Source organism: Streptomyces sp. NPDC057474 (genome assembly GCF_042802555.1).
Lineage (GTDB): Bacteria > Actinomycetota > Actinomycetes > Streptomycetales > Streptomycetaceae > Streptomyces.
In genome coordinates this window covers 1-56,546 of the sequence record NZ_JBHVDX010000034.1, presented here as the reverse complement: position 1 = coordinate 56,546, position 56,546 = coordinate 1, and the positions used below count along the sequence as shown (strand labels likewise).

The 56,546-nt window shown below is 70.4% G+C and carries 52 protein-coding genes, 1 other RNA gene and 3 pseudogenes; 33 read left to right on the top strand and 23 right to left on the bottom strand.

Annotation, left to right across the window (positions count from 1 at the left end; genetic code table 11):
* Positions 1-101: 101 nt before the first annotated feature.
* Positions 102-734: a response regulator gene (locus tag ACFU53_RS13040; protein WP_383990131.1), complete on the bottom strand. Its 633-nt coding sequence runs from the start codon at positions 732-734 to the stop codon at positions 102-104.
* 400 nt (positions 735-1,134) lie between these two features.
* Positions 1,135-2,487: a sensor histidine kinase gene (locus tag ACFU53_RS13035; protein WP_383990114.1), complete on the bottom strand. Its 1,353-nt coding sequence runs from the start codon at positions 2,485-2,487 to the stop codon at positions 1,135-1,137.
* Positions 2,488-2,776: 289 nt separating this feature from the next.
* Between ACFU53_RS13035 and ACFU53_RS13030 the strand changes: the two genes are divergently transcribed.
* The 3 genes from ACFU53_RS13030 to ACFU53_RS13020 all read left to right on the top strand — a co-directional run bounded on the left by ACFU53_RS13030 (position 2,777) and on the right by ACFU53_RS13020 (position 5,948).
* Entirely contained in the window at positions 2,777-3,637 is an 861-nt protein-coding gene (locus ACFU53_RS13030) for a MaoC/PaaZ C-terminal domain-containing protein (RefSeq protein ID WP_383990111.1), read from the top strand.
* 78 nt (positions 3,638-3,715) lie between these two features.
* Positions 3,716-4,792 carry a Zn-dependent alcohol dehydrogenase gene (locus ACFU53_RS13025; protein ID WP_383990108.1) on the top strand — a complete coding sequence of 359 codons (1,077 nt, stop codon included), beginning with the start codon at positions 3,716-3,718 and terminating at the stop codon, positions 4,790-4,792.
* A gap of 187 nt (positions 4,793-4,979) precedes the next feature.
* A complete protein-coding gene (locus ACFU53_RS13020) occupies positions 4,980-5,948 on the top strand; it encodes a 3-oxoacyl-ACP reductase (protein ID WP_383990105.1) in 969 nt (322 codons plus the stop codon).
* Between the two features lie 395 nt (positions 5,949-6,343).
* Here ACFU53_RS13020 and ACFU53_RS13015 read toward each other — a convergent pair whose 3' ends face one another.
* The 3 genes from ACFU53_RS13015 to ACFU53_RS13005 all read right to left on the bottom strand — a co-directional run bounded on the left by ACFU53_RS13015 (position 6,344) and on the right by ACFU53_RS13005 (position 8,060).
* A complete protein-coding gene (locus tag ACFU53_RS13015) occupies positions 6,344-6,508 on the bottom strand; it encodes a hypothetical protein (protein WP_383990102.1) in 165 nt (54 codons plus the stop codon).
* 131 nt (positions 6,509-6,639) lie between these two features.
* Positions 6,640-7,920 carry a hypothetical protein gene (locus tag ACFU53_RS13010; RefSeq protein WP_383990099.1) on the bottom strand — a complete coding sequence of 427 codons (1,281 nt, stop codon included), beginning with the start codon at positions 7,918-7,920 and terminating at the stop codon, positions 6,640-6,642.
* Positions 7,917-8,060: a hypothetical protein gene (locus tag ACFU53_RS13005; protein WP_383990096.1), complete on the bottom strand. Its 144-nt coding sequence runs from the start codon at positions 8,058-8,060 to the stop codon at positions 7,917-7,919. The genes ACFU53_RS13010 and ACFU53_RS13005 overlap by 4 nt, the downstream gene beginning before the upstream one ends.
* Positions 8,061-8,426: 366 nt before the next feature.
* Between ACFU53_RS13005 and ACFU53_RS13000 the strand changes: the two genes are divergently transcribed.
* The 3 genes from ACFU53_RS13000 to ACFU53_RS12990 are packed head-to-tail and all read left to right on the top strand — an operon-like array spanning position 8,427 to position 11,623.
* Positions 8,427-9,311, top strand: a complete 885-nt coding sequence (locus tag ACFU53_RS13000) for a Nif3-like dinuclear metal center hexameric protein (RefSeq protein ID WP_383990093.1) — start codon at positions 8,427-8,429, stop codon at positions 9,309-9,311.
* Positions 9,308-10,051, top strand: a complete 744-nt coding sequence (locus ACFU53_RS12995; RefSeq protein WP_383990128.1) for a zinc ribbon domain-containing protein — start codon at positions 9,308-9,310, stop codon at positions 10,049-10,051. The genes ACFU53_RS13000 and ACFU53_RS12995 overlap by 4 nt, the downstream gene beginning before the upstream one ends.
* 51 nt (positions 10,052-10,102) lie before the next feature.
* The gene (locus ACFU53_RS12990; protein WP_383990090.1) at positions 10,103-11,623 is read left to right on the top strand and encodes a bifunctional RNase H/acid phosphatase; all 1,521 of its coding nucleotides are present in this window, start codon (positions 10,103-10,105) and stop codon (positions 11,621-11,623) included.
* Here ACFU53_RS12990 and eda read toward each other — a convergent pair.
* Complete coding sequence (gene eda, locus ACFU53_RS12985) at positions 11,609-12,271, bottom strand: bifunctional 4-hydroxy-2-oxoglutarate aldolase/2-dehydro-3-deoxy-phosphogluconate aldolase (RefSeq protein WP_383990087.1); 663 nt, start codon at positions 12,269-12,271, stop codon at positions 11,609-11,611. The two genes, ACFU53_RS12990 and eda, sit on opposite strands and share 15 nt — an antisense overlap.
* A 77-nt stretch (positions 12,272-12,348) precedes the next feature.
* On the bottom strand, positions 12,349-13,155 hold the full coding sequence (yaaA, locus tag ACFU53_RS12980; RefSeq protein ID WP_383990084.1) for a peroxide stress protein YaaA: 807 nt from the start codon (positions 13,153-13,155) through the stop codon (positions 12,349-12,351).
* A gap of 224 nt (positions 13,156-13,379) precedes the next feature.
* Here yaaA and ACFU53_RS12975 point away from each other — a divergent pair, with 224 nt between their 5' ends.
* Positions 13,380-14,879 carry an RNB domain-containing ribonuclease gene (locus ACFU53_RS12975; RefSeq protein ID WP_383990081.1) on the top strand — a complete coding sequence of 500 codons (1,500 nt, stop codon included), beginning with the start codon at positions 13,380-13,382 and terminating at the stop codon, positions 14,877-14,879.
* Here ACFU53_RS12975 and ACFU53_RS12970 read toward each other — a convergent pair.
* On the bottom strand, positions 14,821-15,468 hold the full coding sequence (locus ACFU53_RS12970; RefSeq protein WP_383990078.1) for a hypothetical protein: 648 nt from the start codon (positions 15,466-15,468) through the stop codon (positions 14,821-14,823). The two genes, ACFU53_RS12975 and ACFU53_RS12970, sit on opposite strands and share 59 nt — an antisense overlap.
* Positions 15,465-16,256: a MerR family transcriptional regulator gene (locus tag ACFU53_RS12965; protein WP_383990076.1), complete on the bottom strand. Its 792-nt coding sequence runs from the start codon at positions 16,254-16,256 to the stop codon at positions 15,465-15,467. The genes ACFU53_RS12970 and ACFU53_RS12965 overlap by 4 nt, the downstream gene beginning before the upstream one ends.
* 166 nt (positions 16,257-16,422) lie before the next feature.
* On the opposite strand from ACFU53_RS12965, the gene ACFU53_RS12960 reads away from it, so the two are divergent.
* The 11 genes and pseudogenes from ACFU53_RS12960 to ACFU53_RS12910 form a co-directional block, all read left to right on the top strand.
* Positions 16,423-17,001 carry a Uma2 family endonuclease gene (locus ACFU53_RS12960; RefSeq protein WP_383990073.1) on the top strand — a complete coding sequence of 193 codons (579 nt, stop codon included), beginning with the start codon at positions 16,423-16,425 and terminating at the stop codon, positions 16,999-17,001.
* Positions 17,002-17,124: 123 nt separating this feature from the next.
* Entirely contained in the window at positions 17,125-17,952 is an 828-nt protein-coding gene (locus ACFU53_RS12955) for a helix-turn-helix domain-containing protein (protein ID WP_383990070.1), read from the top strand.
* A gap of 70 nt (positions 17,953-18,022) precedes the next feature.
* Positions 18,023-18,850: pseudogene (locus tag ACFU53_RS12950) on the top strand (DMT family transporter); the annotation flags it as partial.
* 70 nt (positions 18,851-18,920) lie between these two features.
* An RNA gene (rnpB, locus tag ACFU53_RS12945) (RNase P RNA component class A) lies at positions 18,921-19,322 on the top strand.
* A 349-nt stretch (positions 19,323-19,671) separates the two neighbouring features.
* Positions 19,672-20,853: a helix-turn-helix domain-containing protein gene (locus tag ACFU53_RS12940; RefSeq protein WP_383990067.1), complete on the top strand. Its 1,182-nt coding sequence runs from the start codon at positions 19,672-19,674 to the stop codon at positions 20,851-20,853.
* The gene (locus ACFU53_RS12935) at positions 20,850-21,395 is read left to right on the top strand and encodes a hypothetical protein (protein WP_383990064.1); all 546 of its coding nucleotides are present in this window, start codon (positions 20,850-20,852) and stop codon (positions 21,393-21,395) included. Before ACFU53_RS12940 ends, ACFU53_RS12935 begins: the two co-directional genes overlap by 4 nt.
* Before the next feature lie 404 nt (positions 21,396-21,799).
* Positions 21,800-23,461, top strand: coding sequence for a protein kinase (locus ACFU53_RS12930; RefSeq protein ID WP_383990061.1), 1,662 nt, complete (start codon positions 21,800-21,802; stop codon positions 23,459-23,461).
* 592 nt (positions 23,462-24,053) lie between these two features.
* Positions 24,054-24,128 (top strand): annotated as a pseudogene (locus ACFU53_RS12925) (hypothetical protein); the annotation flags it as partial.
* 13 nt (positions 24,129-24,141) lie between these two features.
* Positions 24,142-24,351, top strand: a complete 210-nt coding sequence (locus ACFU53_RS12920) for a DUF6507 family protein (protein ID WP_383990058.1) — start codon at positions 24,142-24,144, stop codon at positions 24,349-24,351.
* Positions 24,351-25,235, top strand: a complete 885-nt coding sequence (locus tag ACFU53_RS12915) for a hypothetical protein (protein WP_383990055.1) — start codon at positions 24,351-24,353, stop codon at positions 25,233-25,235. Before ACFU53_RS12920 ends, ACFU53_RS12915 begins: the two co-directional genes overlap by 1 nt.
* Positions 25,234-26,031 (top strand): annotated as a pseudogene (locus ACFU53_RS12910) (3'-5' exonuclease); the annotation flags it as partial. The gene ACFU53_RS12915 and the pseudogene ACFU53_RS12910, both read left to right, overlap by 2 nt.
* 20 nt (positions 26,032-26,051) lie before the next feature.
* Here the strand turns inward: ACFU53_RS12910 and ACFU53_RS12905 are convergent.
* Together ACFU53_RS12905 and ACFU53_RS12900 are read right to left on the bottom strand one after the other, a co-directional pair.
* Positions 26,052-26,255 (bottom strand): DUF397 domain-containing protein, encoded by a 204-nt coding sequence (locus tag ACFU53_RS12905; protein ID WP_383990125.1) that lies wholly within the window; start codon positions 26,253-26,255, stop codon positions 26,052-26,054.
* A complete protein-coding gene (locus ACFU53_RS12900; protein ID WP_383990052.1) occupies positions 26,255-27,118 on the bottom strand; it encodes a Scr1 family TA system antitoxin-like transcriptional regulator in 864 nt (287 codons plus the stop codon). Before ACFU53_RS12900 ends, ACFU53_RS12905 begins: the two co-directional genes overlap by 1 nt.
* A gap of 153 nt (positions 27,119-27,271) precedes the next feature.
* Here ACFU53_RS12900 and ACFU53_RS12895 point away from each other — a divergent pair, with 153 nt between their 5' ends.
* Genes ACFU53_RS12895 through ACFU53_RS12875 form a run of 5 tightly spaced genes read left to right on the top strand, consistent with a single transcriptional unit; the run spans position 27,272 to position 32,483 of the window.
* Entirely contained in the window at positions 27,272-27,748 is a 477-nt protein-coding gene (locus tag ACFU53_RS12895; RefSeq protein ID WP_383990049.1) for an ATP-binding protein, read from the top strand.
* A gap of 30 nt (positions 27,749-27,778) precedes the next feature.
* Entirely contained in the window at positions 27,779-28,972 is a 1,194-nt protein-coding gene (locus ACFU53_RS12890) for a hypothetical protein (RefSeq protein ID WP_383990046.1), read from the top strand.
* A 59-nt stretch (positions 28,973-29,031) separates the two neighbouring features.
* On the top strand, positions 29,032-30,288 hold the full coding sequence (locus tag ACFU53_RS12885) for a DUF262 domain-containing protein (protein ID WP_383990043.1): 1,257 nt from the start codon (positions 29,032-29,034) through the stop codon (positions 30,286-30,288).
* Between the two features lie 2 nt (positions 30,289-30,290).
* Positions 30,291-31,415: a DUF3696 domain-containing protein gene (locus ACFU53_RS12880; RefSeq protein ID WP_383990040.1), complete on the top strand. Its 1,125-nt coding sequence runs from the start codon at positions 30,291-30,293 to the stop codon at positions 31,413-31,415.
* A 54-nt stretch (positions 31,416-31,469) separates the two neighbouring features.
* Positions 31,470-32,483, top strand: coding sequence for a hypothetical protein (locus ACFU53_RS12875; RefSeq protein WP_383990037.1), 1,014 nt, complete (start codon positions 31,470-31,472; stop codon positions 32,481-32,483).
* Here the strand turns inward: ACFU53_RS12875 and ACFU53_RS12870 are convergent.
* Positions 32,393-32,830 (bottom strand): VOC family protein, encoded by a 438-nt coding sequence (locus ACFU53_RS12870; protein WP_383990034.1) that lies wholly within the window; start codon positions 32,828-32,830, stop codon positions 32,393-32,395. The genes ACFU53_RS12875 and ACFU53_RS12870 overlap by 91 nt on opposite strands.
* Before the next feature lie 3 nt (positions 32,831-32,833).
* A complete protein-coding gene (locus ACFU53_RS12865; protein ID WP_383990031.1) occupies positions 32,834-33,694 on the bottom strand; it encodes an LLM class F420-dependent oxidoreductase in 861 nt (286 codons plus the stop codon).
* A 198-nt stretch (positions 33,695-33,892) separates the two neighbouring features.
* Between ACFU53_RS12865 and ACFU53_RS12860 the strand changes: the two genes are divergently transcribed.
* Both ACFU53_RS12860 and ACFU53_RS12855 read left to right on the top strand, forming a co-directional pair.
* Entirely contained in the window at positions 33,893-35,395 is a 1,503-nt protein-coding gene (locus ACFU53_RS12860) for a family 43 glycosylhydrolase (protein WP_383990028.1), read from the top strand.
* Between the two features lie 53 nt (positions 35,396-35,448).
* Complete coding sequence (locus tag ACFU53_RS12855) at positions 35,449-36,897, top strand: family 43 glycosylhydrolase (protein WP_383990024.1); 1,449 nt, start codon at positions 35,449-35,451, stop codon at positions 36,895-36,897.
* Between the two features lie 100 nt (positions 36,898-36,997).
* On the opposite strand, the gene ACFU53_RS12850 is transcribed toward ACFU53_RS12855, so the two are convergent.
* The 6 genes from ACFU53_RS12850 to ACFU53_RS12825 form a co-directional block, all read right to left on the bottom strand.
* Complete coding sequence (locus ACFU53_RS12850) at positions 36,998-37,690, bottom strand: response regulator (RefSeq protein WP_383990021.1); 693 nt, start codon at positions 37,688-37,690, stop codon at positions 36,998-37,000.
* Between the two features lie 9 nt (positions 37,691-37,699).
* A complete protein-coding gene (locus ACFU53_RS12845; RefSeq protein WP_383990018.1) occupies positions 37,700-38,965 on the bottom strand; it encodes a sensor histidine kinase in 1,266 nt (421 codons plus the stop codon).
* A gap of 117 nt (positions 38,966-39,082) precedes the next feature.
* Positions 39,083-41,311 (bottom strand): MMPL family transporter, encoded by a 2,229-nt coding sequence (locus ACFU53_RS12840; RefSeq protein WP_383990015.1) that lies wholly within the window; start codon positions 41,309-41,311, stop codon positions 39,083-39,085.
* Positions 41,312-41,488: 177 nt separating this feature from the next.
* A complete protein-coding gene (locus ACFU53_RS12835; RefSeq protein ID WP_383990012.1) occupies positions 41,489-42,025 on the bottom strand; it encodes a hypothetical protein in 537 nt (178 codons plus the stop codon).
* Positions 42,018-42,362, bottom strand: a complete 345-nt coding sequence (locus ACFU53_RS12830; protein ID WP_383990009.1) for a MazG-like family protein — start codon at positions 42,360-42,362, stop codon at positions 42,018-42,020. Before ACFU53_RS12830 ends, ACFU53_RS12835 begins: the two co-directional genes overlap by 8 nt.
* Before the next feature lie 54 nt (positions 42,363-42,416).
* The gene (locus tag ACFU53_RS12825; RefSeq protein ID WP_383990006.1) at positions 42,417-42,962 is read right to left on the bottom strand and encodes a DoxX family membrane protein; all 546 of its coding nucleotides are present in this window, start codon (positions 42,960-42,962) and stop codon (positions 42,417-42,419) included.
* A 158-nt stretch (positions 42,963-43,120) separates the two neighbouring features.
* On the opposite strand from ACFU53_RS12825, the gene ACFU53_RS12820 reads away from it, so the two are divergent.
* Positions 43,121-43,447, top strand: a complete 327-nt coding sequence (locus ACFU53_RS12820) for a nuclear transport factor 2 family protein (RefSeq protein ID WP_383990004.1) — start codon at positions 43,121-43,123, stop codon at positions 43,445-43,447.
* A 60-nt stretch (positions 43,448-43,507) separates the two neighbouring features.
* A complete protein-coding gene (locus ACFU53_RS12815) occupies positions 43,508-44,545 on the top strand; it encodes an aldo/keto reductase (RefSeq protein ID WP_383990001.1) in 1,038 nt (345 codons plus the stop codon).
* Between the two features lie 153 nt (positions 44,546-44,698).
* Here the strand turns inward: ACFU53_RS12815 and ACFU53_RS12810 are convergent, their stop codons facing one another.
* From ACFU53_RS12810 to ACFU53_RS12800, 3 genes are all read right to left on the bottom strand, one after another.
* On the bottom strand, positions 44,699-45,388 hold the full coding sequence (locus tag ACFU53_RS12810) for an ABC transporter ATP-binding protein (protein WP_383989998.1): 690 nt from the start codon (positions 45,386-45,388) through the stop codon (positions 44,699-44,701).
* Positions 45,389-45,424: 36 nt separating this feature from the next.
* Entirely contained in the window at positions 45,425-46,891 is a 1,467-nt protein-coding gene (locus ACFU53_RS12805; protein WP_383989995.1) for an ABC transporter permease, read from the bottom strand.
* A gap of 517 nt (positions 46,892-47,408) precedes the next feature.
* Positions 47,409-48,299, bottom strand: coding sequence for an SDR family oxidoreductase (locus ACFU53_RS12800; protein ID WP_383989992.1), 891 nt, complete (start codon positions 48,297-48,299; stop codon positions 47,409-47,411).
* 158 nt (positions 48,300-48,457) lie between these two features.
* Between ACFU53_RS12800 and ACFU53_RS12795 the strand changes: the two genes are divergently transcribed.
* The gene (locus ACFU53_RS12795; RefSeq protein ID WP_383989989.1) at positions 48,458-50,119 is read left to right on the top strand and encodes an alkaline phosphatase D family protein; all 1,662 of its coding nucleotides are present in this window, start codon (positions 48,458-48,460) and stop codon (positions 50,117-50,119) included.
* Here the strand turns inward: ACFU53_RS12795 and ACFU53_RS12790 are convergent.
* A complete protein-coding gene (locus ACFU53_RS12790; protein WP_383989987.1) occupies positions 50,106-51,143 on the bottom strand; it encodes a Gfo/Idh/MocA family protein in 1,038 nt (345 codons plus the stop codon). The two genes, ACFU53_RS12795 and ACFU53_RS12790, sit on opposite strands and share 14 nt — an antisense overlap.
* Before the next feature lie 99 nt (positions 51,144-51,242).
* Between ACFU53_RS12790 and ACFU53_RS12785 the strand changes: the two genes are divergently transcribed.
* The 5 genes from ACFU53_RS12785 (at position 51,243) to ACFU53_RS12765 (ending at position 56,515) form a co-directional block, all read left to right on the top strand.
* Entirely contained in the window at positions 51,243-52,694 is a 1,452-nt protein-coding gene (locus ACFU53_RS12785; RefSeq protein ID WP_383989984.1) for a Bcr/CflA family efflux MFS transporter, read from the top strand.
* The gene (locus ACFU53_RS12780; RefSeq protein WP_383989981.1) at positions 52,646-53,824 is read left to right on the top strand and encodes a serine hydrolase domain-containing protein; all 1,179 of its coding nucleotides are present in this window, start codon (positions 52,646-52,648) and stop codon (positions 53,822-53,824) included. Before ACFU53_RS12785 ends, ACFU53_RS12780 begins: the two co-directional genes overlap by 49 nt.
* A gap of 98 nt (positions 53,825-53,922) precedes the next feature.
* On the top strand, positions 53,923-54,999 hold the full coding sequence (locus ACFU53_RS12775) for a small ribosomal subunit Rsm22 family protein (RefSeq protein WP_383989978.1): 1,077 nt from the start codon (positions 53,923-53,925) through the stop codon (positions 54,997-54,999).
* A gap of 251 nt (positions 55,000-55,250) precedes the next feature.
* Positions 55,251-55,724: a GNAT family N-acetyltransferase gene (locus ACFU53_RS12770; protein WP_383989975.1), complete on the top strand. Its 474-nt coding sequence runs from the start codon at positions 55,251-55,253 to the stop codon at positions 55,722-55,724.
* Entirely contained in the window at positions 55,721-56,515 is a 795-nt protein-coding gene (locus ACFU53_RS12765; protein ID WP_383989972.1) for a VOC family protein, read from the top strand. The genes ACFU53_RS12770 and ACFU53_RS12765 overlap by 4 nt, the downstream gene beginning before the upstream one ends.
* Positions 56,516-56,546 lie beyond the last annotated feature (31 nt).

Here is a 56,546-nt window from a genome sequence, read left to right as displayed (position 1 = left end):
GTGCTCCACGGGGGTGGGTGCCCGGCGGCGGTCACGGGCTGTCCGTGGCCTCGTGGCCGCGGCGGCTCCGGTCGGCCGGCTCCGACCGGCGGTGCGAGTGGCTACAGCCACCCCTGTTGTCGGGCCTCCCGCATCGCCTCCGTGCGGTTGCGGGTGCCCGTCTTGCCGATGGCGGAGGAGAGGTAGTTGCGCACGGTGGACTCGGAGAGGTGGAGCCGGGTGGCGATGTCGGCGACGGTGGCGCCGTCGGCACAGGCGTTGAGGGCGTCGCGTTCCCGGGCGGTGAGCGGGTTGGGCCCGGCGCTCAGCGCGGCCGCGGCGAGGGCGGGGTCGACGACGGTCTCGCCGGTCAGCACCCGGCGGATGGCCCGGGCCAGCTCCTCCACGGGCCCGTCCTTGACCAGAAACCCGGCGGCACCGGCGTCCATGGCCCGCCGGAGGTACCCCGGCCGGCCGAACGTGGTCAGGATCAGCACCCGGCAGTCGGGCACCTGGTCCCGCAGCTCGACGGCGGCGTCCAGACCGCTCATCCCGGGCAACTCGATATCCAGCAGCGCGACGTCCGGCCGATGCGTCAGCGCCGCGTCCACGATCGCGTCACCGGCCCCGACCTGCGCCACGACCTGGATGTCCGCTTCCATCCCCAGCAGTAACGCCAACGCGCCCCGCATCATCCTCTGATCCTCGGCGAGCAGAACCCTGATGGATTTGGCGGGCCGGTGATCCCGGGGCATCTCGTTCACGGCCCAAGGGTAGGTCGGGGCCGGCGATTCGGAACGGTGCGCGACGCGGGCAGGGGGCGTGGGCCGGGAGCGTGGGCGTGGGCCGGGCGGGTCTGTTCGGGGGTGGTGTGCGGTCTGGCGGGGTGGGTTCGGCCCACGCCGGGTGGGCGAGCCGCTGTCGGCTGCGCCGGGCTCGGCCGTGAAGGAGGGCGCTCGACGGCACGAAGCGTTCCCGGCCGCCGAGGGCTCGCCTTGCGGCGACACACCTGCTGGTGCCGGAGGGGGTGTCCCGGCGGTCGAGAGTCGGACCAGTCGGCATCGATCACGTTGACGGCTCAGTCCCAGTCCTCGATCTGGCTCCAGTGGCCCGGCTCCGTTCCCAGCCCCGGTTCCCGCCCCGCTCCCAGCCCCGCTACGGATGCTGCGCCCTCTCCGATCCCGCCCCCGACCCCGCCCCCGACCCCGTCGACATCGCCCCGTCCGCTCCCGGCGGTGTCATCGGCAGTTCCGCCCTGACTACGAAGCCGCCTCGGGGGCCAGGCCCGGCCTGGAGTGTGCCGCCTGCCGTGGTGAGGCGTTCGGTGAGGCCTCTCAGGCCGTTGGTGGTGGCGGCGGGTGGGGGAGTGGTGTGGGGGCCGTTGTCGGTGATGGTCAGGTGGGTGTGGGTGTGGGTGTGGGTGTGGGTGTGGGTGTGGGCCGGGGCGGAGGTGAGGGCGATCTCGCAGTGGGTGGCGTGGCTGTGGCGTACGACGTTGGTGATCGCCTCGCGGACGACCCAGCCCAGCAGCGCCTCGGCCTGGGGCGTCGGGGTCGGCCCGGAGCGGCGTACGGTCAGGGTCGTGCCCGCGGCCGACAGCACGGAGTGGGCGCGGTCCAGCTCGGTCGTGAGGCTGCCCTCGCGGTACCCGGTCACGGCATCGCGGATCTCCCTGAGGGCCTGGCGGCCGACCGCCTCGATGTCCGTGATCTGGGCGAGCGTCGCGTCCGGGTCGTGCGGGGCGAGACGACGGGCCGCCTCCGACTTCACCACGATCACCGACAGCGTGTGGCCGAGCAGGTCGTGCAGGTCGCGGGAGAAGCGGAGGCGCTCCTCCTCCACCGCGCGATGGGCCAGCTCCTCGCGGGCTGCGCGCAGTTCGCGTACCGCGTCCGCCAGGGAGAGGAGCACGGCCGTCACCACGATGGAGATGAAGGTGCCGTACGCCACGTTGATCGCGTCCCAGCCCTCGCGGACCGCCGAGACTCCGCCCGCGAGCGCGGTCACCGCCAGCCCGGTCCGGCCGAGATGTGGGCCCCGCGTGGCGGCGCCCACGGCCAGGCCGAGCAGCGGGAAGAAGTTCAGCCAGCTGCCGCCGTAGGCGAGCGCGAGGCCGCAGGCGACCAGGCCGAGCATGAGGAGTGCGAGGCGGGTGGAGCGGGACTCGCGCTTCTCCTTCACGAAGGCGCGGATGACGACGTAGATGTAGAGGGAGTTGAAGGTGAGGATGCCGAAGCCGCCGACCCAGGGGTTGGGGGCGCGGCCCTGGAGGACGTTCGCGAAGGCGCCCATCCCCATCAGCAGCCATGGCACCAGGGTGAGCCCGGTGGCCGGCGGCCCCGGATCGTCCGACGACGACGGCGACCGCCCGCCCCCACGCAACGCCTGCCACGAGAACCACGCCGCCACCCCCGCCCGACGCCGACTCCCACACCCGGCGCCCGCATTTCTCATGTCTCCGGCGCACGCACCCGTCGTGGCCGCTCCGCCCGTTTCTGTCTGCCTCATGTCCTCGACAGTACGAAGGCGGGGCGCGGCCCGGCAGATGCGCTTGTACGGAGTCCGGCAGGACAAATGTCATGGGCGGAGCGGCGCATATCTGACGTAGTGTCAGGAGTCTTCACATGTTCCCGTGGCTCGGCTATACAGAGTGTCGCCGGACTGGAACGCGTTCTAGGTGGGCGGGTTCCGGGTCGGCCGTGACGACCTCGGTGCGGCCGCTGGTGCGGACGGTCGTACCGAGGTTCCTCAGCGCAAGCCCTCCGCCCCCTCGTAACCCACCGCACACAGGAGCCCCATGCCCATCGACGCAGCGAAGGCCCTCGCCGCCGAGCCCCGTTCCGCCGAGATCGCATGGACCCGCAAGGACGTCCTGCTCTACCACCTCGGTATCGGCGCCGGCATCCCGGCGACCGACCCCGACGAGCTGCGCTACACGCTGGAGTCCCGGCTGCACGTCCTGCCCAGCTTCGCCACCGTCGCGGGGGCGGGCTCGCCGGACGTCATCGGTGGCCTCAACGCACCCGGCGTCGACGTCGACCTCGCCAAGGTCCTGCACGGCGGCCAGCGCGTCGAGCTCCACCGGCCGATCCCGGTCGAGGGACGGGCGACCGCGACCTCGCGCGTGGCGGCGGTGTACGACAAGGGCAAGGCGGCCGTCCTGGTCATGCGGACCGAGGTCGCCGACGCCGAGGGCCCGTTGTGGGTGAACGAGGCGCAGATCTTCGTACGGGGAGAGGGCGGCTGGGGCGGTGAGCGCGGGCCGTCCACCCGGCAGGAACCGCCGACGACCGCGCCCGACAAGGAGGTCGAGCGTGCCGTCCGCGAGGACCAGGCACTGCTCTACCGGCTCTCCGGCGACTGGAACCCGTTGCACGCCGACCCGGAGTTCGCGGGGCGCGCCGGGTTCGACCGGCCGATCCTGCACGGGCTGTGCACGTACGGGATGACGTTGAAGGCCGTGGTGGACACGGTGCTCGGCGGGGACGTCGGCCGCGTCCGCTCGTACGGGACGCGCTTCGCAGGCGTCGTCTTCCCGGGCGAGACCCTCCGTATCCGGATGTGGCGACCGGACGACCGCGCGGTGCGGGTGACGGTGACCGCCATTGAGCGGGATGACGCGCCGGTGTTGGCGGACACGCTTGTCGAGCACGAATGAGCAGCTCAGTACAACCGTAGGTCAGGTACTCCTGTAGGCCAGGTACTCCTGACAGGTACTCCTGAGGGGAGCCGCACCATGCGCGCAGCCGTACTGCACGAGATCGGCCAGGACAAGCTCGATGTGCTCGACGATGTCGAGGCGGTGGGCTTCGGGCCGGGCAGGGTGAGGATCCGGGTGCGGGCCACGGGGCTGTGCCACTCGGACCTGTCCGCGATGGCCGGGGTGCTGCCGCAGCCCGGGCCGTTCGTCCCCGGGCACGAGGGGGCCGGCGAGATAGTCGAAGTCGGGGAAGGCGTACAAAACTTGAAGCCGGGCGACCGGGTCGTCGTGTGCTGGCTCCCGGCCTGCGGCACCTGTCCGGCCTGCAAGCGCGGCCAGACCCAGCTGTGCCTCGCCGGGTTCCTGAACGCCGGTACGCCCAACTTCAAGCGGCCCGCCGGGGACGTCTTCGGCTTCGCGGGCACCGGCACCTTCGCCGAGGAGGTCGTCGTCGACGCCGGCTGCGCCGTGCCGATACCGGACGACGTGCCCTTCGACATCGCCGCCCTCATCGGCTGCGGCGTCACCACCGGGCTCGGCGCGGCCCTCAACACCGCCGATGTGGAGGCCGGTTCGTCGGTCGCGGTCATCGGCTGCGGCGGCGTCGGCATCTCGGCGATCCAGGGCGCCCGGCTCAAGGGTGCCGCCGAGATCGTCGCCGTCGACCCGGTGGTCTCGCGTCGCGAGGCGGCGCTCAAGTTCGGTGCCACCAAAGCGATTTCACCGGAGGAGCTGGCCGAAGCCAAGCAGTCCGTCACCGCCGGCGAGGGCTTCGACTACGTCTTCGAGGTCGTCGGTCGCTCGACCACCGCGCGCACCGCGTACGAGACCACCCGGCGCGGCGGCACACTCGTCGTGGTCGGCGCGGGCGCGCTGGACGACTTTCTCCAGCTCAGCATGTTCGAGCTGTTCTTCGACGAGAAGCGGATCCTGCCGTCCATGTACGGCGGCGGAGACGTCCTGCGCTCCTACGAGCGGACCATCGCCCTCTGGCGGGCCGGCCGCATCGACCTCGCGGGCCTGATCACCCACCGGGTGCCCCTCGCCGACATCAACGAGGCACTGGACCAGATGCGGACCGGGGTGGCGCTCCGGACCTGCATCGAGATCTGACCATCAGTTCCACGAGCGCGTCATAAGCGGCTTCACGAGCGCGTCATGAGCGGCTTCACGAACGGCTTTACGAATGCCGTCATGAGCGGCTTCGTGAACGGCTTTACGAATGGCGTCATGAGCAGCTTCACGAGCGCGTCATGAGCGGCTTCACGAGGAAATCGGCTTCGGTGGAAGGGACTCGGCGGTGGCACTGCCCCTTGAAGGACTGTCCGCGATCGTCACCGGCGCGGGGCGCGGGCTCGGCCGGGCCGAGGCGTTGGAACTGGCCCGGCTGGGCGCGGCCGTCGTCGTCAACGACTACGGCCGGGCGGGCCGGGACGGTTCCGGTGAGGTGTCCACCGGGCCCGCCGAGGAGGTCGCGGCGTCGATCCGCGCGGCGGGCGGTCGGGCGGTGGCGCACATCGGTGACGTGTCCGACCACGAACAAGCCCGGGAACTGGTCGCGTTGGCGATCGCCCGGTTCGGCAAGCTGGACATCCTCGTCAACAACGCGGGCATTCTGCGCGACCGCATGGTCTTTTCCATGTCCGAGGACGAGTGGGACTCTGTCGTCCGGGTGCACCTCAAGGGGCACTTCAACACGATCCGGTTCGCCTCCGCCCACTGGCGTACACGGGCGAAGTCGGGCGAGGGTGGGCCGGTGTACGGGCGCGTCGTGAACACCTCCTCCGAGGCCTTCCTCGCCGGCTCCGCCGGGCAGCCCAACTACGCCGCCGCGAAAGGCGGAATCGTCGGGCTGACCACCTCCACCGCTCTCGCGCTCGCCAAGTACGGCGTCACCGCGAACGTCATCTGCCCACGCGCCCGGACCCGGATGACCGAGGACGTCTTCGCGGGCCTGCCCGGGGCGCCCGACGGCGACGGCACCGACCTCGACCCCTTCGCCCCCGAGCACGTCGCCCCCCTCGTCGGCTACCTTGTCTCACCCGCCGCCGCACAGGTGAACGGCCAGCTCTTCGTCGTACACGGCGGCATGGTCGCGATCGTCGAACGGCCGCGCGTACAGGCCAAGTTCGACACCAAGCAGGACGCGTTCACGTACGACGAGCTGGACGGGTTGCTCACGCCGTACTACGTCGACCGGCCGGACGGGGAGACGTTCGCGGCGGCGGAGGTGCTGGGGCTGAGGCACGGGCCGGGGGCGGCCCCGTAAGGGGCCCGGCCGGAACTGCGCGACCGGCCCACTACAAACCGCACGCGCCGATCCACCCGACGTGGCAGGCGCGTTTTGCGGCTCGTCTGCGGCCCGTACGTGACTCGCACGTGGCTCGTCTGCGGCCCGTACGTGACTCGCACGTGGCCCGTCTGCGGCCCGCACGTGACTCGCACGTGGCCCGTCTGCGGCCCGTACGTGGCTCGCACGTGGCGCGTCTGCGGCTCGTACGTGGCTGGTCGCGCAGTTGCCCGGGCCCCCTACAGGGCCGGGCCCGTACCCGGAACGGAACGGCCCCGCCCGTCAGCGACGAGCGGGGCCGGATGCCGTTGTGGTCGGTTCTGGCGTCGAATTGACGTTTCTCCAGAGGTGACCGGAGGGACTCGTGTCGCCGTTCAGGCGGACGTCGTCGACTCCGTGTGTTCGGCCGACTTGCGGTGGCGTCCGCGAGGGGTCGCTATCTCGGCTTCGTGGGCCGAGATCTGGCCCCGGTGCCTGCCGTGGCCTTCCGCCTCGTGGGGGTTGGCAGTGGGCGGCTGGGTTGTGTGCACGTCGCTCATTGGAAGTGTTCCCCGTCGAATGATCTTCTTACCGGCGGGTGATTTTAACGGGCGGCCACGCACTCCTCGAAGGCGCCCGAAGGCGTGTCGCCCCCGCCGCGTCCACTTCGCCCGCAGCCCGCACATCACCTTCACCCGACGGTCACCTCCTCGGGCACTCGCCCCTCCAGCGGCGCCTGCTGCAACGGCACGGGCCGGGCGACAACAGGCGCGGACGGCTCTATACCGGCTGACCCCATACCGGCTGACCCCATACCGGCTGACCCCATACCGGCTGACTCCGAACCGGACGGCTCCGCACTCGACGGCTCGGATCGGGGTGAGGCGACCGCGGCCTCCAGCCCCAGGGCCCCGTCGCAAGCCGGCCCCGTCTCCTGCGAACCCTCCCGGACCCCCTCCCGGACCCCCTCCCGAACCCCAGCCCGGCCCTCCTCCCGTGACTCCTCCGCCCCCCAGGGCACCCCCACCCGAGCCACCCCACACCGCACTGCCCCTGTCTGGTGCGGCAGTTGCAGTACTCCCTCCCGGCTCCACAGCCCGGCCCCCGCCAACCAGCCCTCGGGGGCGGGCAGATGGAGGATCCGGCGTGCGGCCGGGCGCCAGACGCCGACCCAGCTCCCCCGGGGCCCGTCGAGGCGCAGCGCGACCGCGCAGCTCTCGGGGGTCAGGATCTGGCCCGGCTGGATGGCGAAGGGGGTGATGCGGTGGCCGTCGGGAACCCGTAGGCACTCCGGGAAGCGGACCGGAAGCGTGCTGCCCAACACGCCCCAGCCGAGCCGGTCGTGGCCGGGGGAGGGCGCGTCCGAGCGGATCAGGAGCAGTCCGCTGTCGGGGTCGGCGAGCAGTACCCGGTCGTTGCTGTCGTCCGCGATCTGCAGCAGCGGTGAGACCTCGCCGCCCTGCTCCAGATCGACGGCCACCGACTTCGTCCGGCCGTTCGACTCCTGGTCCAGGGCGAGCAGTCGGCCCGTCCCGTCCAGCCAGACGCCGCCCGAACACCGCCCCGGCACCTGCGCCAACAGCTCCGGGCCGAACGTTCCGCCCGCCACCAGCCACACCGTCGTGGCGCTCCGGCCCAGGGCGAGGGCGTACGCCCGCTCCCCACACGGTGCGGGAGGCAGCAGCCGCAACTCGGCCGCCGGATCGGCGCATTCGACCGCGCCGAGCGGGAGTTCGCCGGTGCCGGGCCCGGTCGGGTAGAGGAGCGAGAACAGGTGCCGGTCGGCCGCCAGCCGGTGGATGAGGACCCGGCCGTCGGTCATGGGGAGCACTTCGGTGCCGGGTTCCTCCGGCTGGTTGCCGGGCAGGGGTACGGCGTACGGCTCGGGGCCGTCCAGGGTCCAGCGCTCGGGGAACCAGGACTCGCCGTCGAGCGCGAGGCGCGCCGCGTACGTCCCGTCGGCGGTGATCACGCAGCCGGGCGGCGCCGCGGACCCGCCGTGCCCACCGCCACCGCCGTGCCCACCGCCACCGCCGTGCCCACCGCCACCGCCACCGCCACCGCCACCGCCACCGCCGTCGCCGTGCCCACCGCCGCCGCCGTGCCCTTCATATCCGCCGTTCCCTCCAAGCCCTTCGCCCCCGCCCTGCCCCCCGGTCGTGTCCTTCCCCTCGTCCCCCTGTCCCGTCCCGCTCCCATGGCCCGTCGTGGGTGGTGGGGATGCACAGGCCGTCATCGTTCGATCACCTCCGGCGACGAAGGTAGTTTTCGCACGCACAGACGTGGGACAACTAGCACCCCCTTCACACATAAGGGTGCTAGTGCCTCGATTCGCCTGAGGGAACGGCAGCGGATGTGCTGGCGGAGGTACGGAAAGGAGCGGGAGACCGCGTGCGGCGCGCGGGCCGGCCGAGGGGCGGCTGGTCGAGTGACCCGCGGCCGGTCTGGGACGGGAGCGGTGCAGGTAGCCTTCTGTGCGTGCCCCGTCTGTCTGAAGTCATCGCCGCGCTCGACGCCCTCTGGCCGCCCGAGAGGGCCGAGGGGTGGGATGCGGTCGGCACGGTGTGCGGAGACCCCGACCAGGAGGTCACGCGGGTCCTGTTCGCCGTCGACCCGGTGCGCGAGATCGTCGAGGAAGCGGTGAAGCTGGGCGCGGACCTGCTGGTCACCCACCATCCGCTCTATCTGCGCGGTACGACGACGGTGGCGGCCTCCACCTTCAAGGGCCGGGTCGTGCACACCCTCATCAAGAACGACATCGCGCTGCACGTCGCCCACACCAACGCCGACACCGCCGACCCCGGGGTCAGCGACGCCCTCGCCGGAGCGCTGGACCTCAGGGTCGTACGCCCCCTCGTACCGGACCCCGCCGACCCCACCGGGCGGTGCGGTCTCGGCCGGGTCTGCGAGCTGGACCACCCGCTGACCGTGCGCGAACTGGCCGCGCGGGCCGCCGAGCGGCTCCCCGCCACCGCGCAGGGCATCCGGGTTGCGGGCGACCCCGAGGCGGTCGTCCGCACGGTCGCCGTCAGCGGCGGCTCCGGCGACAGCCTCTTCGACGACGTACGCGCGGCCGGTGTCGACGCCTTCCTCACCGCGGACCTGCGCCACCACCCGGCCTCCGAGGCCGTCGCCCACGGTGCGCACTCCACCGACGGCACCCACACACCTCTCGCGCTGCTCGACGCGGCGCACTGGGCCACCGAATGGCCCTGGTGCGAGCTGGCCGCTGCCCAGCTCGACGAGATCTCCGACCGGGAGGGATGGGACCTGCGCGTCCACGTCTCCAAGACGGTCACCGACCCCTGGACCGCCCACGCGGCGTCCGCCACCACTTCTGACCCACTGGGAGCCCCCAACTGAACGCCGAGCCCGCCGACCAGATCCGACTCCTCGACGTCCAGGCCCTCGACGTACGCCTGCAGCAGCTCGCGCACAAGCGGAGGTCACTGCCCGAGCACGCCGAGATCGAGTCGCTGACGAAGGAGAACACCCAGCTGCGCGACCTGCTCGTGGCCGCGCAGACCGAGGAGAGCGACACCGCCCGCGACCAGATCAAGGCCGAGCAGGACGTGGACCAGGTGCGCCAGCGCGCCGTCCGCGACCAGCAGCGCCTGGACTCGGGCGCGGTCAGCTCCCCGAAGGACCTGGAGAACCTCCAGCGCGAGATCGCCTCCCTCGCCAAGCGGCAGGGCGACCTGGAGGACATCGTCCTGGAGGTCATGGAGCGGCGGGAGTCCACGCAGGAGCGGGTCGCCGAACTGACCGAGCGGGTCGGTGCCGTCCAGGGGAAGGTCGACGACGCGACCGCACGCCGGGACGCCGCGTTCGAGGAGATCGACGGCGAGGTGGCGACGGTGACGAAGGAGCGCGAGGTCATCTCGGGCGCGGTCCCCGCGGACCTCCTCAAGCTCTACGACAAGCTGCGCGGCCAGCAGGGCGGCATCGGCGCGGCCAAGCTGTACCAGCGCACCTGCCAGGGCTGCCGCCAGGAGCTGTCGATCACCGACATCAACGACATCCGCAAGGCCACGCGCGACACGGTGGTGCGCTGCGAGAACTGCGGCCGCATCCTGGTGCGTACGGCGGAGTCCGGCCTGTAGGAGGACCTGCGAGAGGTTCTGCACGAGAACGAGACACACCAAGAGGGTTACGTGGTACGGGAGTTCATCGTCGAGGCCGACGGCGGTTCCCGGGGCAACCCGGGGCCCGCTGGTTATGGCTCCGTCGTCCTCGACGCGGTGACGGGCGAGACGTTGGTGGAGGCCGCCGAGTACATCGGGGTCGCCACGAACAACGTCGCCGAGTACCGCGGCCTCATCGCGGGCCTGAAGGCGGCGTACGAGCTGGACCCGGAGGCCTCCGTCCGGGTCCGCATGGACTCCAAGCTCGTCGTCGAGCAGCTGTCGGGCCGCTGGAAGATCAAACACTCCGACATGAAGCCCCTGGCCGCCGAGGCCGCGCGCATCTTCCCGCCCGGTCGTGTGACGTACGAGTGGATGCCGCGAGAGCAGAACAAGCACGCCGACCGCCTCGCCAACGAAGCGATGGACGCGGGGAAGCGGGGCGAGCAGTGGTCGGCCGCCGCTTCCACGGCTGACCTGGACACGCGTGGGGCCCGAGCCGCCGCCACCGCCGCGCCCGAGCCGGCGGGGCCGCCGGGGGACGCGACGGCGGGCGCGGCGAAGGCGAGGGCGGCCTTGGCCGGGGCTCGGGGCGAGACGGGGAACCCCTTGGCGGAGCCTCGGGGCCAGTCCGGGGACCGTGCCGGAGCGAATCCGTCGGAACCGGTGAGCGGTCCTGATGCCGCGGCCGCACCATCTGCCCGCGCCTCTTCTCCTCGCCCCGCTTCTTCGGCTGACGCTGACGCTGACGCTGACGCTGACGCGGCATCGGCATCGGCATCGGCATCGGCTTCGGTTTCTGCCGTTTCCTCAGCCGGCCGCGCGGTGACGCCTGGCGGCCGCAGCCGTACCACCGAAACCCGGGCCAAAGCCGCCGCCGACCTCCGTGCCGCCCAGAACATCGCCTCCGCCGCCACCCCCGATCTCGGCACTCCCGCCACCTTCGTCCTGCTGCGCCACGGCGAGACCCCCCTCACCCCTCAGAAGCGGTTCTCGGGGAGCGGCGGTTCGGACCCTTCCCTCTCCGACGTCGGCCGGTATCAGGCGGAGCGGGTCGCCGTCGCGTTGGCGGCTCGGGGGACGATCCAGGAGGTCGTGTCGTCGCCGTTGGCCCGTTGTCGGGAGACGGCGGGGATCGTGGCGGCCCGGCTCGGGCTCGGGGTGACGGTCGAGGGCGGGCTGCGGGAGACGGACTTCGGCGCGTGGGAGGGGCTGAGCTTCGGTGAGGTGCGGGAGCGGTACCCGGACGACATGAACGCCTGGCTGGCCTCCCCGGACGCCGAACCGACCGGCGGCGGCGAGAGCTTCGAGGCCGTGGCCCACCGCGTCGCGGCCACCCGGGACGAACTGGTCGCGGCGCACCGGGGCCGTACCGTCCTGCTCGTCACCCACGTCACGCCGATCAAGACCCTCGTACGCCTGGCCCTCGGCGCACCCCCGGAGTCCCTGTTCCGCATGGAACTCTCGGCGGCATCCCTGTCGGCCCTGGCGTACTACGCGGACGGCAACGCCACCCTCCGCCTCCTCAACGACACGTCACACCTGCGCTGAAGGGTGGTCGCGGAGGCCCGCCGCCTCCCGGGCCAGCCTCTCGATCCGTCCCCAGTCGCGCGCGGCCACGGCATCGGCCGGCAACATCCAAGTGCCGCCCACGCAACCGACGTTGGGGAGGGCCAGATACTCCGGCGCGTTGACCGGGCCGACCCCGCCGGTCGGGCAGAAGCGCGCCTGTGGCAGCGGTCCGGCGAGTGACCTCAGATACGCCGTACCGCCCGCCGCCTCCGCCGGGAAGAACTTCATCTCCCGCACCCCGCGCTCCAACAGCGCCACGACCTCCGACGTGGTCGACACCCCCGGCAGGAACGGCACCCCGGACGCCCGCATCGCCTCCAGCAGTACGTCCGTCCAGCCCGGGCTGACCAGGAAACGGCCGCCCGCCGCGACGGACTCCGTCACCTGCGCGGGGGTGATGACCGTACCCACCCCGACCACCGCCGCCGGAACCTCCGCCGCGATCGCCCGTACGGCGTCGAGCGCGGCCGGCGTCCGCAGGGTCACCTCGATCGCCGGCAGCCCGCCCGCGACCAGCGCCCGCGCGAGCGGCACCGCGTCGACGGGGTCGTCGACGACGGCCACCGGCAGCACGGGCGCCAGGTCGAGGACGGACACGCGCGACGACGGGGGCAGCGATGGAGGCATGCCGTCATCCTGCCCGGGCGGCGCAGCATGCACAACGCGCGTTGCGCATGCTGCAATACGCCTGAGTGGGGGGAGGTTCAGTGGACCTCGGTCACCAGCACATCCAGCGTCCACGCCTTCCCAGCCCCAGCCCCGGCCCCAGCCCCGGCCCCGGTCGGTGGCTCCACCTCCACCACGTATCCGAGGTCCCGCAGCGCCTCCACCAGCTCCGCCGGGCCCTTGGGCGCGATCCCGGCCGACAGCAGACTCCGTACGATGCGGCCCTTTGTCGCCTTGTTGAAGTGGCTGACGACCTTCCGGGTGGGCGCGTGCAGCACCCGTACGGTCGCCGTCCGCCCGGCCACCTCGCCCTTCGGCTTCCACGCGGCCGTGTACGCCGAGGACCGCAGGTCGAGGACGAGTCCGTCGCCGGCGGCCTCGGGGAGCGCCGACGCCATCGGCGTACGCCAGTGCGTGCCGAGCGCGCCGACCCCGGGCAGCTTCACGCCCATCGAGCAACGGTAGGAAGGGATACGGTCCGTCACCCGGACCGCGCCCCACAGCCCAGAGAAGACCAGCAGCGAACGCGCCGCCCGCTGCTTCGCGGCGGTCTCCAGGGTGGCCAGGTCGAGGGAGTCGTACAGCACCCCCGTGTAGACCTGCCCGGCCGGCCGCGCCCCCGCCGTCAGCAGCTCCGCGTTCTTGGCGACCTCGCCGCGCAGCCCCTCACTCAGCCCCAGCACCTCACGCGCCTTGTCCTCGTCACCGGCGCACAACTCCACCAGCTCACCGATCACCGCCTCCCGCGCCCCCGTGAGCGCCGGCAGCGAAAGCCCCTCCAGCTTCAACGGAGCGCCACCCGCAGAGGGGGCCTTGCCTTCGGACGGGGGAAGCAGGACGAGCACGGGTACTCCTTGTTCTCGGGGGGTCTCGGGGCTCCGCGACAGCGTACGGGGTGGGGAGGAGGGCTCCGGCAGTGCCCGCCGGGGTGCCGCCCCGCCCGTCCTCAGGCCGCCCGTCGCCAGGCCGCTCGGCTGCCGTCGTGGGCCGCCGTCCCGCCCCGTCCGCCGGACCGGCCGACGGTCACCGTCGGGATGCCGCCCCGCCCGCCCCGTCCTACGCTCGACCCATGCCCCGCCGCCATCTCCGCGTCAAGGGCGCCGCCGAGGCTCCCCTAAGGGCGGCCCTGCGCGCGCTGCGCGGGGAACTCGATGTGCCCGACGCCTTCCCCCTCCAGGTCCTCGTCGAGGCGGAGCACGCCGCGAAGTCGCCGCGCCTCCCGTCGTACGACGCCACGGACATCCCCCTCTTCACCATCGACCCGCCCACCTCGACCGACCTAGACCAGGCGATGCACCTCTCCCGACGGCCGGGCAACGGAGGCCACCGCGGCTACCGCGTCCGGTACGCCATCGCCGACGTCGCCGCCTTCGTCACCCCCGGCGGCGCGGTCGACGCCGAGGCCCACCGCCGGGTGACGACCCTCTACTTCCCCGACGGCAAGGTCCCCCTCCACCCCGCCTGCCTCTCCGAGGGCGCCGCCAGCCTCCTCCCGGGCCACACCTGCCCGGCGGTCCTGTGGACGCTGGACCTCGACGCGGACGGCCGCACCGAGACCGTCGACGTCCGCCGGGCCCTGGTACGCAGCCGCGCCAAACTGAACTACGCCGGCGTACAGCAGGAGATCGACGCGGGCACCGCCGAGGAACCACTCGCCCTGCTGAAGGTGATCGGAGAGCTGCGCGAGCGCCTCGAAGTCGAACGCGGCGGCATCTCCCTCAACATCCCCGAGCAGGAGATCATCGAGCAGGACATCATCGAGCACGCCGACGGCGAAACCGACGCCGACACCTACGAGTTGACCTACCGCGCCCCACTCCCCGCCGACGGCTGGAACGCCCAGATCTCCCTCCTCACCGGCATGGCCGCGGCCGACCTGATGCTGGCCCATGGCACCGGCGTACTGCGCACACTTCCCGCCGCCCCGGACGGCGCGGTCGGCCGCCTCCGCCGTACGGCCAAGGCCCTGCGCATCGACTGGCCGCACCACGTCTCGTACGCACAACTCGTCCGCTCCCTCGACCCCCACGAACCCCGCCACGCCGCCTTCCTCCTGGAGTGCACGACCCTGCTGCGCGGCGCGCACTACACGCCCTTCCGCGACGGCGACCTCCCCGACATCACCACCCACTCCGCCGTCGCCGCCCCCTACGCCCACTGCACGGCCCCACTCCGCCGCCTCGTGGACCGCTACGCCTCGGAGATCTGCCTCGCGGCGGCAGCCGACACCCCGACCCCCGACTGGATCCTGGCGGCCTTCGACACCCTCCCCGACGAGATGACCGAGGGCACCCGGCGGGCCGGACGCGTGGAGCGCGAATGCGTGGACATCGTCGAGGCGGCGCTGCTCAAGGACCGGGTGGGGGAGGTGTTCGAGGGGTGCGTGGTGGACGTGGAGGAGGATCAACCCACCGTGGGAACAGTGCAGTTGGAGTCCCCGGCAGTCATCGGCCGAGTAGTGGGGACCTCTGGCGGTCGGCTGCCGCTGGGGGAGCGTCTACAGGTACGGCTCACGCAGGCCGAGCCGGGAGCGGCGAAGGTCCGGTTCGTTCCTGCCGATCCCGCGTGAACTCCCTGATGACTCCTACGAGTTGATGGGACTCGTCCGCGTGGAAGCGCACCAGCCGTACCACCCTGCGACGGCCGAACAAGGTCGAGTACGCGACAGGCTCGGCCAGTTCGAGGGTGATCGTGGTCTGCGAGCCGACCGGCATGTCGAGCTCGCCGTCCCGCTTCTCGTGCGTCGTCCGCAGCTCACGGCGGACCGAAGCGACAGCGGCGATCGGCACGCACAGATCCACGGTGGCGAAGCGGCGCAGCCGCAGGGTCGTGTCGGTGAGGACGTGCGGGCGGGTGACGGAGGCCGCGTGGAGCCCGGCGACGACGAGGATCGTGTAGAGGTCGAGGACGAGAACGGCCTGATGCACCAGCGGGAAGTCGCGCAGCAGGACGGACATGGTCACGGTCTCGATGACGCACACGAACCCGAAGCCGAACATCATGGCCCCCTGCCCCCGCGTGTACCCGTACACCCGCCCCGCCCCGGCCCCGGTCCCGTGCGGCCGACGGGCCACCCAGCGCAACAGGCTTGCCAGCAGCAGGAGTTCATGACGTACGAGGGTGCGGGCGATCCGGTAGGTGTTCCCCACATGGCTCATCGGCGGTCCTCCCTCAGTTTCCGGAGCGTGCGGCGGATGGCCTCCGCCTGGGCCGGGGCGAAGTCGGCGTAGAAGGCCCGCAGAAAGCTGCCGTTGCCGCCGCTGCCGCTGCCGCTGCTGCCGCCGCCGTCGATATCGGTGTCGGACGGGACCATCTCCGGCGGGATGAGGTCGGCCAACAGGTCGGCCGCCTCCGTCACGCGGGGGTCGTCGAGGTCGGCGTCGGCGAGCGCGTCGAGCAGCGCGTACGCCTCGTGAGCCCGCTCCACCGCACCGGGGGCCGCCATCATGCTCTCCAGCCCGGCCAGCATCTCCGCCCGCACCTCGGGTGCCGCAGTCGTCTCCAGGAGGGCGAACACCTCCCGGTCCTTGGCGGCCATCGGGGACTGCGGCACAGGCCCGAACTTCCCGAAGAGCGCGGCGAGTTCTGGGGACACGGGCCCCTCGTCCGGAAGCCGCCCGCACCGCGCGTCCTCCATCAGGACATGCAACCGGGCCCGCCGCTCCCGGATCGAGGTCTCCTGCCGGGCCAGATCCTCGTCCAACTCCCCGAGCACCTCGACGAGTTCACGCCCGGCGTCGTCCGCGAGCACGTCCCGCACCTCGGCAAGGCCCAGCCCCAGCTCCGTCAGCCGCCGGATCCGCGCCAGCACGACCGCGTGCCGCAATGTGTAGTCCCGGTATCCGTTCGGCCGCCGCTCCGGCTCCGGCAGCAGCCCGAGATGGTGGTAGTGCCGCACGGCCCGCGGGGTGACCCCGACGGCCGCGGCGAGTTCTCCGATCCGCATGCGACCAGTAGAAACGTTGACGCTGCGGCAGGGTCAAGCGACGGGCCCGGCGACTGACGGTGACCGAGATCATGTGCCACGATCGAGGGAACGGTTCCCGATCTCACGGCCAGGTGATCAGCCGATGTCCCAGTCTGGCGAGCGACCGAAGAAGGAGGGGCGTGACATGACTGCCATGGCCCACGAGCCGCTCACGCAGGAAGAGGTCCTGCTGGAGGGCTTTCTCGCCCTGGACACCCCGGAGGGTTTCCGGGCAGAGCTTGTCGAGGGGGAGATCGTTGTGACGCCGCCGCCGGACGGGGATCACGAGGACTACATCAGCCTGATCGTGGAGCAGGTGATCAAGCGGTCCCGAACCGACATGCAGTTCTCCGGCAACAAGGGCCTGAAGCTGAGGAGCCCACTCGACATCCTGAAGGACCATGTCATCCCCGATGCCACCTTCGTACCGAGAGAGCTGCGCCTCTTCCGGAACGCTGATTCCTGGATGCCCTGCGACGGCGTGGCCATGGTTCTGGAGGTGACCTCGACCAAGCCAGCCACTGACCGCGAGGCCAAACGCCGCTCCTACGCCCGCAGCGGCATCCCCCTGTACCTCCTCATCGACCGGGACAAGTCCTCGGTGACGCTGTTCAGCGAGCCAGAGGAAGACGATCACCAGCAGAATTGCAGGGTCCTTTTCGGGGAGGGCTTGTCCATCCCTGAGCCCTTCGGCTTCGAACTGGACACGGCGGACTTCCTCTAGCCCCCCGGGCGCGGCCCCAAAGCACGGCGAACCAGGCCGCCGTCGTAGCAGTGCGGTGGCGGTCCTGACCCCGGTATGGAAGCGGGACCCCCAGATGTTGCACCCTTACAGCCATCGAAAGGGGTGCGTGAGGTGGGCCGCGGACGTGACCAGACCCGGTGGACCCGGGCGATCCTAGGCCGCCCCGACCGCCCCCTCGACCTCCTCACCGCCCGCTTCGACCACCACCGCTACGCCCCGCACACGCACGAGGAATTCAGCGTGGGCATCTGCGTCCTCGGCGCCTCGTGCATCGACTACCGGGGCGACGCTCTCCGGGTGGGGCAGGGCACGATCGTCGTCCTGGCCCCAGGCGAGGTCCACACCGGCGAGTCGGCCTACGGCACCTACGCCTACCGCGCCCTCTACCCGGCCCCCGCCCTCCTCTCCGACGGCATCCTCGGCGGCACCCCGCACTTCCGCGACCCCCTCCTCCACGACCCCGAACTCGCCGCCGCCCTGCGCACCGCCCACGCGGAACTGAGTACCTGCCCCGACCCCCTGGAAGCCGAGTCCCGCCTCCCCTGGCTGCTCACGGCCCTGGCCCGCCGCCACTCGACGTCCCGCCCCACCGCCGACACGGTCCCCGGCGCCGGCACGATCGCCCTCGCCGTACGCGACCGCCTCGCCGACGAACTCGCCGCCCCACCCTCCCTCGCCGACCTCGCCACCGACCTGGGCCTCTCCCGCTACCAACTCCTGCGCGCCTTCCGCACGACCATGGGCATGCCCCCGTACGCCTGGCTGGCCCAGCACCGGGTGAGCCGGGCCCGGGGGCTGCTGGAGGCGGGCGCCCGCCCGGCGGAGGTGGCCGTCCAGGTGGGCTTCGCGGACCAGGCCCACATGACGCGCTGGTTCAGGCGGGTACTGGGGGTGACGCCGGCGGCGTATCGGACGAGCGTGCGGCCGTAGACGTACCGAGTGCCGTGCGCGCGCAACAGCGTTCAAGACGTGCGCCCCTGACCCGGCCGAAACTCACCCCATGACCGCACGCGGCTGGTTCCTCTTCTCCCTGTTGGGAGTCCTCTGGGGTATTCCTTATCTGATGATCAAAGTGGCGGTGGACGAGGTCTCCCCGTCCATGGTCGTCTTCGTACGCTGCGTCCTGGGCGCGGCCCTGCTGCTCCCCTTCGCGATCCGCCAGGGGGGACTGACCCGCGTGGTGAAAAACCACTGGCGGCCGATGCTCGCCTTCGCCGTGATCGAGGTCATCGGCCCCTGGTGGACCTTGACCGACGCCGAACGCCACCTCTCCAGCTCCACGGCCGGCCTCCTGATCGCGGGCGTACCGATCCTGAGCGTGCTCCTGGCCCGCTTCTTCGGCGACACGGAACGGCTGGGAGCCCGCCGCATCACCGGCCTGGCCCTGGGCCTGGGAGGCGTAGCGGTCCTGACCATCCCGCACCTCACCGGCGGCAACGTCCTCTCCCTCACCGAGGTCCTGATCACGGTGATCGGCTACGCCACGGCCCCCTTGATCATGGCCCGTCACCTCAAGCAGGTCCCCACCCTCCAGCTGATAGCCCCGGTCCTGCTCCTGTCGGCCCTCGTCTACGCCCCCGCGGCAGCCCTCACCCGCCCAGCCGAGATGCCCTCGACCGCCGCCCTGGTGTCCCTCGCAGCCCTGGGCGTGATCTGCACGGCCCTGGCCTTCGTGGCCTTCCTGGAACTGGTCCGAGAGGTCGGCCCCACGAGGGCGACCGTCTTCACGTACGCCAACCCGGCGGTGGCGGTAGCGGCAGGCGCGCTTTTCCTGGACGAGCACCTCACCCCCGGAATCCTGGCGTCCTTCGCCCTGATCCTGGTGGGCTCGTTCCTGGCGACGGCATCGGCGGCACCGACCCCTCCCTCTCGCCCGGTAACATGGTCCACACGGCAGACGAGCCGGGCGGACGGCCGCGTGAAGGTCCTCACGGACCTCCCCGAGGAACGTCCGGGCTCCACAGGGCAGGGTGATGGCTAACGGCCACCCGGGGTGACCCGCGGGACAGTGCCACAGAAAACAAACCGCCGGGGACCTCGGTCCTCGGTAAGGGTGAAACGGTGGTGTAAGAGACCACCAGTGCCCAGGGCGACCTGGGCAGCTAGGTAAACCCCACCCGGAGCAAGGTCAAGAGGGGACACCCCGGTGTCCCTGCGCGGACGTTCGAGGGCAGCCCGCCCGAGTCCGCGGGTAGACCGCACGAGGCCGGCGGCAACGCCGGCCCTAGATGGATGGCCGTCTCCCCGGCCGCCGCGAGGCAGCCGGGCGACAGAACCCGGCGTACAGCCCGACTCGTCTGCCGCCAAGAGCCCCTGACCAGTGAAACAGCAGGTCAGGGGTCATTTTCCTGTAGGTTGAAGAGCTTCGCTCGAACCCGGTCCACACCGGTTCAAACCGGACCGCATGGCCATGTACCTAGCCATGAAAGTAGCCACGAGGGTAGCCGCGAATTGTGGGCCGGCGATTGGCGGCGATGTGGCCTGGGCTGGTGCGGGTGGCCCCTGTCGAAACCAGTACTGGTCGCCCGGACGTCTGCCGCTCCGCTGCGGTCGGGTGGAACTCCTGGCACGACGACCGATTGACCGAGTAGCGCAGGCGACACCCATCCCCGTGTTGCGATTTTCGCATCTTGCTCATATGGTGAACCCATGGCTGAGACTGTGACCGATCGTGTACGCAACGTCATGGGGGTGGCTTCGGTCAGCCAAGCGTCGTTCGCCGAGACCATCGGGCTGACCCCCGACAAGTTGTCGAAGTCCCTCGGCGGCGTCCGCAGGTTCACGTCTCTGGATCTCGCCCGTATCGCCGAGTTCGGCAACACCACTGTCGACTGGTTGCTGACCGGCAGGGAACCGTTGCGCCCCGCCTTCGCCGCCCGCGCCAGCACGTCGGCCGTCGATGAGCGTGGCCGAGGAAGACTCAAGGACCTCGTCGAAAGGTTCACCACGGCACACGAGGTGATCGACCTCTTGGGCCTTTCGCCAGAACTGCCGGAGCTGCCCTCGGTCCGCTCGGACCTCAAGCGCTACGTCGATCAGGGCTTGGCTCTCGCGGAGGACGCACTCGCCCGACTCGCTGCCGCAGGTTCGTCCACGGTCGGTGGCCTGGACACTGCCGATCTGCTCCAGGCCATGGAGCACACTTTCGGCGTCGACGTGGCGAAGATCGGTCTGCCAGAAGGAATCGATGGGGCTGCCTGGCAGGCGAACGGATTCCGACTCGTCATGATCGCCCGAACCGACGTGCCGACGCGTCAACGCTTCACCCTGGCCCACGAACTCGGACACATTCTGGCCAGGGACGCGCAGGATCTGCTGACGGAGACTCATCTGTCCCCGGGACACCAGAAGGACCTGACGGAAGTGCGCGCCAACGTGTTCGCCGCCAACCTTCTGATGCCCCGGAGCGAGATCAGCTCCGCGGTGCGGGAAGACGACCTCACGGACGAGCAGCTCATCACACTGGTGGTGCACTTCCGGGTGTCACCCAGCGCTCTCGCGGCACGGCTTGTGCAGTTGGGTGTCATCGCACCGGAGACGGCGAACAGACTGCGCGGCCTCACGACCCAGACCTGCCACTGGCTCACCGGACAGAGCGACCTCTTCGAGGCCAGCAAGACGTGGGCGCTGGCCAGACGACTGCCCTTCCGCCCCGCGCAGTTGCTGTACGAGGCATACCTTGACGGCGAGACCACCCTCCGTCCGCTGGCCGCGTACACAGGCGTGGACGTGGACAGGATGCGTGAGTTGCTCGAACCCGAACCGGTACCACCAGAGGGCGCGACCTCCACCACCGACTTGGGCGAAGGGGACATGGTCTTCCAGCCATGACGCGCCACTGCTGGTTTCCCGACAACACAGTGTTGTGCAATTTCTCCGCCGTCGACCGTCTGAGCCTTTTGGAGAAGGTTCTTGACGGCCGCGGTCGTTGGACGCAGGCTGTCGCGGCTGAGGCCGAGCAGTCGAAACGGTACTGGCCGACGTTGAGCCAAGTGTTCGCCGACGGATGGCTCGGCGAGCCCATCGAGATCGACGCCCCGGCCGAAGCCGCCCTGGTGGACCGTATTCGCCGCGTCGTGTTCGCGGGGTCCCCGTCCCGGCCCCTGCAGCACCTGGGTGAGGCGGAGACACTGGTTGTCATCGAGCATCGCAGCGGGTTCGAAAACTCTGTGTGGATCACTGACGACGGTGAAGCGGGCCACTATGCGCGTCGCAAGGGCATCTGCGTCAAGAACACCGTCGACATCATGCGTGAGGCCGTCGTGGGCGGCCTTGTCATGGCCGACGACGGCCACCGCCTCCTCCTGGGAATGGAACAGGCCGGACGTCACCTGCGAGGTGTTCCGCACAGGCCGGATGACCTGTTGCGCTGAGGCCGCCCTGCGGGTGCACTTGCTGGCTCTCGCCTCGGACTCCTGGCGCAGGCGAGCACAGTGCTTCGGGCGCCGGAGTTTCGCGCGATCAGATCCGGCCGACCTCAACGGGATCCCGTCGTCTCGCCCTTGAACCTGGGGATGGCACTCGTTCGTGTGCAACGTCAGCAGCACGTGCCACTGGTCGTTGAAGTGGCGGCTGAGCTTTTCTCAGGCGTCCTGTCAGGGGCTACCCGGTCTGAGGCGGTGTCGCCACGCGGTTCGGCGCGACAACGCCGAGCAGTCGGCACAGCATGGAAAGAGGCGGGATCCTCGGCCGCATGACGGCGGAAGTGAGGAGCTATGAAGATGCGCACACCTTCCGCATGGTGCCCACGCCTTCCCGATCACGACTCGGGAGCACCGTGAGTGGCGCCGAAGAACGGCTGCTGGCCGGCCGGTATCTCCTCGTCGAGCAGCTCGGTCGCGGCGGGATGGGCACCGTGTGGCGGGCTCAGGACCAGTTGCTCAGCCGTGAGGTGGCGGTGAAAGAGCTGACGGTCAGCGGCTTGCCGCGCGAAGAGCTTACGGTGTTGCACGCCCGCATGGAGCAGGAGGCACGGGCCGCGGCGCGGGTGAAGCACCCGGGGATCGTCACCGTATTCGACGTGCTGGAAGAGGACGGCCGACCGTGGATCGTGATGGAGCTGATCGACGGCCAGTCACTCGCCGACGTCATTGCTACGGAGGGGACACTGCTGCCACGAGACGCGGCCCGGCTCGGAGCGCAGTTGCTGCCGGCGCTGGACCGGGCTCATCAGCTGGGGGTTCTCCACCGGGACGTCAAACCCGCCAACGTGCTGCTTGAGCGCGGCGGTCGGGTGGTGCTCACCGATTTCGGCATCGCCGTCATGGGGGGCTCCAGTGGCCTGACCCGCACCGGCGACGTCATCGGCTCGCCGGACTACCTCGCCCCGGAGCGTGCCACGGGCCACCGTCCGGGCCCGGAGTCCGATCTGTGGTCGCTCGGCGTGACGCTGTACGCCGCGGTGGAGGGCCAGTCACCGTTCCGCCGCGCCACGACGATGAGCACCTTGCAGGCGGTGGTGGCGGAGGAGCTTCCGGAACCCCGACACGCGGGCCCGCTCGCCCCCGTCATAGAAGCACTGCTTCGTAAGGACCCGAACGAGCGCGCGACGGCTGAGCAGGCCCAGCGGATGCTGGGCGATGTGGCCGCCGGGCTGCCGGTGAGCGCACCCGCGCCCGAGGTAGCGGAGCATCCGCCCACGCAGGTGGCGCCGCCGACGGACAGCGCCGACAAGGAGCGCTTCACCCGGGAACCGACCCGGACGACACCGCCCACGCCGGTGCCGTCACACAGGAGAGACAATGGCGTCGAACTCGGCCTGGCGGCATACGACGAGAATCGGGCGGCCATCCCACCGACCGTACGAGCGCCCGCCGACCACCACGCCCATCCGGGCGACGCGGGCGACGGCCGGCCCAAGCGGCGCAAGTCGCTGCTGATCGCCGGGGCGGCGCTGGCGGTGGCACTGGTGGGTGGCGGCGCCGCAGCCGTCGTGATGACCATCGACTCCGGAGACACCCCGCAGTCCGCACCCGCTACCTCGCCGAGCACGGTCACCTCGCCGAGCACGGTGACCTCGCAGAGTACGGTCACCTCGCAGTCCACTGTCACCCGGACGGCTGCACAAAGTCCTCCCAGCAAGGCCGAAGAGACCCCGGCGCCGGCACAGTCCAGCCCCGCATCGACATCAGCCCCTCCGACCACCACCGTCGCCGCGCCTGCCCGACAGGTCGTCGAGGACTACTTCGCTGCCATCAACGCCGGGGACTACGCGCGCGCATGGGACCTCGGGGGGAAGAACCTGGGCGGGTCCTACGATTCCTTCGTCAAGGGCTTCTCCGACACCGTCTCCGATACGGTCACCATCGAGTCAGTCTCCGGGGACACCGTGACCGTGCGGCTCGACGCGTTGCAGACGGACGGAACGCATCGGTTCTTCGCCGGTACGTACACCGTTCGCGATGGCGCCATCGTCGCGGCCGACATCCAAGAGCAATGACGCATCGCTGAGCGCATCACAGAGGCTGAGCCACCCCGGCGGGGAGCAGGGTGGAGAAATAAGTAGCCACCAAGTAGCCATCGAGCTGGTCATCCTGCATGTTTATGCAGGTGGCAGCGCCGTGGTGATTCTCCCTGGCGGACAGCCCGACTCGTCTACCGCTACTGCCCTCGGCTTTGCCTCACAAGCCTCCCTGACCTGCCCGGAGGTCTTCTCCAGACTCTCGGCGGCTTGCCGCGGCAGGCGGAGAATGGCGGGGCCCTCCTGGACGAATCCCGTGCGTCATCAGTCGCTACCGCCGACGGTGACTGGATTCAGCTCCCTTGTCGTGGTGAGCCGTTGCGCCTGCGAAGCCCGCGCGAGATCATGTTCGATAGTCGATAAAATGTACGAATCGTCGAAGTGGCGAGCGGTGGATGGCGGGTAGCGGGTAGCGGGTGGCGGCAGATCCTCCCAGATCCCGCGGGACGCGCCGTACGTACGGGGAACAGGGGAGCGGTGTGACGGGGTGGGACATCGACCCGGTCGGCGTGCGCGGTGTTCTGGAGACGTCGGTACGCATGCGAAGAACCTGTCGGAGGCAGGTTCGGCGATGCAGGGGAACCTGGAAGAGGCCGCCTCGACGGCGGGGATGATCACCAGCCAGTACGGGCCCTACACGAGCACGGTCGGGGTGGTGGGTGCGGCCCTGGGCGAGTTTATGCAGCAGTGGAGCCACGACCTGGCTCTATATCGCCGAGCGCACGTCCAAGTCGTTGAGCGGGGCGGCGGAGGCCACCGGGCACTACATCGAGGGTGACTTGACTCTGGCGGCCAACGCGCAGCGTGAGGCGGCCAAGGAGCCGAAGGTCGAGCTGCCCGGGGTCGATTCGCCGACAGAGGGCCAGTGATGGCCGACGAGGCGAATCTGATCGACCCGTCCGGGATACCGCAGTTCCTCGGGGACCTGCCCACGCTGGGCGTCGACGTGATGCTGCTTTACGCGAACGCGGGCCAGTTCCGGGCCTCGGGTGCTGATCTGCACACCGCCTTCCAGGGCTTGTCGGCCTTCTACCGTGCCCCGGAGGCCCATGACCTGTTCTCGTCGACGCAGCCGGTGCAGGCGAAGGCGGACGCGTTCGCGGACGATCTGGAGAAGGTCGCTGGGGCGCTGGACGAGTACGGCGTCGAAGTCAGGCCGCTGGTGGAGAAGTTGGCGACGCTGAAGACAGACGCGCGGACGTTCGTGGACTCGGTTGCGGGGGACGACGACTGGCGCAAGGGCAAGGACAAGGTCGACACCAACAACGGCCTGTGGCACGACGTCAACCACACGGTCGCCGCCTTCCAGGCCGCCGAACTCGCCTGCCACAACAAGATCACCGCTCTGGTCGGCGGTACCACGCTCACGGTCGATGACGGCTCGCACGGCGAGAACATGTACGGCTATCGCGCCGAGGATCTCGATCACGCAGGGGAGACCCCGTGGGGTTCGGCGGTCGAGCAGGAGTACGAGGGCTGGGACTGGTTCACGCACACGTCCGGGCAGGTATGGGACGGCTTCTGGACCGACGGTGTGATGGGCACTGTCCACGGCGTGGGCACCCTGTTCGGCGCGGACGGCTCGGATGCGGCGGGCGAGGCATGGACGGGCCTGGCCAAGCTCGGCACCGCCTCCTTCCTGACCAGCGCCACCCTCGGTACGTGGTGGCTGGTGCCCGACGACAAGCTCCCCTCCTGGCTGCGTGATTCCCGCACCACCTACAAGCAGACCGTCAAGGGCTTCGTCGCCTGACGAGGCGCAGGACCTCCGCCCCGCCCACTGGAAGATGCTGCGCGCCATGGTCGCGCCGGGTGACGACGACATGTTCATCGCCGGCGACACCCACCAGCGCATCTACGACCAGCAGGTCACCCTGGGAACCGTCGGCGTCAACATCCGCGGTCGCGCGGCCCGCCTCACCCTCAGCTACCGCACCACACGCGAGATCCTGACCCGGGCCATGGAGGTCGTGAACCCCAAGAGCGACCAGATCACCTTCGACGACCTCGACGACGGCACCGACACCCTCGACGGATACCGCTCGGTTCTGCGCGGCCCCGCCCCCGAACTCGTCCGCTGCGACTCATGGGACGACGAACTCGCCCAGCTCGCCACCGCGCTCCGGGGCTGGCGCCAGGAACTCGCCACCGGCGGAGCCGACGGCAAGACCCGCGACCCCCGCGGCACCATCGCGGTCTGCGTCGCCGACCGCGAAGCCGTCAACCAGGTCATGTACTACCTGGCGACCGAGGCCGAACTCACCGTCGCCGAACTCACCAAGGAGGGCGTCAAGGGAGACGGTGACATCCACGTCGGCACCATGCACCGCTTCAAGGGCCTCGAATACCAGAGGCTCGCCATCGTCGGTGCCCGCGACGGCGTCATCCCCCGCGCCACCGTCGTCCAGCGTTACCGCGCCACGGACCCCCGGCGCCTCGCCCGCGAGGAACTCAAGGCCCGGTCACTGCTGTTCGTCGCGGCCACCCGCGCCCGCGACACGCTGCGCATCAGCTGGTACGGCAAGGCGAGCCCCTACCTGCCCGGGTAGGGGCGTCAACCGGTCGTACGTCAGTGATCGGCGGCGTACGAGACGAAGGCGGTCCATTGGTGGGGGGTGAAGGCGAGTTGGGGGCCTTGCAGGTGCTTTGAGTCCCGTATGTGGATGGCGTCGGGGGCGAAGGCGACTTCAACGCACTCCGGGCCGTCATTCGTGCTGTAGCTGCTCTTGAACCACTCCAGCGGGGAACCCTTCCCCGTCGAGGGGTTGGTCATCATGTCTCTCCCAGCAGTTTCTCGATGAAGGCCAGCGACTCACGGGGCGCGAGGGCTTGGGCCCGGATGATTCCATAGCGGATCTCATGGATCTGGACTTCCTTGGGATGCGAGATCAGCCGACTGGTGAGCTGGACCTCGTTATGCCCCACGGTGTCCCCCTCGTTGAGCCGTAGCAGTTGAAGTGACCCGGAAAGTCCGGCGTGATCCTCGCGGTCCGTGGGCATCACCTGGATCTCCACGTTCCGCCGCCGACCGACCTCCAACAGATGTTCGAGCTGCTTGCGCATCACCATTCTGCCCCCGACCGGACGGCGTAGCGTCACCTCTTCCTGGACGAAACTGAAGACGGGGTGGGGTAGCCGGTCGAAGACCTCCTGCCGTGCCAAGCGCGCGGCGACAAGCCGCTCAACCTCCTCCTCGGCGAAGGGCGGACGCCGCATCTCGTACAACGCCCTCGCGTACTCCGGCGTCTGCAGCAGGCCATGGATGACGGAGTTGGCGTAGGCGCACAGCTCGGCGGCCTCCGCCTCCAACTTCGCCAGATCCCGCACCTTCTTCGGATACCGAGCCTGCTCCACATCCGTCTTGAGCCCTACGAGCAACCCACCCGCGTCCAGCTCACGGTCGGCCGCCTCCAGAAACGTCGGGCTCGCCGCCCGCCGCCCCCGCTCCACCGAGGACACCTGCTCCTCGCTGTAGCCGATGGCCGTGCCCAACTCGGCCTGGGTGAGCCCCTGCCGCTCGCGGCACGTCTTGACGATTCTGCCGACCGTCCGCAACACCGCCGCCGACTCCTCGTCGTCAGCCCCGTACGACTCCATGCCGTCACCGCTCTGCGGCCCCAGCCCCGTCACGCCCATGCCCGCACCTCCACGTGCCGTCCGTACCCAACTCCCGCCGACGCACCGCGTAACGCAACCCGCCCGGACAGAGCCGGACAACGCCCGGACAGCGACGCTGCGTACCGTCGTCGTTACTGGTCAGAGTAGATACAGCCGACCACGCTGAGTGACATGAACGTCGATATTGGCCACCCCACGGCGACCCACCCCGATCCCAACCAACCCACCACCCCCACCCGCCACTTCACGATCCGCCTCTCGGCCACCTCCAGAGGCGCCCGTCTCGCCCGCCACCTCACAGCGGAGCAACTCCACCGCTGGGGCTGGCCGTACGGCACCGAGGCGAACGACACCTCCGCGCTGCTCGTGGCCGAACTCGCCACGAACGCGGTGCTGCACGGCCGTGTACGGGGCCGGGACTTCCGCCTGCGCCTCACCCTCTACCCGGCAGATCCAGCCCTCCGTATCGAGGTGACGGACGCCCGCCCCGACCGTCGCCCACCCACCCCCGGCACGCTCCCCCCGCCGCCCCCCGATCTGGACTCCGGGCGAGGCCTCGTCCTTGTCGAAGCCCTGTCCACCCACTGGGGAACGACCTGCGGCGACCCGTACACCAAGACGGTCTGGTGCGAAGTCGTCCTGGCGTGACTGTCAGTGGCGCCTGCGACGCTGTTCGTCATGACGCGGACGGAATTCGAGAACCTTGCGTTCTTCTGGGGCTTGTGGACCTTCTTCGAGGCGATGTCGATCGCCGTGCTGTGGCAGAGCCGCTCCCGTGTGCTGGGTAACGGGGTGTACCGGATACGCGGCGTGCGGCGTGTCGGGCGAGGGGCGTGTGAGAGGCGAGTCGAGGCACTCCTCGCGGAGTTGGAGCGGAGGGGCGTACCGGAGGACGACAGGCCGGACAAGGGCCAACTCGTCGAGCGGTGGCACCGGACGGTCGTCGGTCGGTGCGTCTCTGTACTGCTCCAGGCGGTTCCCTTCCTGGCCGTCGTGCTCCCCTTCTGGTGGGCGACGTCGTTCGCCCGGACCATGGTCACGCCCTTCTGGATGTTCGCCGCGATCACTGCTTTCGGCGTCGTCTCGATCACGCTCATGGCCGCCGACGAACGGGCCACGGCGGTCTCCGACCCGGCCGGGGGCGTCACGGTGAAGGCCATCCACTTTCTGGAGGCGCTGCTCATCCCGGCCGGGCGCCGCGCACAGGACTCCGCGCTCGACATCCACGGCAATCTGTTCGGTCGCCTCTGCAACGCCCTGCGCGCCCAGGCCCGGCACGGGACCCGCACCATGCCCCCCGCCACCCGGGCACGGGTGCGAGAGACCACGGAACGCCTGGTCGGGTCCCTCGCCCACGGCAAACATCCCGACAAGTTCGGCGAGGGACCCGACCGTGAGGCAGCTGTACGCGACCTGTCCCGGCTCGTCGCCGGTGCCCTGCGCCGCAGTTGCCGCCCGCGCGCCCAGCGCGACAGCCTGGTGATCGTCGACTCCCGGCTTCTCGCGGACGCACGGGAACCCGACGAGGCGGGCGCCGCGAACGAGCCGCTCCGAAGCCGCCTGCTGGCAGGGGCGGGCAGGTTGGCAGTGGCTGTGGGACTTCTCGTCGGGGCGTTCCTCTTCCCGGGCGGGGGTGTCGCCTCGGGTCTGTTGATGTTCGCGGGCCTGGCGATCGTCGCCAAGGGCTCTCCGCTGCTCCGAGAAGGCCTGAACCGAGCCGGGGAGCTTTTCCTCGGTGGCTCGTCCCCGGACACCAGAGCACCGGAGCCGGGTGACGAGGAGCCGAGTCGCCCGCTGCCCGCCCCGCCCGCTCCCTGCCCCAACTGCGCCGACCGCTCACCCGTCACCGCCGGATCACGGTCGGTAGGGTGATGGACGACCAGGACAGACGGGTGAGCCGGCACGACACGAGGGCGAGGACGACGAGACGCATGGCCGCGCTGGAGGACAGCAGCCAGGGACGCGCACGGGACAGGCGATCGGTGTTCGAGCGCTACCAGGACGTGACGGGGGAGCAGGGCGTCATCGGCATGGACGACCTCGTTCTCCGGGAGACCGCTTCCGACGGTCAGCCGACCGACGTCGAGCGTGAGGACACTGACGAGGGCGTCGATCAAATCACCTCGCCTTTCGACCCTGAGCACATCGACATCGAGACCCGTACGACCACGGTCGACCTGCTCCTCTCCCGGCTCCGCAACGAGATGATCGACCTCGCCCCCGACTTTCAGCGTCGGGCGGGTATCTGGACGGACGAGAAGCAGAGCCGCCTGATCGAGTCGCTGCTCCTGCGCATCCCCATCCCGTCCTTCTACGCCGCAGAGCAGAAGGACGGCAGCTGGGCCATTGTGGACGGCATCCAGCGCCTGACATCGATCGCGCGTTTCTTCGACGCCGAGACGGTCAATGCTCCACCGCTGAAGCTGAAGGGCCTGGAGTACCTGCGCAACTTCGCGGGAGCGGGTCTTGAGGATCTTTCCGGCAAGCTCCAGATCCGGTTGCGTGAGACCGAGGTCGTCGTGCATGTCATCCGGCGCGGAACACCCGAACCGGTCATGTTCAACATCTTCGCTCGCATCAACACCGGCGGAGAGCCCCTCACCCGGCAGGAGATCCGGCACGCGCTGATCCCGGGCCGCGCCAGGACCTACCTCGCCGAGCTCGCCGGGACCGAGGAGTTCCGTAGTGCCACGGGCCACAGTGTCGTCGGGGACCGGATGGCCGACCGTGAGATGGCCCTGCGCTTCCTGGCCTTCAGGCTCACCGCTCCCGATGGATATCGCACAGGTGACTTCGACGGATTCCTGGCGGACGCCATGCACCGCATCAACCGCTTCGAGCCTGCGGACGAGGAGCGTCTTCGATACGAGTTCACCAGCGCCATGACGGCGGCTCAGACGATCTTCGGTAGCCATGCTTTCCGCAAATACCGCTCAGGCCAACAGCGCAAGTCACCTATCAACAAAGCCCTGTTCGAGACCATCGCGGTGAACCTGGCAGGGCTCGGCCAGGACCAGTACGACAGGCTGAGGCAGCTCGACGCTCTGGATGCCTTCGCGGACCTCATGGAGGACACGGAGTTCGAACGGTCCATCTCCGTGGCCACCGGCGACCCCAAGAAGGTTCGGAAGCGGTTCGACGCCGTGCAGGAACTCTTCGAAGACCTCCTCGAACACGGAGACGCCTGACAGTGATCACCCGGCTCACCCTGATCAACTTCAAGGCATTTCGCCGCCTTGAACTTCCTCTCGGGCCGCTGACCCTCCTCACCGGCCTGAACTCGTCCGGCAAGAGCAGTGTTCTCCAGGCCCTCCCCCTGCTTCGTCAGTCGTTCGGTCCTGATCGAGCGACATCCCCTGAAGAGGGGCTGCTGCTCAACGGCGAGCTGGTCGAGATGGGCACGGCGCGAGACCTTCTGCATGACGATTTCGGCCCTGCGTACGACCTCCTCGCCACCAGCGATCCGGTGGTGGGCTTCGTGGTCGAAGCGGAGGAGCCCGGCCGGTTCATCGCCCGCTACGATCTTGAGCAGCCCGACGAAGACGTGATGGAGGCCTACGACTTCCCCGGGTACCCGTCGTTGCTCGACCAGCCCTTCCAGTATCTCCACGCGGACCGCATCACTCCCGCCGTCACCTTCCCGCGGTCCCGTCAGATCGCCATCGACCGCGGATTCCTCGGCGTACGAGGCGAACACACTGTCAACTTCCTCCGCCACCACGCCGAGCGCGAGGTCCCCGAGGGCCCGCTCCGCCACGCTGACGCCCCCTCCCCACAGCTGCTCGACCAGACCGTCGCCTGGATGCAGGAACTCTGCCCCGGCGTGAACCTCCAGGCCTCCGCCGTCGAAGGCACCGACTTCGTCCGTCTCTCCTACGGATTCGGCGGCACCGCCGGTATCAACGCCACCCGCCGCCGTCGGCCGACCAACGTCGGGTTCGGGCTCACATACGCCCTGCCGATCGTGGTCGCCTGTCTCACGGCGACCGCCGAGAGCCTGATCCTGCTGGAGAACCCCGAAGCACATCTGCACCCCAAGGGACAGAGCCGGATGGCCGCCCTGATCTCCGCGGCCGCCGCCGCCGGAGCACAGATGGTCGTCGAGACCCACAGCGACCACGTCCTGAACGGTGTACGCATCGCTGTGAAACAAGAGGCCCTGCGGCCCGAAGACGCGGTCATCCACTTTTTCCGCGGCAACGGCTCGGGTGCCGAAGTCATCACCCCACGCGTCGACAAGGACGGCATGCTTGCCCAGTGGCCCGAAGGCTTCTTCGACGAGTGGGAGAACTCGCTCGACCAGCTGCTGGACTGACGACGGGCCGATTGGCCAACGGGCCATCATGGGGGAGAAATGCCACTGCTGTTCTTGAACGAAAAGTCCTTGAGAACCGCCTGCGACCCGGCCCGCGCCGAGCGAGCCATGGCCGACTTCGTCGACGCGGTGCGTGCCGTCGCCAAGGAGGATCCGGACGAGACCTCTCTGGTCAGCGAGACCGAGCTCAAGTCGCTGGAGATCGCCGAGGGTTACCCGGTCGGCAAGTGGATCGGCGGCAGCCCGAAGAATCACGTCCGCTGGCAGCGCCTCCTGGGTCTGCGCAACAGGTCTCCGGTCCGCAGTGTCTACCCGACGCCGGATGCCGATGGCCATCTGGAATACCGACATGAGGGCGAGAAGGTTCTGGGCCTGGGTGCCGCGCACTTCATGGACGGCATCGCGGTCAGCCTTCTGGTCGCCCCTGAGTGGCAGACGTCGATCGTCAGCCTCGAACGCAGTGAACTCGTCGAACTCGACGACGACTCCTTGGACTTCGACCATGAGACGGTCGAAGTCCGGCACATGTCCTCCCTGCCGCATGTCGAGGAACATCGGTCCTGGATCCGGGAGTCGAGCCTGGCCAGGGCGGCCAGCGGCCGCCAGATCTGGGAACGCAAGGGCGACCTGTACCCGCAGCTCCAGTTCCTGCCCCGCACCGAAGCCCAGCTGACCGACCTGGACCCGCGCTGGGTCGTACCCGTACGGCGCTGCCTGGAACGGCTGGACGCCGCGGCCGCGGTGTGGGATCCGGCCGCGGCGCCCGAACCGGAATGGCAGAGCAAGGTGACTCCGGAAGGCGAGACACGGAAGCGCGTCTGCCGGTTCGTGGACTTGGACGGGGAAGAGGAGACCTTCCACCTTCACGCCCCGCTTCACCCCGGGGGCCGGCCGTATCCACTTCCGGCTGATCGGGGAAGAAGGCAAGATCCGCATCGCCCACGTCGGCAGCAAGATCCGCCCGGACCTCTGACCCGTCAGACCACCGGCTCCCCCACCCCCAGCAGATTCCCCTCACTGTCCCGGAACCACGCCGCGCGCTCGCCCCGCGCCCCCTTGCTCGGGTAGTTCCCCTCGATCTCGGCGATGCCGCCCTCCGTACGGAACCCGGGCACGTCGACCTCCTCGAAGACCACCCCGCGTTGCCTCAGCTCCGTCACCACCGCCTCCACGTCGTCGACCTGCCAGCCCATCTGGGTGAAGGTGCCGGGCGAGGCCCCCGTGGACGTGAACAGGGCGAACTCCGTGCCACCGCCGCAGCGGTACAGCAGCCCGCCGGGGCGTTCGTCGACCGGCTCCAGGCCCAGTTTCTCGGCGTAGAAGCGTCTCGCGCGGTCCAGGTCCTGTGCGGGTAGCCGGGTAGCCACGCTTCCTCTGGCCAGAATGTTGCTGTTATTCCGGTTGTCGGGGTTCATGCCTCAGTTGACCATCTCGGCCACCCGTCGCCACGCCTTCCGGGGCAGTACGTCATTCGGCCGGCCGTCGATGATCTGGAGGGCCACATGATCAGCCCCCGCCGCATGGAATTCCTCCACCCGCGAGCGGATCCGGTCGTCGTCACCCCACGCGTACATCGCGTCGATCAGGCGGTCGCTGCCCCCGTCCGCGAAGTCGGAGTCGGTGAAGCCCAGGCGGAGGAAGGTGTTCGTGTAGTTCGGCAACCCCAGGTAGAAGGTGAGGTGGGCGCGGGCGGTCGTGCGGGCGTGGTCGGGGTCGGTCTCCAGGATCACCTTCAGCTCGGGGGCCAGGAGCGGGCCCTCGCCCAGCGTCTCGCGGGCCTCGGCGGTGTGTTCCGGGGTCACCAGGTACGGGTGGGAGCCGGCTGAGCGGTCGCGGGAGAGGCGGAGCATTCGGGGGCCGAGGGCTGCGAGGACCCGGCGGTCGGCGGGGACTCCGGCCGCGTCCAGGGCGTCCAGGTAGTCGACCATGGCGGCGTACGGGCGCCGGTACTGCTCCGTGAGCTTGGCGTGGCTCACGCCGAGGCCGAGGAGGAAGCGGCCGGGGTGGGCGGCTTCCAGGTCGGCGAAGCGTACGGCCGTGTCCGCGGCCTCGTGCTGCCAGATGCTCTGGATGCCGGTGGCGACGGTGATGTGCGCCGTCGCCTCGACGAGAGGGACGGCGTGGTCGACTGTCGTGCTGCCGCCGAGCCAGATCGCGCCGAAGCCGAGGTCCTCCAACTCGGCTGCGGCATCGGCCAGTTCACCTCTCCGGGTCGGGTCCTCCGTACGCAACCCGCTGCTCCAGATGCCGTACCGTCCCACGCTGTTCTCTTTGGCCATGCAAACGCCAACCCGCACACCTTCGCGATCTATTCCGCGCGAGCCGTCGACAAAAATCGTGTCGCATCCATTGACGTCCCTCCTGCCTCAGCTTTACCTTCTGGCCGAAGTTACGTACAACGTTCGCAATTTCGAACAATCTCCCCCCTTGATCCCCCTTGATCTCCCCTCTAGAGCCGCTCCCCGAAGGGACTTGCCGTGTTCCGCATTCAAGTCCGTCACTGGGTGACGTTGGGGGCCGCGTTGCTGGCCCTCTTCGCGTCGCTCCTCGCCGTCCAGCCCACGCAGCAGGCCGCCGCTGCCGACGGCAAGCCGTTCACCAACCCGGTCAAGTCCCAGAAGGGCGCCGACCCGTGGCTGGAGTACTACAACGGCAACTACTACCTGGTGACGACATCGTTCACCGGTGAGCTGACCATGCGGAAGTCGCCCACGCTGGCCGGGCTGAGTACCGCGCCCAGCGTGCAGGTGTGGTCGGACAGCACCAGCAGCCGCAACTGGAACATGTGGGCCCCGGAGATCCACTTCGTCAACGGCAAGTGGTACCTCTACTACTCCGCCGGGCCGCGCGCCTCCGCCTGCTGCGACGACCAGCGCACCCATGTGCTGGAGAGCGCCGGGTCCGACCCGATGGGGCCGTACACCTTCAAGAACACCCTCACCGGCTCCAACCTGAACCCCAACGGCTGGCTGATCGACGCCAGCGTGCTCAAGCACAACGACAAGCTGTACCTGGTCGGCAGCGGTTCGGCCGGCGGCAGCAAGCAGAGCCTCGTCATCGCGCCGCTCAGCAACCCGTACACGCTCGCCAGTTCCACCTTCACCGTCATCTCCAGCCCGACGCTCAGCTGGGAGACGCAGAGTGGTGAGGTGAACGAGGGGCCCGAGCCGCTGTACCGCAACGGGCGTACCTTCCTCGTCTACTCCGCCAGCGCCTGCTGGGGGCCCGACTACAAGCTCGGGCAGCTGGAGCTGACCGGTTCCGACCCGCTGCTCGCCTCCTCCTGGACGAAGAAGCAGACGCCGGTCTTCCAGCGCAGCGACGCCAACAGCGTGTACGCGCCCGGCCACAACGGGTTCTTCACCTCGCCCGACGGCACCGAGAACTGGATCGTCTACCACGCGAACGACGCGGCGAGCGACGGCTGCGACAACGGCCGTACGACCCGCGCCCAGAAGTTCACGTGGAACGCGGACGGCACGCCGAACTTCGGTACCCCGGTCGCCCTCGGTACGACCCTCGCCGGCCCCTCCGGTGAGACGGCGACGACGCCGACCGCGTACACGATCGTCAACCGCAACAGCGGCAAGTGCCTGGACGTCAACGGCGGCAGCACGGCCGACGGCGCCAACATCTTCCAGTGGACCTGCAACGGCGGGGCCAACCAGAAGTGGCGCGTCGAGGACATGGCCGACGACACCAGCCGCCTCGTGAACGTCGCCACCGGCAAGGTCGCCGACGTCGCCGAGTGCGCGAGCGCCGACGGCACCGACATCCGGCAGTGGTCCTGGCTGAACAACAACTGCCAGAAGTTCCGCATGGTCTACCTCGGCGGCGACTACGTGCGGATCGTCAACGCCTCCACCGGCAAGGTCATGGACGTCACGGACTGTGGCACCGCCAACGGCACCGACGTACGCCAGTGGTCCTGGCTCAACAACAACTGCCAGCAGTGGCGGCTCGTCCCCACGACCGCCTGATCCCCCACATCCTGATCCCCCACATCCTGACCCCCGAAGGGCCGCAACAAGACATGAGACGACTCGTCAGACGGGTTCTGGTGGCCGCCGCGGCGGCGCTCACCGTGCTCACCGGCGTCACCACCCCCGCCCAGGCCGCCGCGCCCGCGTCCCCGGCCGTCACCTTCACCAACCCGATAGCCGAGCAGCGGGCCGACCCGCACATCTTCAAGCACACCGACGGCTACTACTACTTCACGGCCACCGTCCCGGCGTACGACAAGATCGTGATGCGCCGGGCCACCACCCTCCAGGGCCTGGCCACGGCCACGGAGACCACCATCTGGACCAAGCACGCCAGTGGTGACATGGGCGCCCACATCTGGGCGCCGGAGATCCACTTCATCGACGGCAAGTGGTACGTGTACTTCGCGGCCGGCGCCACGAACGACATCTGGAAGATCCGCCCGTACGTCCTGGAGACCAGCGCGGCCAACCCGCTGACCGGCACCTGGACCGAGAGGGGCCGGATCTCCCTGCCCCTGGACACCTTCTCGCTGGACGCCACCACCTTCACGCACAACGGCACCCGCTATCTCAGCTGGGCGCAGAACGACCCGGCGGTCGGCACCGGCACCAACCTGTACCTGGCGAAGATGTCCAACCCCTGGACCATCAGCGGCAGCCCGGTGATGATCTCCACGCCCACGTACTCCTGGGAGACCGTCGGACACCGCGTCAACGAGGGCCCGGCCGTCATCCAGAAGAACGGCAAGGTCTTCATGTCCTTCTCGGCCAGCGCCACCGACGCCAACTACTGCCTCGGCCTGCTGACCGCCTCCGCGACCGCGGACCTCATGAACCCGGCCTCCTGGGCGAAGACCTCCACCCCGGTCTTCACGAGCAACGCGGCCACCAGCCAGTACGGCCCCGGCCACAACACCTTCACGGTCTCCGAGGACGGCAAGTCGGACATCCTCGTCTACCACGACCGCAGCTACAAGGACATCAGCGGCGACCCGCTCAACGACCCCAACCGCCGCACCCGCTACCAGAAGCTGTACTGGAACGCCGACGGCACACCCAACTTCGGTATCCCGGTGGCTGATGGCGCGACCCCGGTCCGCCTCTCCTCGTACAACTACCCGGACAGGTTCATCCGGCACTGGGAGTACCGCGCGAAGCTGGAGGCCAACGTCACCAACCTCGCCGACTCGCAGTTCCGGGTCGTCACCGGCCTCACGGGCAGCGGCACGGTCTCGCTGGAGTCGGCGAACTTCCCCGGCTACTACCTCCGCCACAAGAACAACGAGCTGTGGGTGGAGAAGGACGACGGCACGGCGCTGTTCGACGCGGACGCCTCCTTCCACCAGCGGGCGGGCCTCGCCGACACCGCCGCCGGGGTCTCGTACGAGTCGTACAACTTCCCCGGCCGCTACATCCGGCACTTCAACAACCTGCTCTACACCCAGCCGGTGAGCACGGCCCTCGACCGGCAGGACGCGACCTTCTACAAGGAGTAGGGCCGGCACGTTCGGTTCGCGAGTCGGATGCGCCTTGGGGGCGTGGGGCCGTCGCGGTCTGTCGGTCCGTTGTGGCTGATCGCGCAGTTCCCCGCGCCCCTTACGGGGCGCCGCCCTGGTCCGGCGGTGTCACCTGCACCAACCCCGACTGGTACGCCATCACCACCAGCTGAGCCCTGTCCCTGGCCCCCAGCTTCGTCATCGCCCGGTGGACGTGGGTGCGTACCGTCAGCGGGCTGACGTACAGCTTCTCCGCGATCTCGTCGTTGGAGTGGCCCTCGGCGGCCAGGGACATGACCTCGCGTTCGCGGGTGGTGAGGATGGCCAGCTGGTCGGGGGTGGCGAGGCGGCTGCCGGGGGCGGGGGCGGCGAGGAAGCGGGTGATGAGGGTGCGGGTGGCGGCGGGGGAGAGGAGGGTGTCGCCGGCGGCCACCGTGCGGATGCCGTCGAGGAGCACGTCGGCGGTGACGTCCTTGCCGAGGAAGCCGCTGGCGCCGGAGCGAAGCGCCTGGGCCACGTACTCGTCGATCTCGAAGGTCGTGAGAATCAGTACGCGGGTGTCGGCCAGTTCCTCCTCGGCGCAGATCACGGCCGTGGCGGTGAGCCCGTCGGTGCCGGGCATACGGATGTCCATGAGGACCACGTCGGGGCGGTGGATACGGACGAGGTCGACCGCCTCCCGGCCGTCGGTGGCCTCGGCGACCACCTCCATGTCCGCGCAGGAGTCGATGAGGATCCGGAAGGTGGCCCGCAGGAGGGCCTGGTCGTCGGCGAGCAGGACACGAATGGTCATGGTGCTGTGCTACTTCCGCTGGTCGTGGGTCGGTTGCGCGTCCGGTTCAGGGGTGCGGGGGCGAGGGCGCAGCGGCAGGTCGGTGCTGACCTCGAAGCCGCCTTCGGGACGGTGACCGGCGCTCAGGCAGCCGCCGACGGACCTGGCGCGCTCGCGCATGCCGATGAGGCCGAAGCCACGGCCGGGTGCCGGGGTGCCGGCGGGGCGCGCCGTGCCGTCGCCGCCGTCGTCGGTGACCGTGACCGTCAGGTGGGCCTCCTCGTACGCGAGGCGGATGCGCGCCGCGTCCACGGCGGCGTGCTTGCTGACGTTGGTGAGGGCTTCCTGCACGATCCGGTACGCGGTCAGGTCCACGCCGGGGTCGAGCTGCCCCGGGGCGCCCTCCGTGGTGACGGTGACCGTGAGCCCGGCGGACTCGTACGAGGCCGTCAGATCCGGGAGCTGGTCGAGTCCGGGGGTGGGCGCGAGCGGGGCCTCGGGGTCGTCGGGCCGGCGCAGCACACCGACGGTGGACTTCAGCTCGCGCAGCGCCGACGACGTGGTGGCCGTCAGGTCGGTGAGGATCCGGTGGGCCTGCTCGGGGTCGGTGCGGGTGAGGTGTGCGGCGGTGCCCGCCTGGGCGTTGGCGAGGGCCAGGTGGTGGGCGACCACGTCGTGCAGATCGCGGGCGATGCGCATCCGTTCCTCGGTGACCCGGAGCTGGGCCTCCTCCTCCCGGGTGCGCTCGGCGTGTTCGGCGCGGGCCTGCACCGACTTCAGGTAGGCCCGCCGGATCTGGGTCGCCCGGCCCGCGGCGAGGGGCAGCAGCAGCCAGAAGACGGGGCCGATCGTCCTGATCAACAGCGAGAGGTGGTTCATGGAGTCGGAGAGCACGGCCGCGAGGGTCATCGCCGCGATGGTGGTGAGGCCGTAGGCGCGGGTGGACTGCCGGTCGGTGAGGGTGGCCAGCCAGTAGAGCGCCGCCATGATCGGTGCCAGCAGCAGGGGGGTGATCAGATAGCCCAGCGTGATCGCGACCCCGGTGCAGACGACGGTCACGACGAGGGCGCTGCGCGGGTGGGCACGGTACTTGAGCAGGGCGAGACAGGACACGCCCATCACAGCGACGCCGAGTTCGTCCTGGTCCGGTGGCTCGGCGCCGGGCAGGGTGAGTGCCATGCCGAGGACCGCGCACCCCATCAGCGTGACGACCATCGCCAGGTCGACGAGGAAGGGATGGCGGTGGGAGAACTCCTCCAGGCGATCCGCGTAGCGCCGTTCCAGGCTGATACTCATCGGTGACTCCGGTCGGTGGGGCTGGGGGACCATGCTGGTCGAATTCGGGTGCGAACGCCCCGAGGGCCGCCCGTGTCCTTGGCCACGGACGGCCCCCGGTGGGGGTGGGCGGTTGGCTCAGGTGCGCGTCACTTCCAGGTCGGCCGGGTCGGTCGTCCTGGCCGTGTCGGCCGGGGCCGGATCCGCGTCGGCGCGGCGGGTGAGCGCCTCACCCTCCACATCGACGTGGGGCAGCATCCGGTCCAGCCACTTCGGCAGCCACCACGCCTTGTCGCCGAGCAGGGCGAGCACGGCGGGCACGATCGCCATGCGGACGACGAACGCGTCGAACAGGACCGCCGAGGCCAGCCCGAACCCGATCATCTTGATCATGGAGTCGCTCTCGCCGATGAACCCGGCGAACACCGCGATCATGATCAGGGCAGCGGCCACGACCACCCGGGCGCTGTGCCGGAAGCCGCTGGTGATCGCCTCGTCGGCCCGGTCGCCGTGGACGTACGCCTCCCGCATCCGGGAGACGAGGAACACCTCGTAGTCCATGGCCAGGCCGAAGACGATGCCCACCAGGAAGATCGGCATCAGGCTCATGATCGGGCCGGTCTGCTCCACGCCCAGGAGTTCCGCGCCGTGGCCCTGCTGGAAGACCAGGACGACCACGCCGAGCGACGCGAGCACCGACAGCAGGAAGCCGACGGCCGCCTTGAGCGGGACGAGCAGGGAGCGGAAGACGACCATCAGCAGGAGGACGGCCAGGCCGACCACGACCAGCAGATACGGGACCAGCGCGGACTGCACCTTGCCGGAGATGTCGATGTTCAGCGCGGTGGTGCCGGTGACCTCGAACGTCGCTCCGGTCTCGGACTCGATGCCGGGACGCTCGTCCCGGATGACGGTCACCAGGTCCTTGGTCTTCTCGTCGGTCGGCGCGGTGGCGGGCACGGCCGAGAAGACGGCGGTGTCGCCGGCCTCGTTGAAGCGTGCGGGGGAGACGGACACGATCCCCTTGGTGGCACCGATCTCCTTCGCGACCGTCTCCGCGGCGCCCTTCGCGTCGTCCGTGCCCCTGGCGTCCACCACGATCGTCAGCGGCCCGTTGAACCCGGGTCCGAAGCCCTCGGCGAGCGCGTCGTAGGCGCGGCGCTCGGTGGTGGAGGTCGGCTTGGCCTCGTCGCCGGGCATGCCCAGCTGTAGACCGGTCATCGGCACCGCGAGCGCGCCGAGTCCGATGACACCGAGGATCAGTACCGGCACGGGGCGGCGCAGCACGAACCGGGACCAGCGGGTGCCCCCGTTGTTCTCGCTGCTCTCCTCCATACGGCCGCTCCTGCGCGCCTTCCGTGCCAGCACGGCGTTCGGCCAGCAGCCGAGGAGGGCCGGGACCAGGGTCAGCGCGATCAGTACGGCGACGACGACGGCGCCCGCGGCGGCCAGCCCCATCTTCGTCAGCATCGGGATGCCGACCACCGACAGTCCGGCCAGCGCGATGACGACGGTGAGCCCGGCGAACACGACCGCCGATCCGGCCGTGCCCGTGGCGAGAGCGGTCGCCTCCTGGGGCGTACGGCCCTTGGAGCGCTCCTCGCGGTAGCGGGAGACGACGAACAGGGCGTAGTCGATGCCGACCGCGAGGCCCAGCATCATCGCGAGGGTGCCGGTCGTGGTGGACAGGCCGAAGGCGTCGGACAGGGCGAGGATCGAGGCCATGCTGAAGCCGACACCGACGAGCGCGGTCAGCAGCGGCAGCCCCGCCGCGGCCAGCGAGCCGAAGGTGACCAGCAGGACGACGGCGGCGATGGCCACGCCGATCACCTCGGCCATCCCGCCCGCACCGGCCTGTTCGGCCACCGCGTCGCCACCGGCCTCGACGGTCAGCCCGGCGTCCTGGGCCGCGTGGAGCGCGTCCTCCAGGTGGGTCCGGCTGGCGTCGGTGAGGTCGTTCGCGGCGGCCTCGTAGGTGACGGTCGCGTAGGCCGTCGAGCCGTCCTGGCTGACCGCCTGCGCCTGGAACGGGTCGACGGCGCTCGCGACCTGCGAGCCGTCGGCCAGATCGGCGACGGTGTCCTCGACGGCCTTCTTGTTCTCGGTGGCGGTGACCTTCTCGCCGCTCGGCGCGACGAACACGACCCGGGCGGTGGCGCCGTCGGCCGTGACGCCGGGGAAGCGCTGTTCCAGCAGGTCGAACGCCTTCTGGGACTCGATGCCCGGCATGGAGAACTCCTCGTCGGAGGCTCCGGGGGCCTTGAGGGCGCCGACACCTACGGCGCCCAGTACCGCCACCCACAACAGGATGACGTACCAGCGTTTGCGGAAGGCCAGCCGGCCCAGCCGATGAAGGAAGGTTGCCATGGGTCGCAGGTCTCCACGTCAGAAGTCTCGGATGCCTGCCCAGACTCCCGGCCGGGACCCCCTCCCGTCGTCGTGCGGCTGCCGACAATCCCGGCTACTCGGAACGCAGTACGACCCGACCGCCGGGTCACCCCGGGGTATGACCGGTGTATGGCCGGGGTACGACCGGAGGTCGGTCTACATGGCGTGCAGGGTGTCGCGGGAGGCCTTGATGAAGGTCCTCAGCGCCTGCCAGAACGGCGCGTAACAGGCGTCGAAGCGGGCGACGGCACCGGTATCGCCCTCGATCATCGCCTCGATCGCCTTGTGGAAGGGGCTCGTCGACCGCCTGACGGTGTTGGCGAGATCGGCGACCTCGTCGGGTCCTTCCAGCGAGACGACCCAGGTGAGGTTCCGCAGCGCGGCGTACTCGTCCCGTTGCCGCTCACGCAGCCGTCGCAGCTCCTCGACCTGCTCCGGCCCGAGCCCGCCGCCCTCGGCGCCCCGGACCACGTCGGACACTTTCCAGTGCACATCGTTCAGCCGCTGCGCCTGCTCCATGAACTCCGCGTACGCCGTCCGCCGGGCCTCCCGCAGCCGCTCCACCCGCTGCGCGCTCGCCGTCGTGTCCGCCTGTATGCGCGCCGCCCGCGCGGTCCCCCTGCTCGTCACCCAGCTCGCGAGCACGGCCGTCCCGGCGGTGAGCGCGGCGATCCAGAACGCGCTGTCAGCCACGGCGGGAGCCCAGCGAGCGTTCGGTGACCCGGGCCAGGTGGGCCGCGAAGACCGCGCGGGCGTCCGGGGTGAGGGTGCGCAGGGCGACCAGGGCCGTGATGACCACGTCGCACAGCTCCGACTGGACGTCGTCCCAGGTGTGGGTGGTGCCCTTGCGCGGGTTCTGGCCGGTCGCGCCGATGACCGCCTGCGCGACCTCGCCGACCTCCTCCTGGAGCTTCAACATCCGCAGGAGCAGGCCCTCTTGGCCGCCGTACGGTTGGTCCGCCTCCAGCCAGGCGTGGAGGCGGGAGACGGACGGCCAGAGGTCGTCGGGGGAGTGGGTCTGCTCGCTCATGGGCGCAGCTTGTCACGCCCCTACGACAGTGACGGCCGTCCCCCGAAGAGACGGTCACTCCTCGAACAGCGCCTCCTGCTCGCCCTCCTTCTCCTTCCGCACCCGCTGGTTGCGCATGCCCACGACCGCCGCCGTGACCGCGGCCGTGCCGGCGAGCGCCACCGGGACCATCCAGCCCCGGTCGAAGACATGGCGGAACGCGTGGTCGAGGGAGATCCTCCCGGGGCCGGTGACCGCCAGGCCCGCGGCGGCCAGGCCCAGGGTCGCGGCGTACTCGTAGCCGCCCTCGGCGTTGAAGAAGCCGTTGGGCGCGTGGATCGCGGTCGCGCCGCCCATCGCGCCCGCCGCGGCGGCACCGGCCGCGGGCGTCGCGAGGCCCAGCGCGAGCAGCGCGCCGCCGCCCGTCTCGGCCAGTCCGGCAGCCGTGGCGCTCGCCTTGCCGGGCGCGTACCCGACGGACTCCATGAACGCGCCGGTCCCCTCGATGCCGTGCCCGCCGAACCAGCCGAACAGCTTCTGCGTCCCGTGCGCGGCGAGCACACCGCCCGCGCCCAGCCGGAGCAGCAGCAGACCCAGATCACGTCGGTCGAATGAGGTCATGAACACTCCCGGGCAGCCCGTGGGTAGGTCCCCTCCCGCGTATCCACCGTCGCACCGATCACACCTGCCCGATCCGCTCGCGCGCCCGTTCGGGTGGCGCCGAATTCCCCGTGCGCCTCCGGTGGCGTACCCCCGCGAACGGTGTGAGGCTGACCGCCATGACGATCGCACCCGCCAAACTCAGCGACCCGGCCGTCCGGGCCTTCGTCGCCGCGGTGAACGCCCACAACCAGGACGCGTTCTTCGCGCTCCTCACGGACGACGCGACCATGTCGGACGACGGCTCCGACCGTGACCTCGCGGACTGGACCGACCGGGAGATCTTCTCCTCCCACGGCCACATGGAGGTCCACCGCGAGACCGCCGGCGGCCGGGCCCTGGTCGCCAACTACCGCAACGACGCCTGGGGCGAGATGCGCACCGCGTGGCGCTTCACGGTGTCGGAGGACGGCAGGATCAGCCGGTTCGAGACAAGCCAGGCGTAACAGCCCGTCGGGTTCGGGGGCTTGCGTTCGCGTGCACTCCAACTCCTAACGTCCTTGGTCATGGAGACGAACGCGCACCCGCACACGCACCCGCACACGCACCCGCACCCGCACCCGTACACCAGGTCCCTCGGCCGCAGCGGTATCCAGGTCAGCGCCCTCGGCTTCGGCTGCTGGGCGATCGGTGGTGAGTGGCAGGCCGCCGACGGGCAGCCGCTCGGCTGGGGGAAGGTGGACGACGAGGAGTCCGTACGGGCGGTGCACCGCGCCCTCGACCTCGGCGTCACCTTTTTCGACACGGCCGACGCGTACGGCACCGGGCACAGCGAGCGCGTGCTCGGCCGCGCCCTCGGCAAGCGCCGCGCGGACGTCGTCGTGGCCACCAAATGGGGCAACGTCTTCGACGAGCCGACCCGCACCCTGACCGGCCAGGACGACACCCCGGCCCACGCCCGCCGCGCCCTCACCGCCTCCCTCGACCGTCTCGGCACCGACCACGTCGACCTGTACCAGCTGCACCTCTCCGACGCCGACCCCGAGCGGGCGGCCCAACTCCGCGACACCTGCGAGGAGTTCGTGCGGGAGGGTCTGATCCGGGCGTACGCGTGGAGCACCGACGACCCGGACCGTGCCGCCGTGTTCGCCCAGGGGCCGCACTGCGCGGCCGTGCAGCACCGGCTGAACATCCTGCAGGACGCACCCGAACTCCTCGCGCTGTGCGAGGAGTACAACCTCGCGAGCGTCAACCGCAGCCCCCTCGCCATGGGTCTGCTCACCGGCAAGCACACCGCCGGGCGCGCCTTGGAGGCCGGGGACATCCGCAGCGCTCCACCCGCCTGGCTGCCGGGCTTCACCGCGGACGCCGGCGCCGACCCGGAGTGGCTCGGCCGGGTCGAGGCGCTGCGCGAGATCCTCACCAGTGAGGGCCGTACGCTCGCGCAGGGCGCCCTCGCCTGGATCTGGGCCCGCAGTCCGCAGACCGTGCCCATCCCCGGCTTCCGCTCGGTCGCCCAGGCCGAGGAGAACGCGGGCGCCCTCGCGAAAGGGCCGCTCACCGCGGACCAGGTGTCCGAGATCGATGGGATCCTGGGGCGGTGAGCGGCCCGTACGGCAGCCGCTGACAGCGACGCCGAGTTCGTCCTGGTCCGGCGGCTCGGCGCGGCCTGTACGTCAGGCGCTACGGCCTGTACGGCAGGCGCTACGGCCTGTTCGGCAGGCGCTACGGCCTGTGGGTCAGCGGCTGAGGAAGCCTCAGCTCGCGTACTGCTCCTGCTCCGTGAGCGTCAGCTGCCCCGCCTTGATCGTGGCGAGCCGGGGCGCCCGCCGGGCGATGGACGAGTCGTGCGTGACCAGGATGAAGGTGAGGCCCTGCTCGCGCCACAGCCCCTCCAGCAGGGCCATGATCTCGTCGCGGGTGCCCTCGTCGAGGTTGCCGGTGGGCTCGTCGGCGAGGAGCACCTTCGGTCGCTTGACCAGGGCGCGGGCGATGGCGACGCGCTGCTGCTGACCGCCGGACAGCTCGGACGGGGCGTGGGTGAGGCGCTCGCCGAGGCCCACCGAGCGCAGCGCCTCGGCGGCCCGCTCGCGCCGCTCGGCCGGCTTCACGCCGAGCGGGACGAGCGCGGTCTCGACGTTCTCCTGCGCGGTCAGCGTCGGGATGAGGTTGAACGCCTGGAAGATGATGCCGATCTTCTCGGCGCGCAGCCGGGTCAGCTTGGCCTCGCTGATGGAGGCGAGGTCGACGCCGTCCAGTTCGACGCTTCCCTCGGAGGGGCGGTCCAGGCCGCCGATCATCTGCAGGAGGGTGGACTTGCCGCCACCCGTGGGGCCCTGGATGACGAGCTGGTCGCCGTCCTCGATGACGAGGCCGATGCCGCGCAGCGCCTCGATCGTCTCCTTGCCCCGCTTGTAGCGCTTGGTGACGCCGGTGAGCTTGTACATGGGTTACTCCGTGGGTCTGGCGTGAAGGGGCGGGGTTCAGGACACGCTGCGCAGGGCGTCGGCGGGGCGCATCCGGGAGGCGCGCCAGCCGCCCATGGCCCCCGCGATCAGACCGCCGGCGATGGCGAGGCCCGCCGCGAGCGCGATGGTGGACAGGGAGACGGGCGCGGCCAGCGCGATCTCCAGGGCGTTGGAGGTCTGTTGGCCGGGAGCACCGCCCCCGCCGGGGCCGCCGCCCATCCCGCCGGTGTTGCCCAGCTCCGCCTTGAGGGTCGGGCTGATCGCGGTCACCGTGTACGCGGCGGCGAGGCCGAGCCCGATACCGAGGGCGCCGCCGAGCAGACCGTTCACCATGGACTCGCCGACGACCTGCCGGGTGACCTTGCGGCTCGGCCAGCCGAGCGCCTTCAGCGTGCCGAACTCGCGCACCCGGCGGGACACCGCCGAGGAGGTGAGCAGCGCGGCCACCAGGAACGCGGCGGCGAGCACGGCGATGGAGAGCCACTTGCCGACGCTGGTCGCGAGGTCGGAGGCGGTGGTCAGCGAGCCGGAGACGGTCTCGGCGAGGTCGGCGGAGGTGGTGACCGTCGTCCCCGAGATGTTCTTCTGGATGGTCGCCTTGACGGCGTCGATCTGCTGCGAGTCGGTCGCCTTGACGTAGATCGTGGTGACCGTGTTCTTCGCGTCGCCGAGCGTCTGCGCCTGCTTCAGCGGCAGATAGACGTCGGTGGTCGCCTCGCTGCTGTCGGGCGTCGCGATACCGATGATCTTGTACTTGGTGCCGGAGATCATGAGGGTCTCGCCGACCGTGTACTCGTTCTCCTTGGCGTACGACGTGCTGAGCACCGCGACCTTCGCGTCGGTCTGCGAGGCGGTGAACGTCTTGCCCTTGGTGATCTTCGAGGTGGCGAGCGGGCCGAGGTCCTGGTCGCTGACGTCGACACCGGCGACGGAGTAGCTGTTGACGCCGAATGAGGCGCCGCCGCCCTCGACGCGGGGCTGGCTGGAGCCGCCGCCCTGGTCGGTGCCGCCGCCCGGACCGCCCTGGCCCTGCTGCGAGGAGGAGTCGTCGGTCCGGGCCTCGCCCTGGGTGAAGGAGCCGTCGACCTTGGTGACGTTCAGGCTGAGTGCGCCCACGGCCTCCGCGACGCCGTCCTGCTTGGCCACCTCGGCGACGAGCGCGGACTTCAGGGTCTGCCCGCCCTGCGTCATCACCCGGTCCGAACTCTGCTCCTCCTCGTCGTCGGAGCCGGCGTCGAACTCGAATCTGGGTCCGCCCTGCTCCTCGTCGTCCCCGGAGGGCGCCTCTCTGGCCTTGGTGACCGTCATGTCGGTGCCCAGGCCGTAGAGCGACTGAAGGACCTTGTCCTGCGCCTGCCGCATCCCCGTCGAGACCGAGTTGACGGTGATGACCAGCGCGATTCCGAGCGCCAGACCCATGGCGATGACCAGAGCCGCCTTCTTGCGCCGGCCCAGCTCGCGCTTGAGATAGATGCCAAACATCCCGTTCCTCAAAGGTTCTTGGCGCCCGCTGTGGGCGCGGTCACAAGCTAGGGAGGAACCTTTGAGGGGTCCTGAGTAAGGAATGTGTAAGGCCTGAGAAATCGAGGCCGGGCATCAGATTTCGATAAGACAGCGAATTCCTGAGCCGTCCATGGGCTATTGCCAGGAAATCCCGCTTGGCTACCGCCCGGAGAAGAAAAATCGGCGGCAGCCGTTCCGCGCTCCGGTGCTTACCTCGCGGTCCCACGCGAGGTCCGCCCCCTTCCGGAGCACGGAACGGCTGCCGCCTCCCCCCTCGGGTTGGTCGCGGAAGCCGCCGTCTCCAAGTGTGAAGCTCTCGTGGAGACGAGTCCTGAGCATATGCCTGCCACGTGCTCGAATGGACCGGAGGAACACCTTCCGTTTGTGGAAGTTGAGCCATGGACGAGTGCCGCCGGGGCCTGGTGGGCACGGCCGGGCCGGCCTTCCTCGCACAGGCCGGCCTTCCTCGCACGGGCCGGCCCCGCTCTCCGGCGGCTCAGCCCCGTCCGACGTACGGCATCGTCGTCGCCATCACCGTCGCGAACTGCACATTCGCCTCCAGGGGCAGCTCCGCCATGTGCCGCACGGTCCGCGCCACATCGGTCACATCCATCACCGGCTCGGGCACGAGCTGTCCATTGGCCTGCAGGACGCCGTTCGCCATGCGCTCGGTCATGTCCGTCGCCGCGTTGCCGATGTCGATCTGGCCGACCGCGATGCCGTACGGCCGCCCGTCCAGCGAGAGCGACTTGGTGAGGCCGGTCAGCGCGTGCTTGGTCGCGGTGTACGCGACGGAGTGCGGCCGGGGCGTGTGCGCGGAGATGGAGCCGTTGTTGATGATCCGGCCGCCCTGCGGGTCCTGCTCCTTCATCTGCCGGTATGCCGCCTGCGCGCACAGGAACGCCCCGTTGAGGTTGGTGTCCACGACATGCCGCCAGGCCGCGTAGTCCAGCTCCTCCACCGGCACCCCGCCCGGACCGAACGTGCCCGCGTTGTTGAACAGCAGGTCCAGCCGCCCGAACCGCTCGCGCACGGCGGCGAGGAGCGCGTCAACGTCCCCGGGCCGCGAGACGTCCGTACGGACGCACAGCGCCTCCGGGGACTCGGTGCCGGTGCCGGTGCCGGTGCCGGTGCCGGTGCTGGTGCCCGTGCCCGTGCTGGTGCCCGTGCCGGTGCTGGCACCTGCCCCCGTGCCCGTGCTGGTGCTGGTGCCCGTGCCGGTGTCCGGCGCGGCGACGGCCTCGGCCGCGCTCTCGGCGAGCTTCTCCTCGCGGCGGCCCGCCAGCGCCACCGACCAGCCGGCGCGCAGCAGTTCCACGGCCACGGCACGGCCGATGCCAGAGCCCGCGCCCGTCACGATCGCGATCTTGGTTCCTTTAGCCTTCATGGGCTCGCAGCGTAAGGGAGGGTGTGCGGTCGACCCCGCAGGAAGGGCGCGCCATCCGGAACTCATCCATCCGCCATCTGGCTGTTGTGTACGCGACAGAAGATCGTCGAACCTGGCCACTCCAATGCCAAGTACAACAACCGTCAGGAGAGGGCCAGATGACACCCGCAGCCCACGAATCGACGCCGCCCCGTTCGTCCCACACGCCCGAACTTCGCGCCGCCGCCCGGCACTTCGACCGCCGCCGCTTCCTCACCGTCACCGGAGCCGCCGCCGCGCTCGCCTTCGCCACCAACCTTCCCGCGGCCGGTGCCGCGGCCGCCGCCCCGCTCGACGCGCGGCGGATCACCGAGGACCCGTTCACCCTCGGCGTGGCCTCCGGCGACCCGCTGCCCGCCTCCGTACTCCTGTGGACCCGGCTCGCCCCGTCCCCGTACCAGCCGGACGGCGGGCTGCCCGCCGAACGCGTCGCCGTCCACTGGGAGTTGGCCCACGACGAGAACTTCCGACGGGTCGTCAGACGCGGCACCGCCACCGCCCACCCCGAGTTCCACCACACCGTCCACGTCGAGGTCGGCTACCTCGACCCCGGCCGCGTCTACTACTACCGCTTCCGCACCGGCACCTGGATCAGCGAGACCGGCCGCACCCGCACCGCCCCCGGCCGTGCCCATCTGACCGGCTCCACCGGCCTCTCCTTCGCGGCCGTCTCCTGCCAGGCCTACACGGACGGCTACTACACCGCCTACCGGCACCTGGCGGACGAGGACATCGATGTCGTCTTCCACCTCGGGGACTACCTCTACGAGTACGCGGTCAACTCGGCCGGCGGCAACCGCAAGTACACCGACCGCGTCCTGCCCGACCTGTTCAACCGCGAGACGGTCACCCTGGAGGACTACCGCCTGCGGTACGCCCTCTTCAAGAGCGACCCCGACCTGCGGGCCGCGCACGCCGCGCACCCGTTCGTTGTCACCTGGGACGACCACGAGACCGAGAACAACTACGCCGACGACATCCCCGAGAACGACGTCCCCCCGGAGGAGTTCCTGCTGCGCCGCGCCGCCGCGTACCGCGCGTACTGGGAGAACCAGCCGCTGCGCACCCCGCAGAAACCCGACGGGCCCGACATGAAGCTCTACCGCCGCTTCAACTGGGGCCGCCTCGCCCAGTTCGACATACTCGACACCCGCCAGTACCGCTCCAACCAGGCGTACGGCGACGGCTGGCAGACCCCGGGCCCGGACTCCGCCGACCCCGCGCGCACGATAACGGGCGCCACGCAGGAACGCTGGCTCCTGAACGGCTGGGCCAAGTCCGACGCCGTCTGGAACGTCGTCCCCCAGCAGGTCACCTTCTCCCAGCGCCGCAACGCCGTCGGCGACGCCTACAAGGTCTCCATGGACTCATGGGACGGCTACAGCGCCTCCCGCGAACGTCTCCTCGCCGGCGCGGACGCCGCCGGCATCGAGAACCTCATGGTCCTCACGGGCGACGTCCACGTCGGCTACGCCTTCGACATCAAGCGTGACTTCGACAACCGCTCGTCCCGGACCGTCGGCACGGAACTCGTCGCCACGTCCATCACCAGCGGCGGCAACGGCTCCGACAAGCCCGCCAACTGGGACACCTACATGACCGCCAACCCCCACATGCGCTTCTACAACGGCCGTCGGGGGTACGTCACGGTCGCTCTCGGCCGCGAGTCCGCCCGCGCCGACTTCAAGGCCGTGCCGTACGTGACGACGACGGGCGCGGGCATCTCGACGGTGGCGTCCTTCGCGGTGGAGGCGGGCAAGCCGGGGCTCACGCCGGCGTAACCGCCAGTCGGTCACCTTGACGGTCGTCCTCGCCGGGATAGCGCACCCCGACGCGGTTCCGGATCGCGTCCAGCGTGCGCATCACGGCGAGGGTGCCGTCGAGGGGGACGAGCGGGGACTCCGTCTCCCCGGCGCGCAGGGCCCGCATGACCTCGGCGGCCTCGTGACGGAGGCTGTTGCGGGGGCCGTCGGCCGGGTCCGCGGTGAAGGTCTGCGGGTCGCGGCCGTCGCGGTGGAGGACGAACCGCTCCGGGAAGAAGAACCCGGACGGGATGTCGATGCGGCCCTCGGAACCGGTGACCGAGGCGGACGTGCCCGTGCCGCCCACGATGGAGCAGTGCACCGAAGCGATGGCACCGCTCTCCCACGAGAGCAGTGCTCCGGTCTGGAGATCGACGCCCTCCTCGGAGAGCACCGCTCTCCCCGTGACGTCCGACGGCTCCCCGAGCAGCAGCTGCGCGAAGGACACCGGGTACACACCGAGGTCGAGCAGCGCGCCCCCGCCCTGCGCCGGGTCCCGCAGCCGGTGCGAGGGCGGGAACGGCCCGGCGAGCCCGAAGTCGGCCTGCACGGTCCGCACTTCACCGATCGCGCCGTCCCGCACCATGTCCGCGAGCCGCCGCACCAGCGGATTGCAGTACATCCACATGGCCTCCATCAGGAACCGCCCGCGCTCCCGGGCCAGCGCGACCAGCTCCTCCGCCTCCCGCCCGTTCAGCGTGAACGCCTTCTCGCACAGCACGTTCCGCCCCGCCTCCAGACACATTCCGGCGGCGACCCGGTGCGCCGAGTGCGGAGTGGCGACGTACACCACGTCCACGTCCGCGTCCTCGGCGAGCGCGCGCCAGTCGCCGTACGCCCTCGGTATCCCGAACCGTTCCGCGAAGGTCTTCGCCGAGTCCTCGCTCCGCGAGGCCACCGCCACGACCTCGGCGTCCGGCAGGTCGACGAGGTCGGCCGTGAAGGCCGCGGCGATCCCTCCGGTCGCCAGGATCCCCCACCGCACACGTCCGTCGTTCGACATCGCCACCCCTGTCCTCGGCCCCGGGGCGGGATTGTGACCCCGCCCACGTCGTACGAGCTGAGAGCATAGGTGGCGGACCGAACAGAGAGGGAGGGGCACATGCCCGAGGGGCACATACCGGGCTCGGCACCGGCCGAGTCGAACACGGTGGCGGCGGAGTACGCGAAGCCGGGCACAACGGGGGAACAGCGGCCGCCGAAACCGTCGAAGCCGCAGTCGTCGAAGCCGCAGTCGTCGAAGCCGCAGTCGTCGAAGCCGCAGTCGTCGAAGCCGCAGTCGTCGAAGCCGCAGTCGTCGAAGCCGCAGCTGTCGAAGACCAACCCCACCGCCCTCCGCCGCACCGGTCTCCTCGTCACCCTCATCCTCGGCGGCCTCACCGCCACCCCGCCCCTCGCGATGGACATGTACCTCCCGGCCCTGCCGGAGGTCACCAACTCCCTCCACGCCCCCGCCACCACGGTCCAGCTCACGCTCACGGCCTGCCTCGCCGGCATGGCGCTCGGCCAGCTGTTGATCGGCCCGATGAGCGACCGCTTCGGCCGCCGCCGCCCGCTGCTTCTCGGTCTCGCCGTCTACATCGTCGCCACCGCGCTCTGCGCCCTCGCCCCCACCATCGAGACCCTCATCGCCTTCCGCCTGGTGCAGGGTCTCGCCGGTTCGGCCGGGATCGTGATCGCCCGGGCCGTGGTCCGGGACCTGTACGACGGTGACGCGATGGCCCGCTTCTTCTCGACCCTGATGCTGATCTCCGGGGTGGCCCCGATCATCGCGCCGCTGATCGGCGGCCAGATCCTCCGCGTCACGGACTGGCGGGGTGTCTTCGTCGTCCTCACCGTCATCGGCATCGCGCTCCTCGCCGTCGTCTGGGCGAAACTCCCCGAGACGCTCACCCCCGCCGAGCGCCACAGCGGCGGCATCGGCGAAACCCTGGGTGCGATGCGCGGCCTGCTCACCGACCGGATCTTCATGGGCTACACGCTCTCCGGCGGCTTCGCCTTCGCCGCCCTCTTCGCGTACATCAGCGCCTCCCCGTTCGTGATCCAGGAGATCTACGGCGCCTCCCCGCAGACGTTCAGCCTGCTCTTCGGCGTCAACTCCGTCGGCCTCGTCATCGTCGGCCAGATCAACGGCAAGATCCTGGTCGGCCGCGTCAGCCTGGACATGGTGTTCGCGGTGGGCCTCGTCATCGTCGCCCTCTCCGCGACCGCGCTGCTGCTGATGTCCCTGGGCGTCTTCGGCGAGGTCGGCCTGACCCCGGTCTCGGCGGCCCTCTTCGTGCTGATGTCCGCGATGGGCGTCACCCTCCCCAACACCCAGGCCCTCGCCCTGATGCGGGTACGCCACGCGGCGGGTTCCGCGTCGGCCCTGCTGGGTACCTCGTCCTTCCTGATCGGCGCGATAGCGTCCCCCCTGGTCGGCGTCGCGGGCGAGGACACCGCCGTCCCCATGGCCGTCGTCCAACTGGCCGCGACACTGGTGGCCGCGACCTGCTTCGTGGCACTGTGCCGTCCTTGGAACAGACGTACGACTGTGGAGGGAGTAGGCAGCTGAGCGCGCCGAGACTGCGCACGGACACCCCGGAACGGGCCGGACTCGACCCCGAGGAACTGCGCCATCTCGTACGAGACGTGCGCGCGCTGACGGAGGGGGACCGCCCCCGGGCCCCCGCCGCCGTGGTCCTCGCCGGCCGCGGCCCCGTCATCGCCGTCGAGGAGGCGGCGGGCTGGGCGGTCCGCTACGAGGCCTACGACGAGCGCACCGACGGGGGACTGGAACCTCCGCCGGACTTTCGCGTACCGGCGACCCCGCACACCCCCTTCGACCTGGCCTCGCTCACCAAGCTGTTCACCGCCGTGGCCGCCGTCCAGCAACTGGAACGCGGCACCCTCGGCATCGACGCGAAGGTGGCGGCGTACCTCCCCGAGTTCACCGGCGCCGCCGAACACGGTCTCACCGTCCGCCACCTCCTCACCCACACCTCCGGGCTCCGCCCCGAACTCCCGCTGTACGACTGCCCGTCCCCGGCCGCCCGCCTGGTGATGCTCCGCTCGGAGGCCCCGACGGTTCCCCCCGGCACGGCCCACCTCTACTCCGACCTGAACCTTCTGCTCCTCCAGCACGTCCTGGAACGCCTGACCGGCCGGACCCTCGACGTCCTGATCCGCGACGGCATCACCCAGCCGCTGGGCATGGTGTCGACGACCTTCGGCCCCTGCCCGGCCGCCGCGGCGACGGAGGACCAACGCCGCCCCTGGGCGAAGGCGGACCGGGGCATGATCCGTGGCCACGTCCACGACGAGAACGCATGGTCCCTCGGCGGTGTGGCCGGCCACGCGGGCCTCTTCTCGACGGCCCGAGACCTGGCGATCTTCTGCCGCACCCTCCTGTCCGGCGGCTCCTACGGTCCCGCCCGCATCCTCGGCCCCGACTTCATCGAGCTGATGCTCACCGCGCCGGGCCTCGGCTTCGCCCTCGACCAGCCCTGGTTCATGGGGGAGTTGGCAGGCCGGGGCGCGGCCGGCCACACCGGCTTCACGGGCACGTCCCTGGTCCTCGACCAGGCCACGGACACCTTCCTCGTCCTCCTCACGAACGCGGTCCACCCGCGCCGCCGCGACCCGATCAACGCGGCACGGGCGGCGGCGGGGACCCGGGTGGCGCGGGCGGTGCGGGGGATGTGAGACCGGTCGAAGGGACCAGAGGCTCCGGCCGGTCCGGCCCGGACCGGGACCAGCGCAGAGCCGCTCGCCGCACTCCCGCCCCCTCGTAGAATCGCCACGTGAACGCCCCCGCCTCCTCCGCCGACACCCTCCGCACCGCTCTCGCCGGTCTCCTCGACGGGCTACCGCCGAAGTCGGCCACGCAGGCGGTGGAGCGGCTGATCGCGAACTATCGGGGGCGGACGCCGACGGACGCGCCGGTGTTGCGGGACCGGTCGGATGTCGTCGCCTACGCGGCGTACCGGATGCCGGCGACGTTCGAGGCGGTGTGCTCGGCGCTGGAGGCGTTCTCGGTGGCGGTGCCCGGGTGGGAGCCCGGCAGCCACGTGGATGTCGGCGGGGGCACGGGCGCGGCGACATGGGCGGTGAACGCGACCTGGGAGGGCGGGCGGCCGGTGACGGTGCTCGACTGGGCGGAGCCGGCGTTGGCGCTCGGGCGGGAGATCGCCGCGGCGAACCCGGAGCTGAAGGCCGCCGAGTGGCAGCGCTCTCGTATCGGATCGGCGCTCACCATCGAGAGCACTGATCTCGTCACCGTCTCCTACGTCCTCGGTGAGCTGACCGCCACCGACCGCGCCGCCGTCGTCGAGGCGGCCGCGACCGCCGCCCAGGCCGTCGTGATCATCGAACCCGGCACGCCCGACGGCTACGCCCGCGTCATCGAGGCCCGCGACCGTCTCATCACCGCCGGTTTCCACATCGCCGCGCCCTGCCCGCACAGCGCCGCCTGCCCCATCGTCCCCGGCGAGGACTGGTGCCACTTCTCCGCCCGCGTCAGCCGTTCCTCCCTGCACCGCCAGGTCAAGGGCGGCACCCTGCCGTACGAGGACGAGAAGTTCAGCTACGTCGCCGCCACCCGCTTCACCCCGGCCCCGGCCCCCTCCCGCGTCGTCCGCAAGCCCCAGATCCGCAAGGGCCAGGTCCTCCTGGACCTCTGCGAGCCGGGGGCGGAGACGGATACGGATACGAGGACGGATACGGGGACGGAGACCGCCGCGGAGAGTGCGACCGGAGCCGTGCCCGCCCTCAGCCGGAGCACCGTCACCAAGCGCCACGGCCTCCTCTACAGGGCGGCCCGTGACGCGGAGTGGGGCGACGCCTGGCCCCCGGCCGGGGACGTCGAAGAGCAAGCTTGACGCGGCCGCGTACTGACCGATGTGGCGGACAACCGGCCGCTCGCGCAGGAGCACGCCGACGCGGGCACTGACACGCCGGCCTCCGTCCTGTCCGCGCTGGGCAGGATCGCGGTGGAGGGCAATCGCTTCAGCTGTCAGATCGCGATGATGTCGCTGGGGGCGTCCCCGGGACGACCCGGACGGTTCGAACGGTTCGACGGTCCCGTAAATCGCTTGCGGGACCCGCACCACTTCCGGCTATCTGATCGATCATGACAACCAACCCGCACCTGGCCGACATAACCCCCGCCAACCTCGAAGCCGCACTCGACGTACGCATCCGCCCCGACCAGGAACACCTGGTGGAGCCGGTCGCGAAGTCACTCGCCGAGGCGTATGTCCACCCCGGTGTCGCCTGGCCCCGGCTCATCCGGGACGGCGACCGGGCCGTCGGCTTCCTGATGGCCTTCCTCGACATCGACTGGAAGGGCGACGGTTCGGGCACCGACATCCGTTCCGGGCTCTGGCGTCTCAATATCGCCGCCGACGAACAGGGGCGGGGGTACGGCCGTTTCGCCGTCGAGTCCGTGGCCGCCGAGATCCGCCGTCGTGGCGGCAGTCGGCTCTTCGTCACCTGGCACCCCGGCCCCGACGGCCCGGAGGCCTTCTACCTGGGCCTCGGCTTCCGTACGACGGGGGAGACCAGCGGGGGCCAGACGGTGGGGGTGCTGGAGCTGGCCGGATGACGACCCGCCTCGGCTCCCTGAACGAGTTCTGCTGGATGGACCTCAAGACCCGTGATCTGCCCGGCACCGCCGCCTTCTTCGCCGACCTCCTGGGCTGGCACTTCGCCGTCGACGAGGAGGACTGGCGCCGGGCGACGAAGATCTCGTTCGGGGGCGGCCGGGCCGGCGGAGGGGATGGTAGAGCCGCCGGTGAGGGCGGCTGGGGTGCCGGTCGGGACGGGAGGGCCGCAGGTGGGACCGGTTGGTGGCTCGGCGGTGTGAGTGATCTCGCGCATCCGGTCTACCCGCCGGGGACCCCCGCCCACATCGCCTATTACCTGGCGGTCGACGACGTCGACCGACGCACCGGGACGGCGGTGGCGAACGGGGCCCGTCTCGTCGTCCCGCCGTTCGAGGCGGGCGACCAGGGGCGCCTGGCCACGCTGGTCGATCCGGTGGGCGCGGCAGTCTCCTTCTGGCAGCCACACCGGTTCGGCGGGTGGCGACTTCCGCCGGGCTCCACCGGCGCACCGCACCGTATGGTCCTGGCCTGCGCACAGCCGGACCGGGCCCGGGACTTCTACCGCGAGGTGACCGACACGGACTTCGCCCACGCCGACTTCACCACCACGGGCGCCGCCCCGCAGTGGGAGCTCATGGTCGGTGTCGACGGCTTGGCCACCGTCGCCGCACGCGTCCGCGAGCGCGACGGCGGCCAGGTCTCGTGGATCGAGGACGGCGGCCGCCCTGTACTGCGGCTGAGCGGCCCGGAAGGCCTCACCTTTCTGGTGACCCAGCTCCGGGCCCGTTGAAAGACGGTTCCGCCCCGCCGGAACCCCTCAC

Coding starts and splice junctions, on each gene's coding strand:
- ACFU53_RS13040 (WP_383990131.1), bottom strand. CDS start 734: ATGCCCCGGGATCACCGGCCCGCCAAATCCATCAGGGTTCTGCTCGCC.
- ACFU53_RS13035 (WP_383990114.1), bottom strand. CDS start 2,487: ATGAGGCAGACAGAAACGGGCGGAGCGGCCACGACGGGTGCGTGCGCC.
- ACFU53_RS13030 (WP_383990111.1), top strand. CDS start 2,777: ATGCCCATCGACGCAGCGAAGGCCCTCGCCGCCGAGCCCCGTTCCGCC.
- ACFU53_RS13025 (WP_383990108.1), top strand. CDS start 3,716: ATGCGCGCAGCCGTACTGCACGAGATCGGCCAGGACAAGCTCGATGTG.
- ACFU53_RS13015 (WP_383990102.1), bottom strand. CDS start 6,508: ATGAGCGACGTGCACACAACCCAGCCGCCCACTGCCAACCCCCACGAG.
- ACFU53_RS13005 (WP_383990096.1), bottom strand. CDS start 8,060: ATGAAGGGCACGGCGGCGGCGGTGGGCACGGCGACGGCGGTGGCGGTG.
- eda (WP_383990087.1), bottom strand. CDS start 12,271: ATGCCTCCATCGCTGCCCCCGTCGTCGCGCGTGTCCGTCCTCGACCTG.
- ACFU53_RS12975 (WP_383990081.1), top strand. CDS start 13,380: ATGCCCCGCCGCCATCTCCGCGTCAAGGGCGCCGCCGAGGCTCCCCTA.
- ACFU53_RS12970 (WP_383990078.1), bottom strand. CDS start 15,468: ATGAGCCATGTGGGGAACACCTACCGGATCGCCCGCACCCTCGTACGT.
- ACFU53_RS12965 (WP_383990076.1), bottom strand. CDS start 16,256: ATGCGGATCGGAGAACTCGCCGCGGCCGTCGGGGTCACCCCGCGGGCC.
- ACFU53_RS12960 (WP_383990073.1), top strand. CDS start 16,423: ATGACTGCCATGGCCCACGAGCCGCTCACGCAGGAAGAGGTCCTGCTG.
- ACFU53_RS12940 (WP_383990067.1), top strand. CDS start 19,672: ATGGCTGAGACTGTGACCGATCGTGTACGCAACGTCATGGGGGTGGCT.
- ACFU53_RS12935 (WP_383990064.1), top strand. CDS start 20,850: ATGACGCGCCACTGCTGGTTTCCCGACAACACAGTGTTGTGCAATTTC.
- ACFU53_RS12915 (WP_383990055.1), top strand. CDS start 24,351: ATGGCCGACGAGGCGAATCTGATCGACCCGTCCGGGATACCGCAGTTC.
- ACFU53_RS12905 (WP_383990125.1), bottom strand. CDS start 26,255: ATGACCAACCCCTCGACGGGGAAGGGTTCCCCGCTGGAGTGGTTCAAG.
- ACFU53_RS12900 (WP_383990052.1), bottom strand. CDS start 27,118: ATGGGCGTGACGGGGCTGGGGCCGCAGAGCGGTGACGGCATGGAGTCG.
- ACFU53_RS12895 (WP_383990049.1), top strand. CDS start 27,272: ATGAACGTCGATATTGGCCACCCCACGGCGACCCACCCCGATCCCAAC.
- ACFU53_RS12890 (WP_383990046.1), top strand. CDS start 27,779: ATGACGCGGACGGAATTCGAGAACCTTGCGTTCTTCTGGGGCTTGTGG.
- ACFU53_RS12885 (WP_383990043.1), top strand. CDS start 29,032: ATGGCCGCGCTGGAGGACAGCAGCCAGGGACGCGCACGGGACAGGCGA.
- ACFU53_RS12870 (WP_383990034.1), bottom strand. CDS start 32,830: ATGAACCCCGACAACCGGAATAACAGCAACATTCTGGCCAGAGGAAGC.
- ACFU53_RS12865 (WP_383990031.1), bottom strand. CDS start 33,694: ATGGCCAAAGAGAACAGCGTGGGACGGTACGGCATCTGGAGCAGCGGG.
- ACFU53_RS12855 (WP_383990024.1), top strand. CDS start 35,449: ATGAGACGACTCGTCAGACGGGTTCTGGTGGCCGCCGCGGCGGCGCTC.
- ACFU53_RS12850 (WP_383990021.1), bottom strand. CDS start 37,690: ATGACCATTCGTGTCCTGCTCGCCGACGACCAGGCCCTCCTGCGGGCC.
- ACFU53_RS12845 (WP_383990018.1), bottom strand. CDS start 38,965: ATGAGTATCAGCCTGGAACGGCGCTACGCGGATCGCCTGGAGGAGTTC.
- ACFU53_RS12840 (WP_383990015.1), bottom strand. CDS start 41,311: ATGGCAACCTTCCTTCATCGGCTGGGCCGGCTGGCCTTCCGCAAACGC.
- ACFU53_RS12830 (WP_383990009.1), bottom strand. CDS start 42,362: ATGAGCGAGCAGACCCACTCCCCCGACGACCTCTGGCCGTCCGTCTCC.
- ACFU53_RS12825 (WP_383990006.1), bottom strand. CDS start 42,962: ATGACCTCATTCGACCGACGTGATCTGGGTCTGCTGCTGCTCCGGCTG.
- ACFU53_RS12820 (WP_383990004.1), top strand. CDS start 43,121: ATGACGATCGCACCCGCCAAACTCAGCGACCCGGCCGTCCGGGCCTTC.
- ACFU53_RS12815 (WP_383990001.1), top strand. CDS start 43,508: ATGGAGACGAACGCGCACCCGCACACGCACCCGCACACGCACCCGCAC.
- ACFU53_RS12810 (WP_383989998.1), bottom strand. CDS start 45,388: ATGTACAAGCTCACCGGCGTCACCAAGCGCTACAAGCGGGGCAAGGAG.
- ACFU53_RS12805 (WP_383989995.1), bottom strand. CDS start 46,891: ATGTTTGGCATCTATCTCAAGCGCGAGCTGGGCCGGCGCAAGAAGGCG.
- ACFU53_RS12800 (WP_383989992.1), bottom strand. CDS start 48,299: ATGAAGGCTAAAGGAACCAAGATCGCGATCGTGACGGGCGCGGGCTCT.
- ACFU53_RS12795 (WP_383989989.1), top strand. CDS start 48,458: ATGACACCCGCAGCCCACGAATCGACGCCGCCCCGTTCGTCCCACACG.
- ACFU53_RS12790 (WP_383989987.1), bottom strand. CDS start 51,143: ATGTCGAACGACGGACGTGTGCGGTGGGGGATCCTGGCGACCGGAGGG.
- ACFU53_RS12785 (WP_383989984.1), top strand. CDS start 51,243: ATGCCCGAGGGGCACATACCGGGCTCGGCACCGGCCGAGTCGAACACG.
- ACFU53_RS12770 (WP_383989975.1), top strand. CDS start 55,251: ATGACAACCAACCCGCACCTGGCCGACATAACCCCCGCCAACCTCGAA.
- ACFU53_RS12765 (WP_383989972.1), top strand. CDS start 55,721: ATGACGACCCGCCTCGGCTCCCTGAACGAGTTCTGCTGGATGGACCTC.